This is a genomic window from Micromonospora sp. DT201 (genome assembly GCF_049841575.1).
In the GTDB taxonomy this organism is placed as follows: Bacteria; Actinomycetota; Actinomycetes; order Mycobacteriales; family Micromonosporaceae; genus Micromonospora.
On the sequence record NZ_JBNCKP010000020.1, the window covers coordinates 1 to 57,671 of the forward strand.

The following is a 57,671-nucleotide window of genomic DNA, read 5'->3' on the forward strand; positions in this document are numbered from 1 at the left end:
GCCCGCCGGGGGGGGTGGGGCGCCGCGGGCCGCACCTGGGTTGCGGGGCCGGCGCGCGCCGGGCCCCCCCTGGCAGGCGCGTCGCGCGCCCCCCACCCCCCCGGGGGGGCGCGCGACGCACCCGCCGGTACGCCGGCCGGGTGTGGTGTGGGGAAGCATCCACATCCGGCCGGCCACACCCGGTGCGTCTTCCTCCGCACCACCCGACCTCGGCGTCTCATCGGCGGCACCAGCGCGCCGAGGCGATGCCCCGGCCATGTGGAGGAGACATCCATGCCGACCAACCCGGCTCAGGCACCGACGGTGCCGGCGCATGTGCTGCCGCACCGCACCCCCGCCCAACTCCTCACGTTGGCCCGGCGCGGGCTGGTCGAGGCCAGCCAGACCCGACCTGACGGCCTGCGCTACGCGGCTGCCCACCTGGCGGCGCTGCGCGCGGCGGCTGCTCTGCTTGCCGCCCGTGCCCGGCCCGCGCCGAGTCGGCGCAACCGGATCACCAGCGTCTGGGTCCTCCTCTGCTCCGTCGCTCCGGAGCTCGACGAGTGGTCTCGGTTCTTCGCCGCCGGGGCCAGCAAACGCGCCGCCGCCGAGGCCGGCATCCCCCGGGTGGTCAGCGCCCGGGAGGCCGACGATCTGCTCCGCGCCGCCGAACAGTTCGTCACGGTGGTGGAGACCGCGCTCGGCATGGTCCACCAACCATCCCTGGACGGCCTCGCCGCATGATCCCGCCGTGCCACCGGCCGCCCCGCGGGGGGAGCCGGGCGGCCGGTGACACGGCGTGCAGGTCCTGATCTGATCCACAGCAACGACGGGGGGTTGGTCCCAATGGCGGGCCGCATGGTGGTCGGTTCCGCCGCATTGGCCGATCTGGTGCGCCCGGCGAGCGCACCCGACCCGGTCGGCGGCCACCGGGTGCTGCCGGTGGTGCCCGAGCTGACCGGTCTGCTGCCCAACCGAGGCCTGCGCCGGGGGAGCACCATCGCGGTTGCCGCCGGCCAGCCCCGGCGCAGCGGTGGCACCTCGCTGATGCTGGCTCTGCTGGCCGAGGCGTCCCGGGCCGGCTCGTGGTGTGCGGTGGTCGGTGTGCCGACGTTCGGTGCGGGTGCGGCCGCTGAGCTGGGCATCGCCCTGGACCGGTTGGCCCTGGTGCCGAACCCCGGCCCCGAGTGGGCCACCGTGGTCGCCGCGCTGATCGACGGGGTGGACGTCGTGGTCACCACCGTGCCGGCCACGGTCTCCGCCTCGGTCGCCAGCCGGTTGGCCGCCCGGGCCCGGCAGCGCGGCAGCGTGCTCGTTCCGTACGGCCGGTGGGACGGCGCGGACGTGACACTGCAGGTGGTTCGTGGAGTCTGGGAAGGGCTCGGGCAGGGCCGGGGGCGGCTGCGCCGCCGAGAGGTCACCGTCTCGGCGCGCGGGCGCGGGGCGGCCGCCCGACCCAAGGAGATCAAGGTCTGGCTCCCGGGTGACGAGTTGACCCGGGTGATCCCCCGCACGGTGCTGTCCACCGTGGGCCGACCGGCCGCGCCGCTTGCCCTGGTCGGTCGGGGGTGACTGGTTCGCCGGCACGGACTCTGCTGCTGTGGTGCCCGGACTGGCCGGTGCTCGCCGCCGAGATCGTCGACGGGGTGCCGGCAACCGGCCCGGTCGCCGTGCTGCACGCCAACCGGGTGGTCGCCTGTTCCGAGCGGGCCCGCGCCGAGGGGGTGCGCCGAGGGCTGCGCAAGCGGGAGGCACAGGGTCGATGCCCGCAGCTCACCGTCGTGGAGTATGACCCGGGCCGGGACGCCCGGGCGTTCGAGCCGGTGGTCGCCGCAGTGGAGGAGTTGGTCGCCGGCGTGGAGGTGGTCCGTCCGGGCGCCTGCGCGGTGGCTGCCCGGGGGCCGAGCCGTTACCTCGGCGGTGAGGAGGCGGCCGCCGAGCGGATCATCGAGCACGTCGCCCAGTCGTGCCTGGTGGAGAGCCAGGTCGGCATCGCCGACGGGGTGTTCGCGGCCGGTCTGGCCGCTCGCGCGGGCCGGGTGGTGGCACCGGGCGGGACACCGGAGTTCCTGGCCGGGTTGCCGGTCGAGGCGCTGGGCCGGTCGGCGCTGGCCGACCTGCTGCGCCGGCTGGGGGTGCGTACCCTCGGCGACTTCGCCGCGTTGCCGGCTGGCGACGTGCTGGCCCGGTTCGGGTTCGACGGTGCACTGGCCCATCGGCTGGCCGCCGGGCGGGATCACCGCCCACTCGCCGTCCGGCAGCCGCCAGCCGATCTGACCGTGACCGCCGAGCACGACGAGCCGATCGACCGGGTCGACGCGGCGGCGTTCGTGGCCCGGGCGCTGGCTGAGCAGTTGCACGAGCGGCTGGCCGGGCACGGGCTGGCCTGCACCCGGCTCGGCATCGAGGCGGTCACCGAGCACGGGCAGGAGTTGCACCGGGTGTGGCGGCACGATGGCCTGCTCACTGCCGCGGCCATCGCCGACCGGGTGCGCTGGCAGCTCGATGGTTGGCTCTCCGGCAGCAACGGCCGCACTGGCGCCCGACCGGCTCGACCGACGGCCGGCATCATCCGGCTGCGGCTGATCCCGGACGGGGTGATCGCCCAGGCCGGTCTGCAAGCCGGCCTGTGGGGGGAGACCGGCGAGGAGCGGGAACGGGCACACCGGGCGTTGAGCCGTGTGCAGGGCATCCTCGGCCCGGAAGCGGTGGTCACCGCGGTGCTCGGCGGTGGGCGCTCCCCGGGCGACCAGGTGCGACTGGTGCCGTGGGGCGACGAACGCCTCCCCACCCGCCCCGGCCCGCTGGCCGATGCCGGCGCCGATCCGGCCACCGGCCGGGGTGAAGGCGGGGCTCCGCCGTGGCCGGGACGGCTCCCGGCGCCCGCACCGGCGGTGGTGCTGCCCAGCCCGCTCCCGGCGACTGTGCACGACGCCGTTGGTGAGCCGGTGGTGATCAGCGCGCGGTTGGCGGTGAGTGCCCCACCGGCCCGGCTGGTGGTTGGCACCGGCCAACCGGCGGAGATCGTGGGCTGGGTCGGCCCGTGGCCGGTGGACGAGCGCTGGTGGGCACCGGCCGAAGCCCGCCGCCGGGCCCGGTTCCAGGTCGGCCTCGCCGATGGCACCGCTCTGCTGCTCGCCGTCGAGGCCGGCCACTGGTTGGTGGAGGCGATCTATGACTGAGTTGGCCCTGTCCCGTCCAGGCCGGTCGGCTCGATCCGTGCCGGAGGCGGATGCCCTGGTGAGCGATATACCTGTGAGTCATATTTATGACTCACAGGTATATCGCTCACCGACCCTCTCGTCGGCGGAGCCGGCCGTCGGGATTCGGCTACCCGTGCGGGCGGCGCGATGAGCTTCCACAACCCGAAGATGCCCTGGTCGGAGCTGGAGGGGGTGCTCTCCGGGCGAGGCGGCGGCTCCGGCAGGTCGGACGGCTCCGGCAGGTCGGGCGGGTCCGGGGGCGGGCGGTCGCGCGAGGAGCGGCACCTGCACGTGGTGGACCCGCTCGCCGTGGACGCCGACGGTGGGGACTCCCCGGCCTGGAGCCGCCGGCGCGAGCAGTACCAGCCGCCGGAGCTGACCCGCCCCGACGGCGTGGTGCCCTACGCGGAGCTGCACGCGCACACCAACTTCAGCTTCCTCGACGGTGCCAGCCATCCGGAGGAGTTGGCTGAGGAGGCGGCCCGGCTGGGGCTCACCGCGCTCGCCGTCACCGACCACGACGGCTTCTACGGGGTGGTCCGCTTCGCCGAGGCGGCTCGTACGTTGGGCCTGCCGACCATCTTCGGCGCAGAGCTCTCCCTCGGGCTGCCCGGTCCGCAGAACGGCGAACCCGACCCGCACGGCGCGCACCTGCTGGTCCTCGCGCACGGCCATGAGGGGTACGCCCGGCTGGCCACCACCATCGCCCGCGCCCAGCTGCGCGGCGGGGAGAAAGGCCGCCCGGTCTACGGGGAGCTGGAGGAGGTCGCCGAAGAACTGCGCGACCATGTGCTGGTGCTGACCGGCTGCCGCAAGGGGCACGTGCCGGGGGCGCTGCTCACCGAGGGGGTGGACGCGGCGGCCCGCGAATTGGACCGGCTGACCGCGCTCTTCGGTGCGGAGACGGTGGCGGTGGAGTTGACCGACCACGGTCATCCTGTCGACGCCGACCGCAACGACGCGCTCGCCGAGCTGGCCGCCGAGGCCGGGCTTCCGACGGTGGCCAGCAACAACGTGCACTACGCCAGCCCGGGCCGGCGTCGGCTGGCCACCACTGTCGCCGCCGTGCGGGCTCGACGCAGCCTGGACGAGATCGACGGATGGCTGCCGGCGGCGGCCACCGCCCACCTGCGCAGCGGTGTGGAGATGGCGGCCCGGTTCGCCGCGTACCCGGGTGCGGTGGCTCGGGCCGCGGAGTTCGGCGCCGAGTTGGCCTTCGACCTCCAACTGGTCGCGCCGCAGCTGCCGGCGTACCCGGTGCCGCCGGGGCACACGGAGATGAGCTGGCTGCGGAAGCTGACCGCCGACGGTGCGCGGGAGCGCTACGGGCCGCCGCAGGCGCACCCGGCGGCGTACGCGCAACTCGACCACGAGTTGAACATGATCGAGGAGTTGGGCTTCCCCGGCTACTTCCTGGTGGTCTACGACATCGTCACGTTCTGCCGTGACCAGGACATCTACTGCCAGGGTCGGGGTTCGGCGGCCAACTCGGCGGTCTGCTACGCGTTGCGGATCACCAATGTGGACGCGGTCCGGCACCGGCTGCTCTTCGAGCGGTTCCTCGCCCCGGAGCGGGACGGCCCACCGGACATCGACGTGGACATCGAGTCCGATCGCCGGGAGGAGGTGATCCAGCACGTCTACACCCGCTACGGCCGGGAGCACGCCGCGCAGGTCGCCAACGTCATCTCCTACCGGCCCCGGTCGGCGGTGCGGGACGTGGCCAAGGCGTTCGGCTATTCGCCGGGGCAGCAGGACGCGTGGAGCAAGCAGATCGACAGGTGGGGCTCGGTCGCCACGGTCGACGTCGAGAACATCCCGGAGCAGGTGGTGGAGTACGCCAACGAGTTGCAGACGTTCCCCCGGCACCTGGGCATCCACTCCGGTGGCATGGTGATCTGCGACCGGCCGGTGATCGAGGTCTGCCCGGTGGAGTGGGGGCGGATGCCCGGACGCAGCGTGCTCCAATGGGACAAGGACGACTGTGCCGCGGTGGGGCTGGTCAAGTTCGACCTGCTCGGCCTCGGCATGCTCTCCGCCCTGCACTACGGCTACGACATGATCGGGTCCCGGCTCGACCTCGGTGACATGACCCTGGACGACCCGGAGGTCTACGACATGCTCTGCCGGGCCGACTCGGTCGGGGTGTTCCAGGTGGAGAGCCGCGCTCAGATGGCCACCCTGCCCCGGCTCAAGCCCCGCGAGTTCTACGACCTGGTGGTCGAGGTGGCGCTGATCCGGCCTGGCCCGATCCAGGGCGGTTCGGTGCACCCGTTCATCCGGCGCAAGAACGGCCAGGAGCCGGTGACCTTCGCGCACCCGCTGATGCGCAACGCCCTGGAGAAGACCCTGGGTGTGCCGTTGTTCCAGGAGCAGCTGATGCAGCTCGCCATCGACCTGGCCGGCTTCGACGCTGCCGAGGCCGACCAGCTGCGCCGGGCGATGGGCGCCAAACGGTCCGTCGAGCGGATGACCCGTATCGCCGACCGGCTCTACGAGGGGATGGCCGAGCGGGGCATCACCGGTGAGCTGGCCGACGACGTCTACCGCAAGCTCACCGCGTTCGCCAGCTATGGCTTCCCGGAGAGCCACGCGATGAGCTTCGCCTACCTGGTCTACGCCAGCTCCTGGCTCAAGCGCTACCACCCGGCGCCGTTCCTGGCCGCGCTGCTCAACGCCCAGCCGATGGGCTTCTACTCTCCGCAGACCCTGGTCGACGACGCCCGCCGGCACGGGGTGGAGGTCCGTCGACCGGACATCAACGCCAGCGGGGCGCAGGCGGTGCTGGAGTCCACCCCGGACACCCGGTGGGGCAGCGGGCCGGGGGAGCCACCGCACGCCTGGGGGCTGGGCGGCCCGGCCGTCCGGCTCGGCCTGTCCAGCGTACGGACCCTCGGCGCTGACGTGGCTGAGCGGATCGAGGGCGAACGGACCACCGGTGGGCCGTACCGGGACATGCCTGATCTGGCCCGGCGGGTCGGTCTCACCTCGGCGCAGTTGGAGGCGTTGGCCACCGCGGACGCCTTCGCCTGTTTCGGGCTGACCCGACGGCAGGCGCTATGGGCCGCCGGCGCGGCTGCCCAGGACCGGCCGGGCCGGCTGCCCGGCACGGTGACCGGTGCGGCGGCACCCACGCTGCCCGGGATGGAGGCGGTGGACCGGCTGGTCGCTGACGTGTGGGCGACCGGGTTGTCGCCGGAGAGTCATCCGGCCCGGTTCATCCGAGGTCAGCTCGACGTGCTCGGTGCGGTGCCGATCGCCCGGCTCGGCCGGGTGGAGCCGGGGCAACGGATCCGGGTCGGGGGCATCGTCACCCACCGGCAACGCCCGGGGACCGCGGGTGGGGTCACCTTCCTCAACCTGGAGGACGAGACGGGGATGCTCAACGTCACCTGTTCGCCGGGGCTGTGGCAGCGCTACCGGCGGGTGGCCCGGACCAGCGCTGCGCTTGTGGTCCGGGGGCGGTTGCAGCGGCACGAGGGGGTGACCAATCTGGTCGCCGACCGGCTGGACGCCATCGAGCCGCCGGTCGGCCCCGCCTCCCGTGACTTCCGCTGATGAGTGATCCACATTACGGTTTCCAGCGCCGCTGGGCGGGAGACTCCTCCCCGAGCGGGCAGAGTGGCCCGTGATCCGTTTTAGGGGGAATGACAGTGACGGGCAATCACGCGTACACCGGTGGAATCGCCAACGCCCGGCGGACCCGGCTGGGTGCCGGTTGGGTGCCGTCGCACCTCGCTGACTCGCGTGAGTACGAGGTGACCAACGGCCCGGTGGCCAACGAGCGCCGTTCCCGGGCGGAGGACGAGGTCGAGGGCAACGAGTCCTGACCACTAGGCTCGACCGGGTGGAGCAGACCCAAGGCCGGTTCGCTGGGCCGCCGCTGACACCCCGCACCGCCGTGATCTGGTCGGTGCTCCGCGCCGAGCTGGACCGGCGCGGCGACACCGAGCTCACCGTGCTGGACGTGGGCGGCGGCACCGGCGGTTTCGCCGTCCCGCTGGCCCGCGCCGGGCATCGGGTCACCGTGGTCGACGCCAGCCCCGACGCACTGGCCGCGCTCACTCGCCGGGCCGCCGAGGCCGGGGTGGCCGACCGGATCGCCGCGGTGCAGGGCGACGGTGACGCGTTGGCCGGGCTGGTCGAGCCGGCCGGCGTCGACCTGGTGCTCTGCCACGCCGTGCTGGAGGTGGTCGACGACCCGACACCGGTGGTGGCCGCGCTGGCCACCGCGCTGCGTCCCGGCGGCGCGGCCAGTGTGCTGGTGGCGGGCCGGGCCGCCGCCGTGCTGGGCCGTGCGATGAACGGGCATCTGGACGTCGCGGCGGCGTTGGCCGCCGATCCGACCGGCACCGCCGGGCCACGGGACACTCTGCGCCGGCGCTACGACGCCGCTGACGCCGCCGCGCTGCTCGGCGCCGCCGGGCTGGTGGTCGAGGAGATCCACGGTGTACGCGTGCTGGCCGACCTGCTGCCAGCCGCGGTCGCCGATGGGCAGCCCGCCGCCCTGGTCGAGTTGGAACGTGCGCTGGCCGCCCAACCGCCGTACCGGGACCTGGCCGCCCAACTGCACCTGTTCGCCCGCCGGCCGGCATGAGGGCCGAGCTGGGTGGCGCGCCGTCGCCGATGGAGATCCTCGGGCCGGGCCACGGCGGCGGCCGCATCGCCGACGTGCTGCCCAGCGCGCTCGCCGTGCTGGGCGTGCCCGGCGCGGCCGACCCGCTCGGGCTCGTCCCCGCGTTGGCCGGGGTACGCCGGATCGCCGTGCTGCTGGTCGACGGGCTCGGCTGGTACCAGCTGCCGACCGCCGCGCCGTACGCGCCGACCCTCGCCGGGCTCGCGGCGACGGTGGCTCGGCCGCTCATCGCCGGCTTTCCGTCCACCACTCCGACCAGTCTGGTGTCGCTGGGCACCGGTGTCGCGCCGGGCGCGCACGGGGTGCTCGGCTTCACCGTGCGGGTGCCCGGCACCGACCGGGTGCTCACCCACACCGACTGGGCCGCCGACCCGTCGCCGCTGCATTGGCAGCCGGTTCCCACCCAGTTGGAGCGGGCCCGCGCCGCCGGCGTGACGGTCACCGTGGTGAGCCGGCCGGAGTTCGGCGGTAGCGGGTTGACCCTGGCCGCCAACCGGGGCGGTGACTTCCAGGGCGCCGCCGGCGGGGACGCGGTGGCCGCCGCCATGCTGGCCGCGCTGACCGCCGGCTCCGGGCCGACCCTGGTCTCCGGATACCACGCCGACCTGGACAAGCACGGTCATCTCAGCGGCGTCGACTCGGTGCCCTGGCGGGACGCCGCCACCGAGGTGGATGCCATGCTCGCCCAGCTGGTCGACGGCCTGCCGCCGGACGCGGCACTGCTGGTGACCGCCGACCACGGGCAGCTCGACATACCCGCCGCGCATCGTTTCGACCTGGACACCGATCCTCGGCTGCGTACCGGTGTGCGGGTGGTGGCCGGCGAGGCCCGGGTGCGCTACCTGCACGTCGAGCCGGGCGCGGTCGACGACGTGTTGGCCACCTGGTCGGAGGTGCTGGGCGACGCGGCGCGGGTACGCACCCGCGACGAGGTGGTGGCCACCGGCTGGTTCGGGCCGGTGCCCGAGGAGCACCTGGGGCGGATCGGCGACGTGGTGGCGATCTGCAACGACACGTACGCGGTCATGGCCAGTCGCACCGAGCGGCCGATGGCGTCGAAGTTGGTGGCGTACCACGGGTCGGACACGGCCGCCGAGCTGACCGTGCCGCTGCTGGTCGTGCGCGGCTGATCGGCGGGCGCTGCGGCCGCTTGAGGGTGTGCTGCGGCCGGCTGGCCGCTGATGGTGTCGTACCCCCGGGTTAACCTGCCGGGATGGGCCGCAGCCAGTCGTTGCCCCGGGGTGGGGATCCGCGCTTCGGGCCGGACGCCGACGACTCCGGCAGCCCGATCCTGCACGTCGACATGGACGCCTTCTTCGCGGCCGTCGAGGTGCGCCGCCGACCCGAGTTGCGAGGCCGGCCGGTCATCGTCGGTGGGATCGGGCCGCGCGGGGTGGTCAGCTCGGCCAGCTACGAGGCCCGCCGTTACGGCGTGCGCAGCGCGATGCCGACCAGTCAGGCCCGGGCCCGCTGCCCGCACGCGGTCTTCCTGCCACCGGAGTTCACCGCCTACACGGCCGCCTCCCGGGCGGTCATGCAGATCTTCCGGGACATCACCCCGCTGGTCGAGCCGCTCTCTCTCGACGAGGCGTTCCTCGACGTGACCGGTGCCCGCCGACTCTTCGGGTCCCCGGCCACCATCGCCCGGCTGATCCGCCGCCGGGTCGCCGACGAGCAGGCGCTGACCTGCTCGGTCGGGGTGGCACCGAGCAAGTTCGTGGCCAAGCTGGGTTCCACCCGGGCCAAGCCGGACGGCCTGCTGGTCGTGCCCCCGGGGCAGGTGCTCGAGTTCCTGCACCCGCTGCCGGTGGACGCGCTGTGGGGGGTGGGCGAGCGTGCCGCCGAGGCATTGCGCCGGCTCGGCCTGGCCACCGTCGGTGATCTCGCCGAGGCGCCGGTGGGCATGCTCCGCCGAGCGGTCGGTGCCGCCTCGGCGACGCACCTGCATGAGCTGGCATGGGGGCGGGACCCGCGCCGGGTCAGCCCCGAGCACGTCGACAAGTCCATCGGCGCCGAGGTGACCTTCGACGTCGACGTGGCCGACCCGTTGGAGATCCGCCGCGCGTTGCTCGCGCTCAGCGCGAAGGTCGGCGTCCGGTTGCGGGGCTCCGGGCAGGTCGGGCGCACCGTCGCACTCAAGGTGCGGCTGGCCGACTTCCGCACCGTCAGCCGCTCCCGCACCCTTGACGTGCCCACCGACACCGCCCGCGAGATGTTCGACACGGTCTGGGCGTTATTCACCGCATTGGACCCGGGCGAGCGGATCCGACTCGTCGGTGTTCGGGTCGAAGGGCTCGCACCGGCAGCGGGCGCCCCTCGACAACTGACCCTCGGCGCACCCGAGCGTGGTTGGCGCGAAGCGGAAGCTGCCGCGGACGCCGCTGCTGCCCGTTTCGGGCGGTCCGTCATAGGTCCGGCCAGTCTGATGGGCGACCGTGATCCCCGTCGGAAGGAAAATCCACCCCACCCGTAGGTCGTCCCGCTTTCCGACGCGCGACCCCCCTCGTAGACTTGCGGGTAAGCAGCCGGTTGGCTGCCACGGTCTGTCGGCCCGAGTGGGCCCGACCAACGCGTGACCGGGGAGGAGTGCCGTGCCGCTCTCGGAGCACGAGCAGCGGCTGTTCGAGCAGATCGAGCGGTCGCTTGCCGAGGACCCCAAATTCGCCTCGGCCGTGCGCGCCAGCGATCCGCGCTTCCATGCGCGGCGTCGCCTGCTCGTCGCAGCCGGCGTGATCATCGCTGGCTTGGCCCTACTGGTTTATGGCGCGGTGATCAAGACTCCACCGCTGGCGGTGGCGGGCTTCGTCGTCATGCTGGCGTCAGCCGCGTACGCGGTGCAGTCGCACCGGCGGGCGCAGTCACCCGACCTGCACGTGGTGGGCGGCACGACGAGTCGTCGCCGTCCCCGCGGTGGCCGATCCGGTCGCCGGTCGTCGATCCTGGACCGCATGGAGGACAGGTGGCGGCAGCGCCCGGAGGGGCACCGCTGAGCCAGTCCCGCCGCTGAGGCGGGCTGTACGCCGCGACGAGCGGGTCGCCGGGCGGTGCCCGGCGACCTCCGTCGTATCCGCGCGCCCGTATCCGCGCGCCCTCTGCTGCTGACAAGCCGCCGCCGAGTGCGTGTGCGTATGCCGCTGCGCGGGCTGTGGCGCGTCGTCCACGCCGCAGCACGGGCCGCCGCATGATCAATTGATGAAAAGTAGGCGGGGAAAGCCGCTCAGACCTACTAACCAGCAATTGATCGAGGTGCTGGCGACCGGGGCCCGGCGGCGGCGGGCGGGGGACCAGCTTGGGGCGGGTGGTGTGGTGGTACCCGGCGGAGCGGCGGTCGGTGGACCGCCGCCCCGCACCTGGACGAGCGTGGGTCAGCGGGCCGCCCGGTTGGCCAGCAGCCGTCGCGGGTTCCAGCGCAGCAGCCGGTACCGTGCTCGCCCGGTCAGCGCCGCCATTCGGCCGGACGTGTCCGCCAGGCCGGTCCTCCACCGCAGCAGCACCGACGGCGGCAACACAGCGGCGAGCAGGCGGGTCCGCCGGTTGGTTCGTGCGGCGAGCGCCCCACGGACCGCGCGTAGTGCCGGCAGCAACCGCTCACCGGTCAGCGGATCCCGCGCGTAGCGGGCCCGCTCCTCCGCCCGGCCGAGCAGCTGCGCCGACCCGATCGCGGCGGTGTCGTCGCTGAGGGTGTCCCGGACAAGCCGGTCGGCGGTCGCCCTGGGCGTCTCGGTCAGGTCGACGGGGATCCGGAAGTCCACCAGGGTGTCGAGTAGCTCCGCCCAGGCGGCGTGTGCGTCCGCGCGTGCCCGGTTGGCGTCCGCACCGCCGACCACCACCGCGCGGGTCCCCGGCTTGGTGCCCTCGTCGACGGTTGCGGAGGCCGCAGCGGCGCTCGCCGCCTGGCCACCCCGTCTACGGCGCAGCGCCAGCCGGCGCAGGGCGGGGAGTGCGAGCAGTGCCAGCAGGGCCAGCAGGCCCGCCGCCCACCAGGGCCAGACCGGTGGCTGCTCGGCCGGTGTCGTGCCGGCCAGGGAAAGCCCGTCGTCGACGTCCCGGTCGGCCTTGTCAGGCCCGGCCGGACCAGCCGAGGCCTCGGGGCCCGTCGGGGTGTCCGTGACACCAGTGCCCGGGGCGGACGGCTCCGGCGCGTCAGTGTCCGGTGCCCACGCCCACCGGGATGACCCCGGCACCCCGTACGCCGGGGTGGCGTCGAACGGCACCCAGCCGACCCCATTGAAGAAGACCTCGGTCCAGGCGTGCAGGTTGAGGTTGGTCAGCGTGAACGTGTCCCCGTCACGATTGGTGCCGTTGGTGAACCCGAACGCCACCCGGGCGGGGATGCCGGCCGAGCGGACCAGCCAGGCCATCGAGGCGGCGTACTGCTGGCAGTAGCCGACCTTGTTGGTCAGGAAGTCGACGATGTCCTGCCCGCTGCTGCCGCTCTCGGTGCTGAGCCGGTACCTGAAACCGTTGTCCGCCGAGAAGTACTGGTAGATCCCCAGCACCTTGTCGTAGTCGGTGCGCTTGTCCTGGATCAGCCCCTTGACCAGATCCTCCACCTCAGGCACCGGCCCAGGGGTGGCGGTCAGCTGCCGGCGTACCGGGTGGTCGGTCGACAGCGGCAGTGCTGCTCGCAGAGCCGCGGGAGAGTATGTCGAACGGACGTAGTCGAAGGAGTACTTCCGGCCCCGGGAGTTTTCCCGGTTGGAGAAGACGACCTGCTGGTTGGAGTCGTAGAGCCAGTTGCGGTTGAGGTCCTCGGTGCGTACCGGCTCGGCGTACACCGGCATCAGCGACATGCTCAGGTTCTTGGTGACCTCGACGGTCGCCTTGTAGGTGGTCTGCTGCACGCCTGGGCCAGCCCGGTCGGCCGGATTGGGCAGGTTCTGGTTGGCCGGCTGGCCGCTCGGGTTGCGCGCCTGGAAACCAGTCGGACGCAGCTCGTCGGCGACCGCGTAGCGCAGGTAGAACGGGTTGGGCTCGGACGTGGTCACCTTGACCAACTCGGACACCTGAGACTGATTGAGCTGGCCGGCGAGCGAGGCGAACAAGTCGATCCGACCCGAGTTGCCGCCCGAGCCGTTCCCGTTACCGGTGCCGTTGCCCGGCCCCCGACTGAGAGAGTCGAGGAGCCCGCCGGTCATACCGGGCACCGCCAACGGCAGCACCACCGCCAGCGCCACCCCGACCACCGCGAGCCGACGGCCGGCCGACGCCAACGGAGAGGGCTCCCACACGTCGACGTCGCGGCCGTCACCGGTGAACCGGCGCCCGAACCTGCGCACCCGGTCGACGTTGTCCGTGACCAGCAGCCAGAGGTAACCGGCGGCGCCCACCACGAACGGCGTCGCGGGGACGCTGTCCACGTAGACGGCGACCGGCACCGAGTAGATGGCGAGCATCGGCAGCCCCGCCAGCGCGGGCCGGCGCAGCCCCACGGACAGTACGTCCACAAGTACGGCGACCGCGCCGACGCCGAGCACGGCGATGAACAGCAGCGGGTCAGTGTCCGGGACCTCGACTCCGTACGAGCGCATGTCCTGGGCGGAGGCGGTGAGCAGATTGGCGAAGTGCGCGAACGTGCCGGGCGTGGGCAGGACGCCGATCAGTTCCTCGCCGCTGGGGAACAACCAGGTCAGTGCGAGGACCAGGCCGGCCAGCATGCCCAGCAGCTGACCCCACAGTGGTGCCCGGGCGAGCCTGGTCAACGCGGCCACCCCGGCGACCACGGCGACAGCGATGACGGACTCGATAAGCCATGTCCAGCTCTGGAAGATGGCCGACAACGGCGCTGCGGCCAGCAGGGTGGCCGCAGCTGCCACCACGCCGATGTTCCGACTGGCGATCATGACGGGAACCTTCCGTTCATCGCACGCCGCCGGCGACCGTCTCGGCCAGCGCGGCGCGCAGGGCGAAGCCCTGGGAGCCCCGACCGGCCTGTGGCCACAGTGCCGGCAGTCGGGCGCCGTGGTCGACGCCGACCACGCGCCAGCTGCTCTGCAGCATGGCGAGGACGGCAGCGCCGTGCGCGTGGTCCGCTTCGGCCCGGGCCTTCTCCGGCAGGCTGAGCCAGGTGGAGCTGTTCAGCAGAAACCCGATGCAGGTGGCACCGTTGCCCCGCAGCCCGGCCAGCACTTCGGCCTCGGCCACGCTCACGGTGCCGAACAGCCCGATGATCAACCCGCCGTCGGCGCGCTGGCGGACCCGCTGCACGAGGCCGGCCACCTCGGCGCGCTGATCCAGGCGGACCTCCGCGAGGTGGTCGAGCAGTGCCCCGTCACCGCCGGCCTCCGATGCGTCCACATCGACCCCGGAGCCGGTGACCAGGCGCAACTTGTAGCCGGCCTGCCGCAGGTGGACGGCGATGCTCGCGGCGGCGGAGACGGCCCACTCGAAACTGGCCGTCGGCCCCTCGCCACGGTGGCCGTACGCCCGAGTGTCCAGAACGACAGTGGCCCGGCTTTCCCACGGCTGCTCCTCGCGGCGCACCATCAGCTCGCCGGTGCGTGCGGTGGACTTCCAGTGCACCCGGCGCAGATCGTCGCCGCGCCGGTACTCCCGGGTCGCCGCGTCGTCCTCGCCGTGCACCGCCACCGAGCGGGCCCGGCTGTCGCCGCTGCCCGCGTACTCCCCGGGAAGCCGGACCGACGGCAGTGGGGTGACCTGCGGGATGACCGTCAGGTGGTCGGTGCTCGGGAAGGACCGGGTGAGCTCGCAGAGCCCGAACGGGTCGGTCATCCGGACCACCAGCGGGCCCACGTCGTAGCGGCCCCGCACGTCGGCCCGCACGGTGTACGCCACGGAGCTGGCCTGGTGCGCGCCGAGCCGCTCCAACACCACCCGGGGCCGGCTGCCCAGCGCGTAGGGCAGCCGGTCCTCCAGGAGGAGGGTGCCGGTCGGCAACCGGGAGAGGTTCTGTAGGCGCAGCACCACGCGGGAGTTGGCGCCGACCGGAACCCGGTGCGGGTCCAGTGAACGGTTGCAGGCCAGTTTGTAGCGGCTGCGCCCGACGTAGGCCGCGGCCAGCAACGGCAGGATGGCCAGCAGCAGCGCCACCCGGAGCAGGTCCTTCTCGCCGAGGATGCCGGCCGAGATCGCTGCCGCGACCGCAGCGGCGAGGAAGGAGCGCCCGCGGGTGGTCAGCCCGCGCAGCCCGGCACGCACGTCATGGCCTCCGCGGCTCGTAGGGCGCGCGGCCGTTGCCGGAAGCGGGCCGGGTGTCGTACGGGTTGCGCTGCCGGTCGTGTGGCAGCGGCAGGCGGTGCACCAACTCGGAGACGATCGCGTCGGTGGTGCGCCGGGCGAGCTGCGCGTCGGCGGTCGGGATGATCCGGTGCGCGAGCACCGGCACCGCCAGTGCCTGCAGGTCGTCGGGGAGGACGTAGTCGCGGCCCTCCAGGGCGGCGACCGCCCGGGCGGTGCGCAGCAACTGCAGGGTCGCCCGGGGGGAGGCGCCGAGCCGCAGGTCGGGGGCTTCCCGGGTGGCGGTGACCAGGTCGATCGCGTACTGCTTGACCGCGTCCGCGACGTGGACCTGGCGGACGGTGGCGATGAGTTGCCGGACGATGGCCGCGTCGGAGACCGCGCGCAGCTCGTTCAGCGGGTCGGTGCCGCCGTGCCCGTCGAGCATGGCCAGCTCGGCGTTGGAGTCCGGGTAACCCATCGCGATGCGGGCGGTGAACCGGTCGCGCTGCGCCTCGGGCAGCGGGTAGGTCCCCTCCATCTCGATCGGGTTCTGCGTGGCGATGACCATGAAGGGGGTCTGGAGCTGGTACGTCACGCCGTCGACGGTGACCTGCCGCTCCTCCATGCACTCCAGCAACGCCGACTGGGTCTTCGGCGAGGCCCGGTTGATCTCGTCGCCGACCACCAGGTTGGCGAACACGGCCCCGGGGCGGAACTCGAAGTCGTGTGTCTCCTGGTTGTAGACGCTGACCCCGGTGACGTCGCTGGGCAGCAGGTCGGGGGTGAACTGGATCCGCCGCACCGTGCAGTCGATGGACCGCGCGAGGGCCTTGGCCAGCTTGGTCTTGCCGACACCCGGAACGTCTTCGATGAGGAGGTGACCCTCAGCGAGCAGGACGGCCAGGGCGAGCCGCACAGTGGCGGTCTTACCCTCGATGACCTGCTCGATGTTGGCCACGATGGCCTCGCTGGCGGCGCGGAACTCGTCGTGCGGCAATAGGCCGCCCACCTCGTCCCAGGTCTGTTGTGTCACGGGCCTCCTCCTCGTCGCCGTCACGGCAGCTCTAAAGAGAGCACCTGGACCCGCCGTTGGGTTCGCGACGTCGAGCCTCTTTTGCCGCAGGATTCTCACTAGCCTCTCAGGCTAACCATGTTTGTCGTTCTCGCCGACCCCCGCAGGTGGTCCGTCGGTTACGCCCCGATATTCGCCACGTCGGGGGACCCGCCTCGGCGCACCCCAGGCCGCCGCACGCCGAACCGTCGGCGGGGTAGACTGCCGGACATGGCCGGAGTCTTCCTGCTTCTTATCGGGCCGTGCTGATGCGCTGAACGCGCGACAGCACGGCGGCCCCTCCCGCGCGAGGGGCTTTTTTGTGCCCGCCGCCGGCCCGGCCCGGTGGTGCCGAGACGAAGCGAAGCGAAGCGAGGAGAGACGATGAGTGAGGCAGCCGCACCGGCGGGCGACATTCCCCCGTTCCGGTACACCGCAGCCCTGGCCGACGAGATCGAGATCCGTTGGCAGGACACCTGGGCGCGCGAGGGCACCTTCCACGCACCGAACCCGACCGGCCCGCTGGCCGACCCGACACATCCCCGCGCCGGTGCGGAGAAGCTGTACGTGCTGGACATGTTCCCGTACCCGTCCGGCGCCGGCCTGCATGTCGGTCACCCGCTGGGCTACATCGGCACCGACTGCTACGCCCGCTACCAGCGGATGGCCGGCCGCAACGTGCTGCACGCGATGGGCTTCGACGCGTTCGGCCTGCCCGCCGAGCAGTACGCGGTGCAGACCGGCACCCACCCGCGTACCACCACCGTGGCGAACATCGAGCGGTACAAGGCGCAGCTGCGCCGGCTGGGGCTGGCGCACGACGAGCGCCGCTCGGTGGCCACTATCGACACCGACTTCTACCGCTGGACTCAGTGGATCTTCCTGCAGATCTTCAACTCGTGGTACGACCGCGACGCGGGGAGGGCTCGTCCGATCGCCGAGCTGATCGCCGAGTTCGAGGGCGGTAACCGACCCACCCCGGACGGCCGCGCCTGGGCCGGGCTGAGTGTCGCCGAGCGCCGCCAGGTCGTCGACGACCACCGACTGGCGTACGTCTCGCAGGCCCCGGTGAACTGGTGCCCGGGGCTGGGCACGGTGCTGGCCAACGAGGAGGTCACCGCCGACGGCCGCTCCGAGCGGGGCAACTTCCCGGTCTTCAAGCGCAACCTGAAGCAGTGGATGATGCGGATCACCGCGTACGGCGACCGGCTGCTGGACGACCTGGACAGCCTGGACTGGCCCGAGCCGATCAAGCTGATGCAGCGCAACTGGATCGGCCGCTCCACCGGCGCCCACGTCGACTTCCCCACCGCGGCGGCACCGGTGCGGGTGTTCACGACCCGTCCGGACACCGTCTTCGGCGCCACCTACATGGTGCTGGCACCCGAGCACGAGCTGGTCGACACGCTGGCACCAACCTCGTGGCCGGACGGGACGAGGGACACCTGGACCGGCGGGCACGCCAACCCGCAGGTTGCCATCGAGGCGTACCGCAAGGCGGCGGCGGCCAAGACCGACGTCGAGCGGCAGTCCGACACCAAGGAGAAGACCGGCGTCTTCATCGGCGCGTACGCCACCAACCCGGTCACCGGCGGGCAGATCCCGATCTTCATCGCCGACTACGTGCTGGCCGGCTACGGCACCGGTGCGATCATGGCGGTGCCGGCCCAGGACGAACGGGACTGGGCGTTCGCCGAGGTCTTCGAGCTGCCCATCGTGCGTACCGTGCAGCCGGCGGAGGGCTTCGACGGCAAGGCGTACACCGGGGACGGCCCGGCGATCAACAGCGCCGCGCCCGAGCGCGGCCTGGACTTGAACGGCCTGGGGGTCGCCGACGCCAAGGCGGCGATCATCGCCTGGCTGGAGGCGAACGGGCACGGCACCGGCGCGGTGACCTATCGGCTGCGTGACTGGCTGTTCTCCCGTCAGCGCTACTGGGGTGAGCCGTTCCCGATCGTCTACGACGAGACCGGCGCGGCGATCGCCCTGCCGGAGGAGATGCTGCCGGTCGAGCTGCCGGAGGTGGACGACTTCTCCCCGAAGACGTTCGACGCCGACGACGCGAACAGCAACCCGGAGACCCCGCTGTCCCGGCGGCGCGACTGGGTCGAGGTCGAGCTGGACCTGGGTGACGGGCCGAAGCGCTACACCCGCGAGACCAACGTGATGCCGCAGTGGGCCGGCTCCTGCTGGTACGAGCTGCGCTACCTGGACCCGACCAACAGCGAGCGGTTCGTCGACACCGAGAACGAGCGCTACTGGATGGGCCCGCGCGGCGACGGCGACTGTGGGGGCACCGACCTGTACGTCGGCGGCGCCGAGCACGCCGTGCTGCACTTGCTGTACGCGCGGTTCTGGCACAAGGTGCTGTTCGACCTGGGGCACGTGTCGTCGTTCGAGCCGTTCCGCAAGCTGTTCAACCAGGGCATGATCCAGGCGTACGCGTACACCGACTCGCGCGGCAGCTACGTGCAGGCCGAGGAGGTCATGGAGCGCGACGGCGCGTACTACCTGGGTGACCTGGCGGTCAACCGCGAGTACGGCAAGATGGGCAAGTCGCTGAAGAACGTGGTGACCCCCGACGACATGTGCGCCGCCTATGGTGCGGACACCTTCCGGGTGTACGAGATGTCGATGGGCCCGCTGGAGGTGTCCCGCCCCTGGGAGACCCGGGCGGTGGTCGGCTCGTACCGGTTCCTGCAGCGGGTCTGGCGGGCCGTCGTCGACGAGCAGACCGGCGCGCTGCGGATCACCGAGGACCCCGCCGACGAGGCGACCCGCCGGCTGCTGCACAAGGTGATCGACGGAGTCCGTGGTGACATGGACGGCATCCGGTTCAACACCGCGATCGCCAAGCTGATCGAGCTGACCAACGGGCTGACCCAACTGTCGGCCACGCCCCGTGAGGTGGCCGAACCGCTGGTGCTGATGGTGGCGCCGTTCGCCCCGCACCTGGCCGAGGAGTTGTGGCGCAAGCTGGGCCACGAGACCTCGCTGACGTACGCGGACTTCCCGACCGCCGACCCGGCACTGCTGGTGGCCGACACGGTGACCTATCCGGTGCAGGTCAACGGGAAGGTCCGTGGCCGCATCGAGGTCCCCGCCGACGCCGCTGAGGAGACCGTCCGTGCGGCGGCTCTGGATGCGGTGGCCGCCGCCCTGGCAGGCAAGGAGCCCCGCAAGGTCATCGTCGTCAAGGGCCGAATGGTCTCAGTAGTGCTCTGACCCCCCCGCCCGCCCCCGCCCCGCCCCTTCACCCCCGCGATCTTGCAGTTTCGGTTTGGCTTTTGCCTCTTGTGTCCGGGAATGCCGGGACAGAAACTGCAAGATCGCGGGAGGGGAGGGGTGGAGCGGGGTGGGCAGGGGGTTACACGGGCGTGGTGGTGCGGCGGCGGCGCTCGGTGCGCCACCACTTGTGGACGAGCACCAGGCTGGCGATCAGGCCGAGGCTGGACGGGGCGGCGGCGTACCAGTTGATGTGGCCGGGCGAGCTGACCGCGGCACCGATCGCCGCGTAGCCGAAGGCGGTCGGTGCGGAGGCGACGACGCTGCCGACCAGGAACGGCAGCAGCCGTGCGCCGGTCGTGCCATAGCCGTAGCTGACAAGTCCGAAGCCGGCGATCGGCAGCAGCCGGACGGTGATCACACCGAGCACGCTCTGCCGCGCGAACCAGCCATCGAGGCGGGCCAGACGACCACGGACCCGTTCGGCCACGAACTCCCGCCCGAGCAGCCGGCCAACCGTGAACCCGATCGCCGCGGCCACCAGCGCGGCGCCCAGGGCGTACGCGGCACCCTCCAGAGGGCCGAAGATCGCGCCTGCGGCGAGCGTGATGAAGGTTCGCGGAACCAGCGCGACCAGCAGCAGCGCGCCGCCGAGGATCGCCGCCACCGGGGCGAAGTCACCCAGCCGGTCGGCCAGCAGCGGCAGCTGCTCCGGATCCGGTCGGGGCACCAGGAGCAGCAGTAGCCCGCAGCCGCCGATCAGCAGCACGAGCAGGGCGAACCGAGCGGCCGACGGCTGTCGGAGCAGCCGCCGGACGGCACGGATCATGCCCGGGCGGCGGCCACTGCGGAGCGGCGCTCGTTGCGGAGCCGGTCCGACCAGGTGTCGTCCAGCGGCGGGAGCTGGTGTGCTCCGGTGGCCCAGCGCAGCAGCAGGTCGGCCAGGGCCGGGTTGCGGGCCAGCGCCGGGCCGTGCGAGTAGGTGCCGAGCAGCTTGCCGCGCCACGCGCCCTCGGTGGCGCCGTCGTTGCCGACCCCGGCGGTGACCCGGGCCAGCGGGGAGACCTCCGGGCCGAGGTGGGTGCGGCCGCCATGGTTCTCGAAACCGGTCAGCGGGGGCAGGCCCAACCGGGGGTCGATCTCACCGGCCAGCTCGCCCACGGCCCGGCTCTCGCCCCGGTCGGACTGCAGGTCGAGCAACTCCAGCCCTCGACACTGCACACCCTTGGCGAAGAAGGAGGTGCCGAGCAGTTGGTAGCCGGCGCAGACGCCGAACACCACCGAACCCTGGGCGACCGCCCGGTGCAGGCCGCCGTCGGCGAGCAGCCGCTGGGCGCCCAGCGCCTGCGGGCCGTCCTCGCCGCCGCCGACCAGGTAGATGTCGGCGGTCGCCGGCAGTCGCTGGTCGGAACGAACCTCCAGGACCTCGACCGGCATGCCGCGTTGGCGGGCCCGCCGGGCGAGGATCAGGGCGTTGCCCCGGTCGCCGTAGGTGGACAGCAGGTCGGGGTAGATCCAGACGATGCGCAGACTCTCAGATGACACGGTCCAACTCCGCTCGGATGTCCTGGAACGCGGTGTAGTTCGCGATGACTTCCAGCCGCCCGGGCGGGACCGACCGGAGCGCGTCGGCGAACGTGCGGACGTGCTGGAACGCCACGTCGTTGACGTCCAGCCGAACCGCCAGGTCGTACGCCCGGTCACCGGTGATCAACACCTGCCGGCCGCGGAGCGGGGCGAAGTCGACGTCGTAGAGCCAGGAGGTGTCCAGACCGTCGGGGTCGCGCGCGTTGATGGAGAGCAGGGTCGGCGCGTCGTCGGCCATGTCGAACGCCTCCAGCCAGCTGGCCGGGTTCTTCGCCAGCAGCAGCCGGATGTTGCGCCCGTCCTTGTCGACCTGCGCGTAGCGGCCGGCCACCGAGGTGACGATGCCGAGGCGGGACACCGCGTCGACCGGGCGGACGCCGAACTCGGCGGCCACGGCCAGCGCGGTCGCCGCGTTGCCGAGATTGACCTTGCCGGGCAGTTGGAGGGAGACCTTGTGCCAGGCGCCGGTGGGGTCCAGCACGCCCTCGTCCTCGACGACCCAGTGCGGCTCCGGTCGGCGCAGCGGGCAGCCGGTGCACCACCACTGCTCGCCGGAGCGCTGGATGGTGGAGCCGCACTCCGGGCAGACCCAGGAGTCGTCGTGCCAGCGCTGGCCGGCACTGAACCACGTCACGTGCGGCGCATTGATGCCCCGCGCGGGGTCGCCCGGCGGGGTGGCTGCCCAGACCACCAGCGGGTCGTCGGCGTTGGCCACCACTCGTACGTTTGTGTGCCGGACCAGTGCCGCGCGCCAGAGCTGCGCCATCATGGCGACCTCCTTGGCGCGGTCCAACTGGTCGCGGGAGAGGTTGAGCAGCGCGACCACGTGGGGCTCGGTCGCCTCCAGCACCTGGGCAAGGTAGTGCTCGTCCACCTCGAGCACCGCGTACGGGGTGCTGCCGGCCTTGGCCAGTGCCGAGGTGTGCCCGCTGGGCATGTTGGCGCCGAACGAGTTGGTGGCGACCCGGCCGAGCACCCCGACCGCGGCGGAGGTCAACCGCGTGGTGGTGGTCTTGCCGTTGGTGCCGGAGACGAGCGCGATCGCACGCCCGGCCGACAGGTGGGCCAGCAGGTCCGGGTCGATCTTCAGGCCGATCCACCCGCCGATCACCGAACCGTCGCCACGGCCGGCCGCTCGGGAGAGCGCCGCGGCGGTCCGTGACACGGAGCTGGCCACCTTGGCCCGTAGGGGCATTTTCGCGTCCGTCACGCGAGCGAGGTTACCGGACCGCCCGCCCCACCAGATCGCCGCCGACGGTGAACCGTTCGGCCGTGGTGGCAGTGCGGGCGGCCAGGTGGGCGTCCACCGGACGGAGTCGATCTATGTCGGAAAGCGGACCACGCCGGAGGGCCGCCGAGGCCCTCCACTCCGCTCCACCCCTTGTGACGTGCGGTTTTGCCCTCCGATCGGGCACGCCACGCGGGCGATTCTGGTTGCGGGTGGAGGGAAGTGGAGTAGAGTGGGGACCAATGGTGAGGCCGGGAGGGCTCACCGGCCCGGGGGGTCAGCGGCGCCGCGAACGCCGCTCAGGGGCGAGGGGGTAGGGCCGATGTTTCTCGGCACCCACACTCCGCGCCTGGACGAAAAGGGCCGGTTGATCCTTCCGGCCAAGTTCCGGGATGAGCTGGCGGGGGGTGTCGTGGTCACCAAAGGGCAGGAGCGCTGTCTCTACGTCTTCCCGACCCCTGAGTTCCAGCGGATCGCGGAGCAGTTGCGCGCGCAGCCGATGACGCACAAGGCGGCCCGGGCCTACAGCCGGGTCTTCTTCGCCAGTGCGCACGACGAGGTTCCGGACAAACAGGGTCGGGTCACCATCCCGGCCCACCTGCGGGCGTACGCCGCGTTGGACCGTGAACTGGTGGTGATCGGCGCGAGCACGCGGGTGGAGATCTGGGACAAGGTCGCCTGGGAGACCTACCTCGCCGACAGCGAAGACGACTTCGCCGACATCGAGGAGGGGGTGCTGCCCGGCGGTCTGTAGGGCGGAATGGCGCCCGACGTACTGCGAGATCTCCAGCCGCTTTCGAGTTCCTGGCATCACTTCCCCGGTGCCAGGCGCACGATCCAGTCATCGGGCGACGATCCGGTGTCGGGCGGGAGCGGATGGGGATCTGGCGGTACGACGGCAGCGCCGTCCGACGACAGGCGCACGAGGAGAACGGACGTTTCAACCAGTGGGGGTCAACATGGGGGAGTTGCGCGGCACGCACGTGCCGGTGCTGCTTGAGCGTTGTCTCGAGCTACTGGCCCCCGCGCTGGGTCGAGGCGGGCGCACGGTCCACGTCGACGCGACGCTCGGCCTGGCCGGGCATGCCGAGGCGGTGCTCGAGGCGCACCCGGAGACGGTCCTGATCGGGCTCGACCGGGACACCGAGGCGCTCGCTCACGCACGGGTCCGGCTGGCCCGTTTCGCCGACCGGGTGCATCTGGAGCACGCCGTCTACGACGAGTTGCCCGAGGTGTTGGACCGGCTGGGTTATCCGGGCATCGACGGGATCCTGTTCGACCTGGGTGTCTCGTCGCTGCAGTTGGACGCGCCCGACCGCGGGTTCGCGTACGCCCAGGACGCTCCACTGGACATGCGGATGGACCAGACCCGGGGGGTGACCGCCGAAGAGGTGGTCAACACCTACGCGCATCCGGACCTGGCCCGGGTGCTGCGGGTCTACGGCGAGGAGAAGTTCGCCGGCCGGATCGCCTCGGCGATCCTCCGGGAACGGGAACGCGCCCGGATCACCTCGTCGGCGCTGTTGGCGGAGCTGGTCAGGGACTCCATTCCGGCGCCAGCCCGACGAACGGGTGGGCACCCGGCAAAGAGAACGTTTCAGGCTTTACGGATCGAGGTAAACAGAGAACTGGCAGCGCTGGAAGCAGCGTTGCCGTCCGCACTCGACGCACTGACCGTGGGCGGTCGCATGGTGGTCCTGTCCTACCACTCCTTGGAGGACAGGCTCACCAAGGTGGCGCTCGCGGACCGGGTCCGCAACAAGGGCCCGGTCGACCTCCCGGTCGAGCTTCCCGGGTCCGGTCCGACGTTCCGGCTGCTCAGCCGGGGCGCCGAACTGCCCGGGGAGGCGGAGGTCGCCGCGAACCCGCGGGCCGCATCAGTGCGGCTGCGGGCAGCGGAACGACTCGACCCGAACGCGACAGAGCAAGGGCGGACCGACCGCGAACGGTCTCGCCGACGGGTGAAGGGAATGCACCAACCGGGCACGGGGTCCGCCTGATCCGTGGGGGGTCAGGGGCGCCGGGACGGCAGAGGGACGGATGTTGAGGGGGAGGGACATGAACAATGACAAGCGCGACCGCCGGGACGTCACCGGCGGCGGGCAGCGCGCACCGCGGTCGGGGGGCCGGACCGCGGCGGAGCGGGCTCCGCGCCTCGGGAACGGTACGCCACGCATCGATCGAGTGAACCGGCAGGGGGAGACTCGCGCCCGGGGGGCGCGCGAGTTCCCGACCCAGGGCTCCGCTGCGCTGCGGCCGGTCGAGAAGACCGGCGTCACCGCCAACGCCCGCCCGCCGCGGCTGCGGGTGGCGCCGCCGCCGCCGATGTCGGTGCCGCGCGCGCCGTTCGCGGCGCTGATCGTGGTGCTGGTGGTCGGTGGGGTGCTGGGCATCCTGGCGATCAACACCAAGATCAATGAGAATGCGTTCCGGAAGGAGCGGCTGCAGCAGCAGCAGGCTCGGCTGGACCTGGAGAAGCAGCAGTTGGACAAGCAGATCGCCGAGTACGAGGCGCCGGGCAACCTGACCGCCGAGGCCCGGCGGCTGGGTCTGGTGGACGCCGGCGAGCCGGGCTACGTCCGGCTGCCGGACGGCAAGACCATCGGGGTGCCGCAGCCGGCGAGCGGCCAGCCGTCGGTGACCAGCCAGGGTGCGGGAGGCTGACCGGTGGCACCAAGGTCGGACGAGCCGCGCCGGGACCCGAAAGGGGCCCGGCGCGGTTCTTCGCGTGAGGCAGGCCCCACTGACGGCGAGCCGCGCAACAGCGAGCCGGGCATCGGGGGCATCTCCGGCGCTCGGGCGTACACGCCGAGGGGCCGGACCGTCCGTGAGGAGCGCGGCACTCCGGCGCGCGGTCAGGGCGCCGAGCAGCGGCGTACGCCGCGCAGCACCCGGTCCGGCGACCCGTTCCGGCCGGCGTTGCAGGTGCTCGACGGCGGTCGGGCCGCCGCCCGGGCTGGCCGGCGCGACGCCCCGGCCGCCGGACGTGGCGGCGTGGTGCGCACCGTCGCGCCGCGTACCCCCCGTGGCCCGGGTGTCGACGAACCGCCGCCGCGCCGCCGGACCACGCCGCGCGCGCCGCGGCGCACCGACCGCCCGGCGGCCCGGCGGCCGTCCCGCAAGCCACCGCGCCCGCCGAAGCTGGCCGACTCGCGGCTGCGGCTGCGGCTGGGCACCGCGCTGGCGCTGACGCTGTTCGTCACCATCGGGATCCGGCTGATCTTCCTCCAGGCGGTCGACACCCCGGCGTACGCCGGGGGTGGCACCGCCGACCGCACCCGCACCGTCGAGCTGCCCGCGTCGCGGGGCGCGATCTACGACAGCACCGGCGCGCCGCTGGTCCGCAGTGTCGAGGCACGGTACGTGTTCGCCGACCCAACCGAGGTCAAGGACCCGCAGGGCACCGCGAAGGCGCTCTCGCCGCTGCTCGGCATCCAGGCGTCGAAGCTCGTCGAGCTGATGCAGCCCCGCAAGCTGGAGAACGGCATCGCGTCCCGATTCGTTTATCTGGCCCGGGGGGTGGAGATCTCGAACGCCAAGCGGGTGCAGGCGTTGGAGCTGCCCGGTATCTGGGTGCACCGCGACGAGCGCCGCGAGGTGCCCGGCGGTGACCTGGCGGCCAACCTGATCGGCTTCACCAGCCAGGACATGGTCGGGCTGGAAGGGCTGGAGGCTCGCTACAACGACGTGCTCGCCGGTCAGGACGGCAAGCGGGTGTACGAGGCCGGACTCGGCGATCTCGCCGCACCGATCCCGGGTGGCTACAGCCGGACGACTCCCGCCAAGCCGGGCAGCTCGCTGTGCCTCACCCTCGATCGTGACCTGCAGTTCCGGACGCAGCAGATCCTCAGCGCGGGCATGGCCAAGGTGCCGGGCGGCACCGGCGCGGCCGTGGTCATGGAGATCCCCTCCGGTGCGGTGCTGGCCCAGGCCAGCAACCCCACCTACAGCGCGGCGAAGCCGCTCCCGAGCGACCCGGTCGCCCGGGAGGACGCGGCGACCAGCTTCGTCGTCGACCCCGGCTCGATCCACAAGGCGATCACCTACGGCGCGGCCCTGCAGGAGGGGGTGATCACCCCGGACACCACGCTGCCCATCGCCAACAACATCAAGATGGGTGACACCTGGTTCTCCGACACGCATAAGGCCGACGGTAAACGGATGAGCATCCCCGGGATGCTCGCCTACTCGTCGAACGTCGGCACCATCACCATCGCCAACAAGCTCGGCCGGGACCGTCTGATCGACTACCAGAAGCGGTTCGGGCTGGGCAAACCCACCGGCGAGGGGATGCCGGGGGAGGCCAGCGGGCGACTGCTGCCGGCCGACGAGTGGAGCGGATCGTCGTACGGGTCGGTGCCGATCGGGCACAGCGTCGACGCCACGCCGCTGCAGATGGCCGCCGCGTACGCCGCCATCGCCAACAACGGCACGTACGTGCAGCCGCACCTCATCAAGGAGGTGATCGCCCCGGACGGCAAGCGCACACCCGCTCCGGCTCCGGTCACCCGGTCGGTGCTCAGCCCGCAGAACGCGGCAGCCCTGCGCACCATGCTGGAGGCGGTCACCACTGTCGATCACGCCACCGGCCTGACCGCCGCGGTTCCCGACTACCGGGTCTCGGGCAAGACCGGCACCGGGTGGCGGCTGGTGGACGGCAAGAAGCAGCCAGGCGAGGTGTCCTCGTTCATTGGCATGGCTCCTGCCGAGAACCCCCGGTACGTGATCGCGGTCTTCGCGTACGCGCCCGGCGGTGGGGGCGCGGTGATCGCCAATACGGCGTTCCGCGACATGATGCAGTTCACTCTGCGTCACTATCGTGTGCCGCCGTCCACGGGCGGTTCCGCACCCAAGTTCGTGGTCTATCCGCACTGAGCAGCGACGGCGGGACATCATCGGTGAGTGCCGACGAACTACCGGGGCGGCTGTACGGCCGGAACCGGACGACCGGGTAGGGTCTGACGCCGTGCCCGGCAATCCACGTCCACGTACCGTGACCGGAGTCCGGCTCGGCGATCTTGCCGTCCGACTCGCCGTCGACCTTCCGGCGGACGCCGCCACGGTGGCCGTCACCGGGGCCACCCATGCCAGCCAGGAGGTCCGCCCCGGCGACCTCTACGCGGCGCTGCCCGGTGCCCGTCGGCACGGCGCGGAGTTCGCCGCCGCCGCCGCCGAGGCGGGTGCGGTGGCCCTGCTGACCGACCCGGCGGGTGCGGAGCTGGCGACGGGGAGCGGCCTGCCCGCACTGGTGGTGCCCGACCCGCGTGCCGTGCTCGGCGAGCTGGCCTCTGCCGTCTACGGCGACCCGACCGACGGTCTCACCGTGATCGGGGTGACCGGCACCGCCGGTAAGACGTCCACGGCCTACCTGGTCGAGTCCGGGTTGCGGGCCGCTGGGCACACCACCGGGTTGATCGGCACCGTGGAGACGCGGCTCGGTGCCCTGGTGATCGACAGCGTGCGCACCACCCCCGAGGCGACCGACCTGCACGCCATGCTGGCCACCGCACGCGAGAGTGGCGTCACCGCCGTGGTCATGGAGGTTTCCAGCCACGCCCTGGCGATGGGCCGGGTGGGCGGTGTGCGCTTCGCCGTCGGGGGTTACACCAACTTCGGCTCCGACCACCTGGACTTCCACGCCGACAGCGACGACTATTTCGCCGCGAAGGCTCAGCTCTTCGACGGGCGCTGCGCGGTCGAGGTGCTCAACCACGACGACCCGGCGTTGAAGCCGCTGCACAAGCCGACCACGGTCACCTACTCGGCAGCCGGCGACCAGGGCGCGACCTGGTGGGCCGACGGCGTGGGTGGCGAGGGGTACGCCCAGCGGTTCACCGCGCACGGCCCGAACGGCGTGGTCGTTTCCGCCGGGGTGGCGCTGCCCGGCCGGCACAACGTGGCAAACGCGCTGCTGGCCATCGCCGCGCTGGTCGGTGCCGGGGTCGACCCGGCGACTGCGGCCGACGGCGTGGCCGCCTGCGGTGGCGTGCCCGGCCGGTTGGAGCTTGTCGACACTGCCGGGCCGGTGCGCGGGGTCGTCGACTACGCGCACAAGTCGGACGCGATCGTGGCCGCGCTGGCCGCGCTGCGTGAGCTGAGCGTCGGGCGGCTGATCTGTGTGATCGGCGCCGGCGGAGACCGGGACCGGGGCAAGCGGCCGGTGATGGGCGCGGCCGCTGCGGAGGGAGCCGACGTGGTGCTGGTGACCGACGACAACCCGCGTACCGAGGACCCGGCGGAGATCCGCGCCGAGGTGCTCGCCGGGGCCTACCGGGCCGCGACGGCCGCCCGGATCATCGAGGTGGCGGGCCGGCGTGCCGCGATCGACGAGGCGGTGCGGCTCGCCGAGCCGGGCGACGTGATCGCGCTGCTCGGCAAGGGGCACGAGCGGGGCCAGGAGGTGGCGGGCGAGGTGTTTCCGTTCGACGACAACGTCGAGCTGGCCGACGCGCTGCGGGCCCGCTTCGGGGACTCGGGGGGTCAGCGGTGATCGCGCTGAGCCTGGCCGAGGTGGCCGCGGCGGTCGACGGGCGACTGGTGGCCGCCGATCCGACCGTCACCGTCACCGGCTCCGTGGAATTCGACTCGCGCAAGGTGGGGCCCGGTTCGCTGTTCGTGGCCTTCCCGGGCGAGAAGGTCGACGGGCACGACTACGCGGCGACGGCGGTCCAGGCCGGGGCGGTGGCGGTGCTCGGCACCCGCGAGATTCCCGGGGTGCCGATGGTGCTCGTCGACGACGCCCTGACCGCGCTGGGCCGGCTGGCCCGCGCGGCGGTGGACCGGCTGCCCGGGCTGACCGTGATCGGCCTGACCGGCTCCTCCGGCAAGACCACCACGAAGGACCTGATCGGTCAGCTCACCGCCCGGCTCGGGGCCACGGTGGCGCCGCCCGGCTCGTTCAACAACGAGCTGGGGCACCCGTACACCGCGCTGCAGGCCGGGCCGGACACCCGCTACCTGGTGATGGAGAAGGGATCGCGCGGGGTCGGGCACGTGCGTTACCTCTGCGAGCTGGTGCCGCCCCGCATCTCCGTGGTGCTCAACGTCGGCACGTCGCACATCGGCGAGTTCGGCTCGCAGGACACCATCGCCCTGGCCAAGGGTGAGCTGGTCGAGGCCCTGCCGCCGGACGGGCTGGCGGTGCTGAACGCCGACGACCCACGGGTGGACGCGATGGCGAGCCGCACCCAGGCCCGGGTGGTCCGTTACGGCGAGGCGCCGGACGCCGACGTGCGGGCCGAGGACGTGACGCTGGACGAGCGGGGGCACGCTTCGTACACCCTGGTCACCCCGGAGGGCCGCGCATCGGTGCGGCTCGGGCTGACCGGCCGCCACCAGGTCTGGAATACTCTCGCCGCGGCGGCGGTGGCTCGGGAGCTGGGCATGCCGCTGGCCGAGCTGGCGACGGCCCTCGGCGAGCTGGGGCTGGTTTCGACCCGTCGGATGGACGTCTTCGACCGTCCGGACGGGGTGACTGTCATCGACGACTCGTACAACGCGAATCCGGCCTCGATGGCGGTCGCGGTGCGGGCGCTGGCCAGCATCGGCCAGGGTCGGCGTACGGTCGCGGTGCTTGGTTACATGGCCGAGCTGGGTCCCTTCGAGCGGGACGGTCACGCCGAGATCGGCCAACTCGCGGCCGAGCTGGGCGTCGACCGGCTGCTCGTGGTGGGCGAGCCGGCCGCGCCGATCCACGAGGGCGCGACAGCGGTAGTGAACTGGGGAGGAGAGTCGGTGGTGCTCACCGATCAGGCGGCGGCCGTCGAGGTGCTGGGGAGCGAACTAAGACCGGGTGATGTCGTGCTGGTCAAAGGCTCCCGGTATCGGACCTGGGAGGTGGCCGACGCCCTGCGCGCCGACGCCGGTGGGGAGTCCACCCGATGAGGGCGGTCATCGTCGCCGTCGGGGTGGCCTTCATCGTTTCGCTCTTCTGCACCCCGATCGCGATCAAGGTCTTCACCCGGCTGAAGGCCGGTCAGCCGATCCGGACTGACGGCCCGGCGATGCACCAGGGCAAGAAGGGCACGCCGACGATGGGCGGCGTGGTCTTCATCCTGGCCACGGTAATCGCGTACGTGGCCGGGCACCTCGCGCTGACCAGCCTGCCGGATCTGCAGATCGCCCAGGTCGAGCCGACCATCACCGCGCTGGTGCTGCTGGGACTGATGGTCTTCTCCGGCGCGGTCGGCTTCCTCGACGACTTCCTCAAGGTGCGCAAGCGCAACAGCGCCGGGCTGAACAAGCGCGGCAAGCTGCTCGGTCAGATCCTGGTCGGCGCGGTCTTCGGCGTGGTCGCTCTGTACTTCCCGAGCACGATGACCGACGCGAAGGGCTTGGCGACCAACACCGAGACGGTGGGCAGCACCACGCTGAGCTTCATCCGGGACATCGATGCCCTGGAGGTCAGCAAGGTCGGCGCGGTGATCATCTTCATCTTCGTGGTGATGGCTGCGACGAACGGCGTCAACCTCACCGATGGCCTGGACGGTCTCGCCACCGGCGCGTCGGTGATGGTGCTCGCCGCGTACGCGTTGATCGCGTTCTGGCAGTACCGGCACTGGTGCGCCGACCCGAACTACACCCAGCCGTACTGCTACGAGGTCCGCGACCCGTTGGAGATCGCGCTGATAGCCGGAGCGGCGGCCGGGGCCTGTGTGGGCTTCCTCTGGTGGAACACGTCGCCGGCCCGGATCTTCATGGGTGACACCGGCGCGCTCGGGCTGGGCGGCCTGATCGCGGGCATGGCGATGTCCACCCGCACCATCCTGCTCCTGCCGATCATCGGTGGGCTCTTCGTGATCATCACGATGTCCGTGGTGATCCAGATCATCTCCTTCAAGACCACCGGTAAACGGGTGTTCCGAATGTCGCCCCTTCAGCACCACTTCGAGCTGGCCGGCTGGAGCGAAGTCAACATCGTGGTGCGCTTCTGGATCATCGCCGGCATCGGCGTGGCCATCGCCCTGGGCCTTTTCTACAGCGAGTTCCTCGCCAACATGACCTGATCTCCACCCCGTTCGAGCAGGTCACCGTTCTGGCAGTGACCGTGCGCTGGCGCGGTGGCGAGGGTGTTCGGGTTCTCCTTTGCTCTGCTTCAACGGAGGCAACACCCGGCGTCCGGATATCGGACGCGGGGCGTTGCCTGGGTTGAAGCAGAGCAAAGGCGGCGATGCGCAGGTGCCGGCCCCTGGTCCGACACGCCCGGTGCGTCGTTGTGGGCCGCTCGGGCGTGCCTAACGGTGATGATGTCGGGGTGGGGGAGGATTCAGGCACCGACGACAAGACAGCCGGTCGGCCGCGACGGTCACTGGGCGCGGCGCGTACCACGGAGGCCAGCGCGCCACCGGACGATGTGCGCGGCGCAGAGCCGGGGGCGACACCGCGCGAGGCGGAACCAGCGCCGCCCGTGCCGCTGCGCGGGCTGGACGCTGCCGGCGGGCTCGCCGCGCTGCGTGGCCTACTGGACCGGCCGCTGGCGTCCTACTACCTGCTGCTGTCCAGCGCCGGCCTGCTGCTGCTGATCGGGCTGACCATGGTCTTCTCGGCGACCAGCGTGAAGGACTACGCCGAGGACGGCAACGCCTCGGCCTCGGTGACCAAGCAGGCCATCTTCGCGGTGATCGGCATCGTGGTGTTCTGGGCCTGCCAGCGGCTGCCCGCCAGCACCTACCGGTCGCTGGGCCGGCCGCTGCTGTTCGCCTCGATCGCGCTGCTGCTGGTGCTCAACCTGCTGGTGGCCTACGGCCGGCTCACCCGTCAGAAGTCGGTCGTGTTTGGGCCGATCGAGGCGCGGCTGAACTGGCTGTTCATCGGCGGGATCCAGGTGCAGCCCTCCGAGCTGGCCAAGTTCGCGCTGGTGTTGTGGGGCGCGCACGTGATCGCCCGCAAGGGTGCCGCGCTGGGCTGGTGGCGGGAATTGGCCACCCCGCTCTTTCCGGTGCTGGGCCTGCTCTTCGTCCTGGTCGGCTACAACGACACGGGCACCATGCTCTGCCTGCTGGCCCTGGTGGTCGGTCTGCTCTGGGCCGCCGGGGTGCAGATGCGGGTCTTCGGCGCCCTGGCTGCGGCCGGTCTGGTCGGGATCGGCCTGCTCGTCGCGGTGGCCTCGCTGGGCGCCGGCTCCGGCGAGCGCGGCGCGGACAACTACCGCCTCGCCCGGCTGGACATGTTCTTCAATCCGCCGGACCCGGAGACCTGCAAACTCAACGACTGTCTTCAGTTCTACCAGGGTCGACTGGCCATCGAACACGGCGGCTGGTTCGGGGTCGGGCTGGGCAAGGGCAGCCTGAAGTGGGACTGGCTGCCCGAGGCGCACAACGACTTCATCTTCGCCATCATCGCCGAGGAGTTGGGCGTGATCGGGTGTGTCGTCATCCTCAGCCTGTTCGCGGTCCTCGCGTACACCGGGTTGCGGATCGCCCGGCGGGTCGACGACCCGTTCCGCCGGCTCGCCGCCGCCGCCGTGACCACCTGGTTGGTCAGCCAGGCCGTGATCAACATTGGTGGGGTGGTCGGGCTGCTGCCGATCACCGGCCTGCCGCTGCCGTTCATCTCCGACGGTGGAAGTGCCCTGGTGGTGACGTTGGCCGGGATCGGCATGCTGGCGTCGTTCGCCCGCGCGGAACCCGATGCGGCCAGAGCACTGCATGCCCGTCCGCCGGCCCGGTGGGTCCGACTACTCTGGGCCCCGTTGCCGCCGCTTCCCGGCCGGCGCCGCCGCCCGGCGACGCCGCCCGTCGGCCGAGGGTCCGTGCCCCGGTCCCGCGAGCGGCGCCACGACGACCAGGCCGCGCCGCGCGGGGTCCGACAGGACCGGAGCCGCGGGGGTACGGCGAGCGAGAGGAGACGCTGATGGGTCCGCTGCGTTCGGTGGTGCTCGCGGGAGGTGGCACGGGGGGGCACGTCTACCCGTTGCTCGCCTTCGCCGACTGCCTGCGCCGACACGACCCGGGCGTCCGGATCACCTGCCTCGGCACACCACGCGGTATGGAGAACGATCTGATTCCGCCGCACGGCTACGAGTTGCGGCAGATCCCGGCGTACCAGCTGCCCCGGTCGGTGAACATGAACCTGGTCCGTACCCCGGGCCGGATGTGGACCGCGGCGCGCGCCGCGGGCAAGGTGATCGACGAGGTCAAGGCCGACGTGGTCGTCGGCTTCGGCGGGTACGTCTCGGTGCCGGCCTACCTGGCCGCCTGGCGCCGGGAGCTGCCGATGGTGATCCACGAGGTGAACGTGCCGCCGGGCGTGGCCAACCGGCTGGGCATGAAGTTCACCAAGAACATCGCCGTCGGCTTCCCGCACCAGCCGAGCCAGGCCGAGTCGCTGCGCGACGCCACCATCGTCGGGGTGCCGCTGCGTCGCACTATCGCGGGGCTGGACCGGTACGCGCTGCGCAACGCCGCCCGCGCCCACTTCGGGCTCCGCCCGGACCTGCCGGTGCTCTTCGTCTCCGGCGGTTCGTCGGGCGCCCGCTCGATCAACCTGGCGGTCTCCGGGGCGGCCAAGGAGTTGGCCCGCAACGGCGTGCAGGTGCTGCACGTGATGGGCGCCCGCAACGAGCCGGTGCCGATCCCCACCGACCTGCCCGTGCCGTACGTGACGCTGCCGTACCTGTCCGAGATGGAGCTGGGCTACGCCGCCGCCGACCTGATGCTGGCCCGGGGCGGGGCGATGACCGTCGCCGAGGTGGCCGCGATCGGGCTGCCCACGATCTACGTGCCGTACCCGCACAGCAACCAGGAGCAGAGGCGCAACGCGCTGCCCGTGGTCGAGGCCGGCGGTGGGCTGCTGGTCGACGACACCGAGCTCACCCCGGACTGGTTGGAGCGCACCGTCATTCCCCTCATCCGCGACCCGCAGCGGTTGTACGCGATGGGCGCCGCCGCGGCAGCGTACGGGCGGCGCGACGGTGACGAGGCGCTGCGCTCCTTCGTCATCGAGGCGGTGGCCCGATGACCGCGCAGTTCACCCCGGCCGGCACGCTCACCGCCGAGGACCTGGGCGCCGTCCACCTGATCGGGGTGGGTGGGGTGGGCATGCTCGGCGTGGCCCGACTGCTGCTCACCCGCGGCATCCGGGTTTCCGGCAGCGACCTGCGGGAGTGGCCCTCGCTGGAGGGGCTGCGGGCGCTCGGTGGCACCATCCACCTCAGCCACGAGGCGAGCAACCTCGACGGCGTGGACACCGTCGTCTACTCGTCGGCCATTCCGCAGGATCACCTGGAGCTGGTCGAGGCGCGTCGGCGCGGCCTGCGGGTGCTGCACCGCTCGGAGGCCCTGGCTGCGGCGATGACCGGCCGTCGGGCGGTGGCGGTCGCCGGCACACACGGCAAGACCACCACCACGTCGATGGTGACGATGGTGCTCCAGCAGGCCGGTGTGGACCCGTCCTTCGTGATCGGCGGGGAGATCTCCGAGGTTGGCTCGGGTGCCCACCACGGCACCGGCGAGCACTTCGTGGTCGAGGCGGACGAGAGCGACCGCTCGTTCCTCATCTACCGCCCGTACGTCTCGATCATCACCAACGTCGAGGCCGACCACCTGAACACCTACGGCGACTACGCGACGCTGGAGGCGGCGTTCGTGGAGTTCGCCCGCCTCACCGACCCGGACGGGTTCATCATCACCTGCGCCGACGACCCGGGCGGTCGACGGCTGGCTGAGAGCCTGCGCGCCGAGGGGCGGCGGGTGTTCACCTACGGCGAGGCGGCCGACGCCGACCTGCGGTTGACCGAGATCGTCTCCTCCGCGCGTGGTGTGCGCTACCTGGCCGCGATCGACGGCCGGTCGCTGGGCGAGTTCCGGCTGCCGGTGCCGGGGCGGCACATGGGGCTGAACAGCGCCTCCGCGGTGCTGGCCACGTACCTGCTGGATCTGCCGCTGGAGGCGGCGGAGGCCGCGCTGGCGGTCTTCCCCGGCGTGCGACGGCGCTTCGAGCGCAAGGGCGTCGCGGACGGCGTGCTGGTCTACGACGAGTACGCCTACCACCCGACCTCGATGACGTTGGCGTTGCAGACGCTGCGTGAGGTCGCCGGGGATGGGCGGCTGGTCGTCGTCTTCCAGCCGTACCGGCTGTACCGCACCCGCGACTCCCAGGCGGAGATCGCCGAGGCGCTGGCCCTCGCCGACGAGCTGGTGCTGTTGGAGGTCTTCGGTCCGGGCGAGTTGCGCCAGCCCGGCGAGGGCTCGGCGGCGCTGATCGCGGCGGTGGCGCTGCCCGCCGACCGTAAGGTCTTCGTCGACTCGTGGGAGGCGGCACCGGTCGAGGTGGTCCGTCGGGCCACCTCGGGGGATGTGGTGGTCACCATGGGGGCCCCGCCGATCTCGCTGATGGGCGACGAGTTGCTGGCCGCGCTGGGTGAACGTGCCGCCGGCTCCGCACCGACCGCGACCGTCGACCCGGTGGGCACCGCCCCGACGATCGGTGAGCCGGTGCCGGGTGGGGCCACGGCCGGGGGCGACGGAGCGGCCCTTGGTGGCACCGCCGCACCTGGCGGCACGGCACCCACGGCCGGATGAGTCCCGGCCCGGCCCGAGGGCGGACGAGCGCCGCCGACGGCGGCGCCCCGCGTCGGGGTCCGGCCCGGCGTTGGCAGCTGGTCCGGGCGGGCCGCGACGCGGTACCACCGTCGACCCGCCGGTTCATGGCCCGTGCCCGGCAGCGGCGCATGCGTGCGGCGTTGCCGTGGGCGGTTGCCGCCGGCGTGCTCGCCCTGGCCGGGCTCGTCGCTTGGACAGTGCTCGGCACTGGGCTGTTCGGGGTCCGGGAGGTGCGGGTGGAGGGTGCCGGGTTGGTTACTCCCGTGCAGGTGCACGACGCGGTCGGAGTGCCGGACGGGGTGCCGCTGGCCCGCGTGGACCTGGCCGCCGCCGCCCGCCGGGTCGGCGCGCTGCCTGCGGTGGAGCGGGCCACGGTGTCCCGGGACTGGCCCGGCGCGCTGGTGGTGCGGGTGACCGAGCGGACCCCGGTGGCGGCGGTGCCGCAGGGGGAGGCGTTCGCCCTGATCGACCGGAGCGGGGTGGCGTTCCGGACGGTGGACCGACGCCCCGCCGAGCTGCCGCAGGTGACGGTGGCCCGCCCGGCTGCCGACGACCCGGGGACCCGGGCCGCGTTGGAGGTGCTCGTGGCGCTGACCCCGCAGCTCCGCACCGAGTTGGTGGAGGTGCGCGTGGAGGGGTTGGCCCGGATCAGCCTGGGCTTGCGGAGGGACCGGACGGTGGTCTGGGGTGACGCGACCCGGGGGTCGGACAAGGCCCGGGTGGCGACCGCACTGCTCGGCGAGAAAGCGAATCGGATCGACGTGAGCGCGCCGGATGTGGTGACCTTTCGCTGACTCGGGGAGCGCGCGCGGGGGTGACCCGTCGCGCTCGGGTCGGCGACACGCCGGTCGGGTCCTTGGCTCATCGCGCGGTGGCGCTTACGTTGCCCCGAAGAGGATCAGTAGTTGACATAACTGTAAGCCTCTAGTAGAGGGTGAGGGTTCACCTCTGATCCTCGCTGGTGACAGATGTCGTCGGCCGCTGGTCTGGCCACGCCGTACCCGGTCGGCCGAAGCCAATCTCGAAGGAAAGGACCGGAGATGACACCTCCGCACAACTACCTGGCGGTCATCAAGGTCGTCGGCATCGGGGGCGGCGGCGTCAACGCCGTCAACCGGATGATCGAGGTTGGGCTCAAGGGCGTCGAGTTCATCGCGATCAACACCGATGCCCAGGCGCTGCTGATGAGTGACGCCGACGTCAAGCTCGACGTCGGCCGGGAACTGACCCGCGGCCTGGGTGCCGGCGCCAACCCCGACGTCGGCAAGAACGCCGCCGAGGACCACCGCGACGAGATCGAGGAGGTGCTCAAGGGCGCCGACATGGTCTTCGTGACCTGCGGCGAGGGCGGTGGCACCGGCACCGGTGGCGCGCCCGTGGTGGCCAACATCGCCCGCAAGCTCGGCGCGCTGACCATCGGCGTGGTGACCCGGCCGTTCTCCTTCGAGGGCAAGCGCCGTCAGGTGCAGGCCGAGACGGGGATAGACGAACTCCGCAACCAGTGCGACACGCTGATCGTGATCCCGAACGACCGGCTGCTGGCGCTGGGTGACCGCAACATCAGCATGATGGACGCGTTCCGCACGGCCGACCAGGTGCTGCTCTCGGGTGTGCAGGGCATCACCGACCTGATCACCACCCCAGGTCTGATCAACCTGGACTTCGCGGACGTCAAGAGCGTGATGAGCGGCGCCGGCAGCGCGTTGATGGGCATCGGCAGCGCCCGCGGGGAAAATCGCGCGGTCGAGGCGGCCGAGGCGGCCATCTCGAGCCCGCTGCTGGAGCAGAGCATGGACGGCGCGCGTGGCGTGCTGCTCTCCATCGCTGGCGGCTCCGACCTGGGCCTGTTCGAGATCAACGACGCTGCCCAGCTGGTCACCGACGCCGCTCACCCGGATGCCAACATCATCTTCGGTGCCGTCATCGACGACGCGCTCGGCGACGAGGTGCGGGTGACCGTCATCGCGGCGGGCTTCGACGGCGGCACTCCGGCGTACAAGGCGGCTGAGCCGACCCGCAAGACCAACACCAACCAGCCGGCCCCGCAGAGCACTCCGGTGCCGGCGCCGACCACGAACCCGGCTCCGGCCCAGTCGCCGCGCCGGGTGCTCTTCGATGACGTGGACGTCCCCGATTTCCTCAAGAACGGGTCCTGAGCACCGCCGATGACCGACAGTTCAGCCACAGTACGACCGGAACGGCGCGCCGAACTCGCGGCCGGCCTGGCCCACATTCGGTCCCGGATCGCCGACGCCTGCGCGGAGGCCGGGCGGGACCGCGCCGAGGTCACGATGATCGCGGTGACGAAGACCTACCCGGCCAGCGACGTGTTGGCACTGGCCGGGCTAGGGGTGACCGACATGGGGGAGAACCGCGACCAGGAGGCAGCCGGTAAGGCCGCCGAGGTGGCTGCGGCTGGGGTGCGCCCACGTTGGCACTTCATCGGCCAGTTGCAGCGCAACAAGGCCCGCTCGGTGGCCCGCTACGCCGACGCGGTGCACTCCGTCGACAGTGTCCGACTGGCCCGCGCGTTGGCCACCGCAGCCGCCGAGCGGGAGGTGCCGCTCGACGCCATGGTCCAGGTGAGCCTCGACGGCGACGCGGCCCGGGGCGGAGCGCTGCCCGGTTCGGCCGATCCGGGCACCGGGCTGGAGCCGGTGGCCGAGGCGGTGGCCGACGCGCCGGGGCTGCGTCTGGTCGGTCTGATGGCGGTGGCTCCGCTGGGTTGGGAGCCGGACCGGGCCTTCGCCCGACTCGCGGAGGTTGCCGGTGCGTTTCGGGCGATCCATCCGGGAGCTACCGGGCTGTCCGCGGGAATGAGCGGAGATTTCGAAATCGCGATCCGATACGGCGCGACACATGTCCGCGTCGGTAGCGCGTTGCTCGGAATGCGTCCCACGCTGCGGTAGCCTGACCGCGAGACATGCAAATTACATCAGTGTTGTTTCAGGGGCGGCATCTCCTAGTCGGGGGTCGTGGCACGCGACGCGAATCGCGTGCCGGGGGGATTGCCGCTCCGGTCCGATGGGCATGGTTGTCCACTCGCGACGGGCGACATGGCACGGGGGCGCGTGCCGCACGGCGGACGGAAGGGCGCGGGATGGGTGCACTGCGCAAGGCGGGGGTCTGGCTCGGTCTGGTCGAAGAAGACGACGAGCGGGCCTACGACGACGGTGGCTACGACAAGGGTGGCTACCGCGACTCGCGTTACCGGCAGAGCCGGTACGCCGAGGAGTTCGCCGACGAGGATGAGGACGACACCGAGGAGCCGCCGGCTCCCCGGCCGCGTGCCAGTGAGCGGGGTCGACTCTCCGAGCGGACGAGCGGACGGCTGAGCGAGTCCGAGCGTGGTGACGGCGAGCGTCCGGAGCGGGTCGAGCGGTCCAGCGTGCGGTCGATCACCCGGTCGTCGGCTGGTGAGACATCCGGCGCGCTGACCTACCACACCCGGGACAACCTGGCCCTCGCGCCGCAGGTCACGTCGCGTGAGCGGGCGATGCCCGAGGAGGAGCAGCGCTACCAGATCACCACGCTGCACCCGACCACCTACCGGGAGGCGCGCACCATCGGCGAGCACTTCCGCGACGGCGTTCCAGTGATCATCAACCTCACCGAAATGGATGAGGCCGATGCCCGCCGTCTGGTGGACTTCGCCGCCGGTCTGGCGTTCGGCCTGCGCGGTACGATCGAGCGCGTGACCAATCGGGTGTTCCTGCTCTCACCGGCTAACGTCCAGGTCACCGCTGAAGACAAGGCCAAGATCGCTGAGGGCGGCTTTTTTAGTCTGAGTTGACCCCGCCCGACCGAGGGACGTCGCTGACCGTGTTGTCGATCTTACTGCAAGTGCTGTACCTGATCCTTTATGTCTTCCTGCTCCTCCTTCTGTCCCGGTTCGTGTTGAGCGCCGTCCTGCAGTACGGCCGTCGCTGGCAACCGGGGCGTGGCGCATCGGCAGGATTGGAATCCGTGTGGAGCGTCACTGATCCCCCTCTCAACGCGTTGAGGCGTGTGATCCCTCCGCTGCGAATTGGTACCGTGAGCATCGACCTGGCCTCCCTTGTGCTCCTGGTTATCCTGTTCGTGCTGATGGAGTTCGTGTTAGGGCCGTCGATCAGGGCATCTGCCTGATGACCGACGCGCTTTCGCGGCCGCAACTGACCCGAGGAGTTTCGATGCCGCTGACCCCGGCCGACGTCCACAACGTCGCCTTCAAAAAGCCGCCGATCGGCAAGCGGGGGTATGACGAGGAGGAGGTCGACGCCTTCCTGGACGAGGTTGAGCGCGAGCTCGCCCGTCTCATCGAGGAAAACAACGAGCTGCGCGCCCAGGTGGAGCGCGGCGGCCGTGGCGGTGCCCCCGCAGGCCCCGGCGGCGACGCCCGACTTGCGGCGGAGCTCAACGACGTCAAGGCCCAGCTGGACCGGGTGCAGCGCGACAAGTCGGCGGCCGAGCAGGCTGCCCGCGCGATGCAGGCCGAGCTGGAGCAGGTCCGCGCCACCGGCGGCCCCGCGGTCACCGGTGACGGCGAGCAGCAGGCCCTGCGCGTGCTGATGATGGCCCAGCGCACCGCCGACGACCACGTGTCCGACGCCCGCCGCGAGGCCGACCAGTTGCTGTCCGAGGCCCGCGGTAAGGCCGAGGAGGTGACCCGCGAGGCTCGCGCGAAGGCCGACGCTCTCGAACGGGACGCCCGCCAGCGGCACCAGGAGGCCATGGGCGGCCTGGACGCCAAGCGCACGGCCCTGCAGAAGCACATCGAGGAGCTCAAGCAGTTCGAGCGCGAGTACCGCACCCGGCTCAAGGCGTACCTGGAGAGCCAGCTGCGTGACCTCGACGGTCGCGGCCAGGGCCTCGAGGCCGAGATGACCCGCTCCGAGGCAGGCCGGGTCGCCGGCGGCAACGGGCTGGCCGCTGCGGGTCTCGCCGGGTCGTACGGCGGCGGCGGGCGTTCCGGCGCCCTCGAAGCCGGACGCTGAGCACCGGCCGGCGATCGCTGTCCGCCAATGCTGACGGTCGCCGGCCTTGCCTGGACGGTACGACGCGGCGGGGGTGAGCCGTGATAGTCGCAAGTCTCCTGCTCATCCTCGTCGCGGTGGTGCTACTGGTGCTCGGCCTGGCCGGTGGCTCCAGTTTCATGCTGATCATCTCCATCGCGGCCAGTCTGCTGGCCGCCGTGGCGTTGGTGGTGGGCGCCCGCCAGGCAGCCACCAACCGCGCTGCGGCGGACCCCGGCCGGACCGGCCGGCGGCACCCCGAGCCACCCCGCGGGGCCAGCCAGGCCACGCAGGGCGTCGCGTACGGGCCACCGCTGGCCGAGCCGGAGGTGCCGGTCCAGCACGTGCCCAAGACGGTTGGTACCGACGGCACCGGGTGGCGGCAACCACCCGTGTCGCCGGTCGACCATCCGATACCCGTCGACGATGAGGCACCCGTCGACGATGAGGCACCCGTCGGCCATGCGGCGCGCGTCGATGATGCGCCCCCGTTCGACGCGCGCGTCGATGAGGCGCCCCAGTTCGACGCGCGCGTCGATGATGCGTCCCAGCTCGACCAGGGGGCGCCGTTCGTGGCTCCGGCCGACGACGCGTCCTCTCCCGTCAGCCCGGCTTCGCCATCGACGGTGTCGGCCGACGACGCCTTGCGCCGCGGCGCCCCGCCAACCGACGAGCCGGCCGAGCAACTCGTCACCCCCGCCGAGGCGGCCCGGGTGGCGCGACTGCCGCACGACGTCCAGGTGGTGGACGGTCGCCCTCGCTACCACCTCGCCACCTGCCCGCATCTCGTTGGCCGGGTGCCCGAGACGCTGCCGGTCGCCGAGGCCGCCGAGCTGGGTTTCACTCCGTGCGGGCACTGCGCGCCAGCCACCGCCCTGCTCGCCGACGCCCGGCCGATCTGAAGCGGCGCCGGTGCCCGTCCAGGACACGCTCACCGTGGCGGTACGGGTGAAGCCCGGCGCGTCTTCCGACCGGGTGGGTGGCCGCTTCGATGGCCCGCACGGGCCCGCCCTCGTGATCGCGGTGCACGACCCGGCCGTCGACGGTCGAGCGACCGAGGCGGCCCGCCGGGCTCTCGCGGGTGCCCTGGGCGTCCGGCCGGCGGCGGTGTCACTGCGCGCTGGCGCGTCCAGTCGGGACAAGCTCTTCCTCGTCGATCGGCCCGGCCCGGAGCTGTCCGAGGTGCTGTGCCGACTGCGCGACGGATCCGCCGAGTGAGGAACGCCCAGGCCAGGCAGCCGTGACGCCTGGGTTCGATATAGCACTGCTGCTGGGTGCGGCTGTCCTGCTGGTCGCGGTCGGTGCGGTGCGGCTCTCCACCCGGCTCGGCGTGCCCAGCCTCCTGGTCTATCTGGCATTGGGCGTGGCGATCGGTGAGGCCGGACTGGGCATCCGCTTCGACGACGTCGAGCTGACCCGGACCCTTGGTTTCTGTGCGTTGATCGTGATCATCGCGGAGGGCGGCCTGACCGCCCGGTGGTCCACGCTGCGCCCGGTGCTCGGGCTGGCCTCCGCGCTCTCCACGGTCGGCGTGGTCGTCAGCATCGTGGTGGTCGGCGTCGCCGCACACCTGCTGCTGGGGCTGGACTGGCGGTTGGCGCTGCTCTACGGCGCGGTGCTCTCGTCCACCGACGCGGCGGCCGTCTTCGCCACCCTGCGCCGGCTGCGGCTGCCGCCCCGGTTGGTGGCGACGCTGGAGGCCGAGTCGGGCATGAACGACGCCCCGGTGGTGCTGCTGGTGGTGCTGCTGTCCCATCAGGGCTGGGCGCACCCATGGTGGTACGAGGTCGGGCTGGTCTGCTACGAGTTGGGCGTCGGTGCGGCGGTGGGTGTGGCGGCGGGTGTCGCCGGCACCTGGGCGCTACGCCGGGCCGCGCTGCCCTCGGCCGGGCTCTATCCGATCGCCGCGGTCGGCATCACCGTCCTGGCGTACGCCGCGGGGGCGTCGCTGCACGCCTCGGGGTTCCTCGCCGTCTACGTGGCCGGGGTGCTGCTGGGCAATGCCCGATTGTCACACCGGCAGGCGATCCTCGGCTTCGCGGACGGGCTGGCGTGGCTCGCCCAGATCGGGCTGTTCGTGCTGCTCGGGTTGCTGGTTTCGCCGGGCCGGCTGGACGCGGCGGTGCTGCCCGCGGTGGTCGCGGGGCTGGCTCTGGTGCTGCTGGCCCGGCCCCTGTCGGTGGCCGTCTCGGCGCTGCCGTTCCGGGTCGGCCTGCGCGAGCAGGCGTTCCTGTCCTGGGCCGGGCTGCGCGGGGCGGTGCCGATCGTGCTGGCGACCATTCCGCTCTCCGAACGGGTGCCCGGCGCGGAGCGTCTCTTCGATGTCGTCTTCGTGCTGGTGGTGATCTTCACGCTGGTGCAGACCGGGACGCTGGGGCCGTTCGCCCGCTGGTTGCGGGTGACCGCGCCGGCCGAGGCCGCCGAGATCCATGTGGAGACCGCGCCGTTGGAGCGGATGCGGGCGGACCTGCTTCAGCTGGAGGTGCCTCCGGGCTCGCGGTTGGCGGGCGTGCACGTCGACGAGTTGCGTCTTCCGCTGGGCGCGTCGGTAACCCTGGTGCTGCGCGACGGGGTGGGTTTCGTGCCCGCACCGGACACCCGGTTGAAGACCGGAGACAGCCTGCTGATCGTGGCGACCGCCGGGGTGCGGGACGCCGCTGAACGGCGGCTGCGGGCGGTCAGTCGGCGGGGTCGGCTGGCCCGATGGTTTGGCGAGTACGGGGAAGAGGCAGCCGGTTGATCTGCTAGCGTTCCTTTTGCCCCAGTTAGGCAGGGCTAGGGGCTGTTGTGCGGCGCGACGGTGCGGCACGTTGTCGGACGCCTGTACGTTCCGTATTCTTGCCAACCTCCGGAGTGCGCGGCCAACGTCGCCGTGCGCCCCTTTTCGTACTTATGGGGGGACGCCCTGTTTGGCGCCCCCTGACCAGGTGCCGCGGACCACGCGGCTCCCCGGCCGAGGGAGCGACCATGGCGAAGCCAGCCGACACCAGGACCGCCGGGCGCAAGCCGGTGGCGAAGGCCACCCGCAGCACGGCGGAGACCGAGAAGATCCGGGCGGCGCTGGCGGCGCGACGGGATGAGCTTCGCGCCGAGTACGATCAGACGCTGAGTGAGATCACCGAGCTGCAGCGCGATCGGCTGACCGACTCGGCCGGGGACGACCAGGCCGACACGGGCACCAAGACGCTCGAGCGGGAGCAGGAGATCTCTCTCGCCAACAGCATTCTGGAACGGATCACACAGGTCGAGCGCGCTCTGGAGCGTCTCGACGAGGGTGGTTACGGCTGGTGCGAGCGGTGCGGCAACCCGATCCCGGTTGAGCGTCTCGCCGCCTTCCCGTCGGCCACCCAGTGTGTGACGTGTAAGCAGCTGGCGGAGCGGCGCTGAGGTCCGTTCCCCGGCGGCGATAAGACGGTGAGCGATCACCGCCGAGACACCTCGATGGGGAGCGCATGACCGCAGCACCGTCCGCCGAACCCGGCCGCACCGACCCGGGCGGCGGCAAACGCCGGCCCCGGGCCGTTGCGATTCTCGCCGGAGTCGCCCTGGTGGCCCTGCTGGCCGACCTGGTCACCAAGCACCTCGCGCTGGCCGCGCTGACCGACCGGGAGCCGGTCCGGCTGCTCGGCGGGTTCGTCTACCTGAGCTTGACCCGTAACAGCGGTGCCGCCTGGAGCATCGGCGCGGACCACACCTGGATCTTCCCGCTGATCACCATCGGTGTGGTCGGCTGGATCATCTGGATGGCCCTGCGACTGCGCTCGCTGCCGTGGGCGATCTCCCTCGGCCTGGTGTTGGGCGGCGCGCTGGGCAACCTCGTCGACCGGATCTTCCGCGCTCCCGCACCCTTCCACGGGCACGTGGTCGACATGATCAGCCTCTTCGACCCGTACGGTCAGGTCTGGCCGGTGTTCAACCTGGCCGACAGCTCGCTGGTCTGCGGTGTGCTGCTGGCCGTCCTGTTGGAGCTGACCGGCCGCCAGCGGGATGGCCGGCGTGCCGGACGCGACGGCGACCCGGCCGAGACGGACGCCGCGCAGGGCGCCGACCAGCGGGAGCGGGCATGACCTCCGCGTTCGCCGCTGGCGGCGATCACCGTTCCCTCCCGGTCCCGGACGGCCTCGACGGCATGCGACTGGACCAGGCGGTGTCACGTCTGTTCGGGCTCTCCCGCACCGCCGCCGCGGCCCTGGTCGATGCCGGCGACGCGCTTGTCGACGGCGCCGCCCGGCCCAACTCGCACAAGGTCAAGGCCGGCTCCTGGCTGGACGTCACGCTGCCCGCCCCGGTCGCCCCGCCGACCGTCGTGCCGCAGGCGGTTCCCGGCCTGCGGGTGGTCTACGCCGACGACGACATCGTGGTGGTCGACAAGCCGGTCGGCGTGGCCGCGCACCCCAGCCCCGGGTGGACCGGCCCGACGGTGATCGGCGCCCTCGCCGCGATCGGGCACCGCATCTCCACAAGTGGTGCCGCCGAGCGGCAGGGCGTGGTGCACCGGCTCGACGTGGGCACCACCGGAATCATGGCGGTGGCCAAGAGCGAACACGCGTACACGGCGTTGAAGCGGGCTTTCAAATACCGCGAGGTGGACAAGGGCTACCACGCGGTGGTGCAGGGTCACCTGGACCCGCTGCGCGGCACGGTCGATGCGCCGATCGACCGGCACCCCACCCACGACTACCGCTGGGCGGTGGTCTCCGGCGGCAAGCCGAGCATCACCCACTACGACACCCTTGAGGCGTTCCCGGCGGCAAGCCTGGTCGACGTCCGACTGGAGACCGGCCGGACACACCAGATCCGGGTGCACTTCTCCACGATGCGGCACCCGTGTGTGGGTGACCTGACCTACGGCGCGGACCCCACCCTGTCGGCCCGCCTCGGCCTGGCCCGACAGTGGTTGCATGCCCGTGAGTTGAGCTTCCTGCACCCCCGAACGGGGGACGAGGTCCGGTTCGTCAGCGACTACCCTGATGATCTGGACCGTGCGCTCCAGGTCTTGCGTGACTGAGCGGCGACCGCCCGACACCGATCCGACGAGGGGATCCCGCCCGTGCGCGCCGGCAACCTGCTGCGGCAGCTGGACCAACGGCTGCTGCCGCCGCTGACCCGGGCCGTGGCCCGGCTGGGCGACCGGTCGACGCGGTCCGGGGTGCTCACCTGGGCGGCCGTGCTCTCCGCAGCGGCGGTGCTGGGCACCGCGGTGTGGGCCGTCGACGACACTCCGGTCGGCGACCGGACGGTGGGCGAGGTGACCCGGGTCGGAGTCTCCGACGGCGACTCCGTGCCCGGCTACCTGCGGTCCGCCGCCGCCGACCTGGCCGCGCTGCCCGCATCGACCCCGGCCGCCGGGGACGGGACCTACGCGCTGGTCACGCTTGTCGCGTACCTGCCGCCGCAGCGTCTGGCGACGGCGCTCGGCGACGTTCCGGTCTCGACCGTCTTCGGGCGGGTTCCGCTGCCCGGGCGTCAGACCGAGATCGTCAAGATTCCCGCTCTGCGGGTGCCGGACGACGTGGTCGCCGGAATGGGTCAGGTGGCCGCCCGCAAGGAGACCGAAGCCGCCGACTACCGGGCCAGGGCCGCCGCGGTCGACGGTGCTGGTGTGGGCGAGCGGGAGTTGCGTGAGCGCTACGCCAGTGGCGCCGACGTGGCAGCCGCCGAGGCGGCGGCGTACCGCACCGGTTGCGCCTGCGTCTACGCGGCGGTGGTACGGGCGACACCGGTGGTGCTGCGCGGCGTCGCGACCCGGCCGGACGTGCGGGCGGTCGACCCTGCCCCCGAGGTGTATCGGCTGGACCGCACGGTCTTCACGCCGCCACTGCCGGAGCAGAGCGACGTGGTGCGCCCGCCGGCCGACACCGGGCCGAGCCCCGAGCCCACCCGGGCCGAGCCGTCGGAGCCGACGCCGAGCATGCCGGTGCCCTCGGCGTCGATGGGCGAATCGTCGGAACCCGCACCGGTCGTGACGATTCCGTCACCCGAACCGTCGTCACCGGAACCCACCGAGTCGGCGCCGCCGAGCGTCATCACCTCGCCGGAGACCGCTGATGTCGAGCCGCCGACGCCCACGTCATCGTGATCTGTGTCGGCTGGTGTGCGTTCTGAGGTGTGGTCCGAATAGTGTTTGGTTCGTAGCCTGTCAGACGGAGATCGATGGCGCTGGGAGGGCGGGCCGTGGAGGGCAGTGAGACCGGCTGGGGCCGGCCGGCCGAACCAGCGCCGCGGTGGCGCGCGTTGTTGGACCGCGCCCGGCTGGGCGGTCGCGGCGTGGAGCAGACCGAGCCGGACCGGCACGCCGACGAGGCGCCGGACCCGCTGCCACGACGCGCGGCCCCCAATGGGTACGCCGGGCGGGCACCTGCCGTCGGGCATCCGGCCGACCTGTCGTACGGCGCGGAGCCCGCTTACCGGGCCGAGGCGACTTACCGCGTCGACCCCGCCTACCGGGCTGAGCCGGGCTATGGGGTGGAGCCGGACTACCGGTCGGAGCCCGCGTACCGGACCGAGCCGGGGCATCGCGCTGAGCCGGGGTATCGGGCTGAGCCGGATTACCGTGCTGACCCGGGCTACCAGGCTGAGCCGGGTTACCGTGCTGAGCCGGGTTACCAGGCTGACCAGGGCTACCGTGCTGAGCCGGGGTACCGGGCTGACCCGGGCTACCGGGCTGACCCGGGTTACCGGGCTGAGCCGGGCTATCGGGCTGACCCGGGCTACCGTGCTGAGCCGGGGTATCGGGCTGAGCCGGGTTACCGTGCTGAGCCGGGGTATCGGGCTGAGCCGGGTTACCGAGCTGAGCCGGACCTTCGTGCTGACCCGGGTTACCAGCCGGAGTCGACCTACCGGGCCGAGCCCGAGCCGCCGTCGCGCGGCTCCGAGCCGGTCCAGTCGCGCTACGCGTTGTTGGACAACGGCTACCGGCAGGGCGACCCGGCGGTGGAGTCGCGGTACGCCCTGCTGGAGACCGGCTACCAGCCCGAGACCGGCTATCCGGCACCCCCGCCCGTCGCGCCGCAGCCCTCGCCGGTCGCACCGCCACCCGCACCGCCGGTCGCACCGCCACCCGCACCAGCGGTCGGCTCGGCGATCGCCGAACGCGCCTATCCGACCCGTGTCGAGTGGCGCCAGCAGGGCGTCGACCCGGAGCAGGAGCGGGCCACCGGAGTGCTCCGGCGGGACCTGGGCACGCCCCGGGTGTTCGCCTTCGCCAACCCGAAGGGCGGGGTGCACAAGACCACCGCCACCGTGCTCGCCGCGGCCACGGTCGGCAGCGTGCGCGGGCAGGGCGTGCTGGCCTGGGACGACAACGAACTGCGCGGCACCCTCGGGCTGCGCGCCGGCAGCGCCCGGCACGCCCGGACGATCCGTCACCTGATCAGCGACCTGGCCCAGATCGAGATCCTCGAGGACTCGGCCCTGCTGGGTCGGCTCGACGACTACCTGCGGCACGCCTCGGACGGCTCGTACGACGTGCTGGCCGGCGAGGAGAGCCCGCGCTTCGCCCAGCGACTGGACCAGTTCACCGTACGACGTGTGCTGGAGCTGCTGCGGCGCACCCACGACGTGGTCTGCGTGGACACCGGCAACAACGTGGAGAGCCCCAACTGGCGCACGGTGATGCAGGCCGCGGATCAGTTGGTGGTGACGACCGTGCCCCGGGAGGACGCGGCGTTCAGCGCCGACTGGATGCTCGACCTGTTGCACGAGGAGGGCATGGGCGAGTTGGCGGACAACGCGATCACCCTCATCTCCTGCCCGACCCCGGGTCGGTCGACCTTGCAGGATGACCTGGAGCGGCATTTCGCCACTCGTACCCGTGGGGTGGCTGTGGTGCCGTACGACCCGGCGCTGGAGACCGGCTCGTCGATCGAGTACCACCAACTCCAGGAGGAGACCCGGGAGGCGTGGTTGCGTGCGGCGGCGATGATGGTGGAGCCGTTCGCCCGGTGAGCTGGTCTGCCGCTACCGGCACCCCGGCCCCGCACCGGGCCTGAGAGGATCATCGGGTGAGCCCGGACAACCCCGACCGTGAGCGGCCCGTCGACGAGCCCGACGCATCCGCGCCGCCCCGAGCGTCGAGTGCGACGCCGCCGGCCGCCGAGCAGCCGCTGGCCGCCGAGCAGCCGCTGGCCGCCGAGCAGCCGCTGCGCGACGAGCCGCCGGCCGGGTCGGACCCGGCTGACGCTGCCCCTTCGAGGGCGTACCAGAGTTGGCTGGAGCTGAGCTCCGACGAGCCGCGTCGTCCGCTGCGCGCCGCCGCCACGGTGTTGGGCACCGTGCTCGCGCTGGCCGTGCTGGGTGTGCCGTTCGGGCTGCTCTGGGCCGCGCTGGCGCCGGACACGCCAGTGCTCAAGACCGTCGAGGGGGCGATCTACGCCGACCCGCAACCGGAGCAGCCGATCGCCGCGGACGGGTGGTTCAGCCTGCTCGGGCTCGGCTTCGGGCTGCTCGTGGCGCTCGCCCTGTGGTTCGTGCTGCGTCGGCGCCGCGGTCCTGTCGGGCTGCTCGCCGCGGTGCTCGGCGCGTTGGTCGCCGCGCCGGTGGCCTGGCAGGTGGGGCGGCGGGTCGGCCTGGCCACGTTCGACCGGCTGCTGGCCACCGCCCCGGCCGGGCAGGCCTTCACCAAACCGGCCGACCTGCGGGCCGGTGGAATCGACTGGCTGCTCGGCGTGCTGCCGGTGCCGCACGGCAACCTGCTGCTGCCGGCGTTCGGCGCCGCGATCATGTACACCTTGCTGGCTGGCTGGTCGCGGTGGCCAGGGCTGCGACCGGAGCCCGACCCGGCTGGGCTCAGTTGGGTGTCGGCGGGGACGCCAGCTCCGCCAGCGGCACCGGAACCGCCCGGACCTGACGCAGCAGAGCCGCCTCGCGGTTGAGTAACCGCAGCTCGGCGCGGAGCCGGGCGGCAGTGTCGTCGATCGCCAACAGGCGCTGCCGGTCGTCGACGGTGAGCGCCGCGGTCGCCGCTACCAGGTGGGAGAGCACGGTCGGGTCCTCCGGCAGTTGCTCGGAGATCTCCTCCGGGTCGGAGCGGATCAGGCCGAGGTATTGCCGGAACACCGCGATCACCCGGGCGGCCAGCAGCTCGGCCACCTCGTCCGGCCCGGCCGGGTCGGGCAGCCACTCGACCTCGGCGGTCAGGTAGGGCGCGGCGTTGTCGTCGACCTCGGCGATCCGGAAACGGCGCCGCCCCACCGTGACGATGTCGAAGCCCCCATCGGCCAGCTCGGTCACCTGGCGCAGCTCGGCGGTGCAGCCCACCTCGTGCAGTGTGACCTCGCCGACGCTCGGAGTCGCGCGGGCACCGGGACTGGTGGGCGCGACCTCCCAGCCCGCCTGGATGGCCACCACGCCGAACTCACGCGGAGCACCCTCGGGCAGGTTGACCAGGTGCCGGACCAGTGCCCGGTAGCGCTCCTCGAAGATGTGCAGCGGCAGCACCAACCCCGGAAAGAGCACCGTCGCGAGCGGAAACACCGGCAGCCGTGCGGTCACAAGGTCGAGCCTAACCAATCTCACGCCCAAGAGCGTGGCCCGGCTCACCGTCGCGGCGGGACGGGCGGCTCGGAAGGACTCCGGACCGGCCGCCTAGACTCGCAAGGGTGCTGAATCGGATCGACCTGCGCGACGGTCTCGGTGACCCGCGCCGCCTGCTGCCCCGTGCCCAGCTCGACGTGTCGGTTGCCGTCGAGCGGATCCGGCCTCTGGTGGAGGCGGTCCGCGAGCATGGGTACTCGGCGATCCGGGAGGCCAGCGAGCGGTTCGACGGCATCTCCCCGGAGACCCTGCGGGTGCCGGTCGAGGCGATCACCGAAGCCGAGGGGGTGCTCGACCCGGCTGTGCGCGCCGCGCTGCTGGAGTCGATCACCCGGGCCCGGCGGGTGCACGCGGACCAGCGGCGCACCGACCACACCACGCAGGTGGTGCCTGGTGGCACCGTCACCGAGCGGTGGTTGCCGGTCGACCGGGTCGGCCTCTACGTGCCCGGCGGCCTGGCGATGTACCCGTCGACCGTGGTGATGAACGTCGTGCCCGCCCAGGCGGCAGGGGTGCGCTCGCTTGTGGTGGTCAGCCCGCCGCAGAAGGACAACGATGGCCTGCCCGACCCCCGGGTGCTCGCCGCGTGCGCGCTGCTCGGCGTCGACGAGGTGTACGCCGTGGGTGGCGCCCAGGCGGTGGCGATGCTGGCCTACGGCGCGGCGGTGAACCCGACGGGCGAGCTGCGGTGCGACCCGGTCGACCTGATCACCGGCCCCGGCAACATCTGGGTGACCGCCGCCAAGCGACTGTTGCGCGGCGTGGTCGGGATCGACGCCGAGGCCGGGCCGACCGAGATCGCCATCCTGGCCGACGACACGGCCGATCCGGCGCACGTCGCCGCTGACCTGATCAGTCAGGCCGAGCATGACCCGCTCGCCGCGAGCGTGCTGGTGACCCCGTCGCTGGCACTTGTCGAGTCGGTCGAGCGGGAGTTGGCTCGGCAGGTGCCGGCGACCAAGCACACCGAGCGGGTCACCACGGCGTTGACCGGCGAGCAGAGCGGCGTGGTCCTGGTCGACGATCTTGAGGCTGGGCTGCGGGTGGTCGACGCGTACGCGGCCGAGCACCTGGAGATCCAGACGGTCGACGCCCGGGAGTGGGCCTTGCGGGTACGCAACGCCGGTGCGATCTTCGTGGGTGCCTGGTCGCCGGTGTCACTCGGCGACTACTGCGCCGGGTCCAACCACGTGCTACCCACCGGCGGTTGCGCCCGGCACTCCTCCGGCCTGTCCGTGCAGTCCTTCCTGCGCGGTGTGCACCTGATCGAGTACAACGAGGCCGCCCTGCGTGACGTGGCCCCACACGTGGTCACCCTGGCAAACGTCGAGGACCTGCCCGCCCACGGCCAGGCGGTCCAGGCCCGCTTTCCGGGAGGGTCGGCGTGAGCGAGCGAACCAGCCTGGAGGATCTGCCGATCCGTGCCGACCTGCGGGGGTTGTCGCCGTACGGGGCGCCGCAGCTGGACGTACCGGTGCGGCTCAACACCAACGAGAATTCCCACCCGGTGCCGGAGCCGGTGGTCGAGGCGATCGGCAAGGCGCTCGCGGCTGAGCTGCGCGAGCTGAACCGCTACCCGGACCGGGACGCGGTGGCGCTCCGCGCCGACCTGGCCGAATATCTCGGGCACGGGCTCACCGTCGAGCAGGTGTGGGCGGCCAACGGCTCCAACGAGATCCAGCAGCAGTTGCTGCAGGTGTTCGGTGGGCCGGGGCGCACCGCGCTCGGCTTCGTTCCGGCGTACTCGATGCACCCGCTGCTGGCCCTCGGCACCGGCACCCGGTGGGTGCCCGTGCAGCGCGGCGTCGACTTCGGGTTGACCGTCGAGGAGGCGGTCGCCCAGGTCCGCGAGCACCGACCCGACGTGGTCTTCCTCTGCTCGCCGAACAACCCCACCGGCACGGCACTGGACCCGGCGGTGATCGCCGCGGTGCTCGACGCCGCCCCCGGCATGGTGGTCGTCGACGAGGCGTACGCCGAGTTCGCGCGACCCGGGACGGTCAGCGCGCTCGCGGTGTTGCCCGGCCACCCGCGGCTGGTGGTCACCCGGACGATGAGCAAGGCGTTCGGCTTCGCCGGCGGGCGGCTGGGCTACCTGGCCGCCGACCCGGCGGTGGTGCAGGCGGTGCAGCTCGTCCGACTGCCGTATCATCTCTCCGCGCTGACCCAGGCCGCCGCCCGCGCGGCGGTGACCCACCGCGACGCCCTCCTCGGTACGGTCAGCGCGATCATGGCGCAGCGGGACCGGATCGTGGCGACGCTGCGCGAGCGTGGGTTGCGGGTCGCCGACAGCGACGCCAATTTCGTGCTCTTCGAGGTGGGCGGTGACCAGACCACCGTCTGGCAGGCCCTGCTGGCGCAGGGGGTGCTGGTCCGCGACGTCGGCCTGCCCGGCTGGCTGCGCGTGACGGCCGGCACCTCCGCCGAGACCGACGCCTTCCTTTCTGCAATGGAGACTGTGACGTGGGAGCGCGAGGAGTGAGCTTGCGAGCCCCGCAGTCGCGACCGAGAGGCAAGCAATGAGCCGGACCGCCCGGGTGGAGCGGATCACCAAGGAGACCAAGGTCCTCGTCGAGATCGACCTCGACGGCACCGGCACCGCCGAGATCAGCACCGGCGTCGGCTTCTACGACCACATGCTGCACCAGATTGCCCGGCACGGCGGCTACGACCTGACCGTGCGTACCGTGGGTGACCTGGAGATCGACGCGCACCACACCATCGAGGACACCGCGCTCGCCCTGGGCGCCGCGTTCGACCAGGCGCTGGGCGACAAGGCCGGCATCCGGCGGTACGGCTCGGCGACCGTGCCGATGGACGAGGTGCTGGTCCGGGCTGCGGTGGACCTGTCCGGTCGGCCGTACGTGGTGCACGACGAGCCGGCGCTGGCCCCGTACATCGGGCCGGTCTACGCGACAAGCATGACCCGGCACATCTGGGAGTCCTTCGGTCAGGCGGCCCGGGTCACGCTGCACGTCGATGTGCTGCGGGCGGCTCGGCCGGGCGGTCACCCGGATGCGCACCATGTGGTGGAGGCGCAGTTCAAGGCGGTCTCCCGGGCGTTGCGCGAGGCCACCGCGATCGACCCGCGGGCCGCCGGCGCCATCCCCAGCACGAAGGGTGCGCTCTGATGAGCGCGAGGAGCGCAGCGCGGTGGAGCCCCGTGGTCGCGAATGAAAGGTGGCTCTGATGGGTGCCGCGTTGCCGACGTTGGTGCTGATCCTGGCCGGGGTGCTGGTGGGTGGCGCCTGGTCGCTGTACCGTCAGGGCGCGTCGAAGGGCGCGATCGTCATCACCGCGCTGCTCGCGGTGCTCGCCACGGTCGGCGGACTGCTCTGGCTGCTGCCCGGGGACAACTCGTGAGCGTGGATCCGGTGACGACATGAGCTCCGTGGTGGTGCTCGACTACGGCTCGGGAAACCTGCGCTCGGCGGAGCGGGCACTGGCCGCTGCCGGCGCGGACGTTCGGGTGACCGACGACCTGGCCGTCGCCGCAGCCGCCGATGGCCTGGTGGTGCCAGGGGTGGGCGCGTATGCCGCGTGCATGGCCGGGATCGAGGCGCTCGGGGCGGGCCCGGTGATCGCCGAGCGGGTGGCCGCCCGCCGGCCGGTGCTCGGCATCTGCGTGGGCATGCAGGTGCTCTTCGAGCACGGCGACGAGCACGGTGTGGTGACCAAGGGTCTCGGGTTGCTGCCCGGCGGGGTGACGCGGCTGGCCGCTACCCGGTTGCCGCACATGGGCTGGAACACGGTCCGGGCGCCCCAGGAGTCGGTGCTCTTCGCCGGGCTGGCGGAGCAGAGCCGGTTCTACTTCGTCCACTCGTATGCCATGGGCGACCCGGCGGCGTTGGCCGCTGCCGGCGCCGTGGTGACCACCGCCCACCACGACACGGATTTCGTCGCCGCGGTGGAGCGCGGTTCGCTTTCGGCGGCCCAGTTCCACCCGGAGAAGTCCGCCGACACCGGTGCCGCGCTGCTGCGCAACTGGCTCGCCACGCTGCCCAGCAGTGACTGAGCGTCGTCGCCCGATGCCCGGCCGAAGGGCGTCGCGGTGAGCCGGGAACGTGCCCGCCGGCGGGCGGAGCGTGAGGCGGAGCAGGCCCGGGAGCGGGCGGCCCGGCAGCGTCAGGTGGCTCGCCGTCAGCGTCGCCGCGCGGTGGTCCGCCGGTTGACTCCGCGGTTGCGGCGGGGCCGCTCCGGGCGGCTGGCCCGGCACACCCGGGGTGAACGGGCCGCGATCGTGCTGCTCACCGGTGCGGCGCTGCTTTTGATCTGGACGTTCGTCGACAACCTGGCGCTGCGTATCGCGCTGATTGTGCTGTTGCTGCTCGTACTGCCGGCGATCGTCGTGATCGCCCTGGACCGTCGTACCTGATCGAGGAGAAGACGTTGAGCCTCACCCTGTTACCCGCCGTGGATGTCGCCGACGGCCGGGCCGTCCGGCTCGTGCAGGGCGCCGTCGGAAGCGAGAGCATCTACGGCGACCCGTTGGACGCCGCGTTGGCCTGGCAGCAGGACGGCGCCGAGTGGATTCACCTGGTCGACCTGGACGCGGCGTTCGGCCGGGGCACCAACGCGCACCTGCTCGCCGAGGTGGTGCGCCAGTTGGACGTGAAGGTGGAGCTTTCCGGCGGCATCCGCGACGATGAGTCGCTGCGCGCGGCGCTGGGCACCGGGGCGGCCCGGGTGAACATCGGCACCGCGGCCCTGGAGGACCCGGTCTGGTGTGACCGGGTGGTCGGGGAGTACGGCGATCGCGTCGCCATCGGGTTGGACGTGCGGGGTCACACCCTCTCGGCGCGGGGCTGGACCCGTGACGGCGGTGACCTGTACGAGGTGTTGGAGCGGCTGGACAAGGCGGGCGCGAGTCGGTACGTGGTCACCGACATCACCAAGGACGGCACGATGCGCGGGCCGAACCTGGACCTGCTGCGCGAGGTGTGTGCCCGCACCGACCGACCGGTGATCGCCTCCGGTGGTGTGTCCACGCTGGATGACCTGCGGGCGTTGGCGACCCTGGAGTCGGCCGGGGTGGAGGGTGTCATCGCCGGCAAGGCGCTCTACGCGGGTGCTTTCACGGTGGCCGAGGCGTTGCAGGCGTTGGCGGAGGCGTGACGACCACTCGGCTCGGCTCGGGTGGCGTGCAGGCGTACCTCGGCGATCGCTGAGGTACGCCAGGCGGTGTCGGTCGTCATGGCCGAACCACGGCCGGATAAGTTGTGCGCAATCTAATTGTGGGCTACGGTTCAGCGGTGACCGATGACCTGGTGCTGCGCCGGCAGGTGTGCTTCGCGCTCTACGCGGCGTCGCGCGCACTGACCGACGTCTACCGGCCGATCCTCGACGAGTTCGGGCTGACCTACCCGCAGTACCTGGTGCTGCTGGTGCTCTGGGAACGCCCCGACGACGCCCCCACGGTGTCCGAGCTGGGCGCCGAGCTGCGGCTGGACTCCGGCACGCTCTCCCCGCTGCTCAAGCGGCTGGAGGGGGCGGGCTTCGTGGCCCGGCGGCGGTCGGCCCGCGACGAGCGGCGGGTCGAGGTGGGCCTCACCGAGCAGGGCCGGGCGCTGCGGCAGCAGGTGGACGAGGTTCCGCTGCAGATCGCCCGGGCCACCGGGCTCGGCATCACCGAGCTGATCGCGCTGCGCGACACCCTCACCCGGGTCACCGACACCATCCACCGACAGAAGGAGCAGTGACAATCATGCAGGTGCTCTACACCGCGTCCGCGACCGCCAGTGGCGACGGCCGCGACGGCCACGTCGAGACCTCCGACGGCACGTTCGCACTCGACCTGGCTGTGCCGAAGGAGATGGGCGGCGCTGGCGGCGCCGCCAACCCCGAGCAGCTCTTCGCCGCCGGCTACGCGGCCTGCTTCCACGGCGCGCTGCGGCTGGTGGCCCGTCGGGCCAAGGCCGACGTGACCGCCTCGGTCGTCGGCGCCGAGGTGGGCATCGGCGGAGACGGCAACGGCGGGTTCGGGCTCACCGTGCGACTCGTGGTCGACCTGCCCGCCGTGCCGCGCGAGGCAGCCGAGCAGCTCGTCGAGCAGGCCCACCAGGTCTGCCCTTACTCGAACGCCACCCGCGGCAACATCGACGTCGCGCTGACCGTCCGCGAGACCCTGCCCGCCTGACGTCACCAAGCCAGTCAGGCCCCGACCGCGGACGAGAGGACGACCACACCCATGACCAGCAACCGCGAGATCCACCTGGCCAGCCGCCCTGTGGGCTGGCCCACCGAGGACACCTTCCGGCTCGTCGAGACCGACGTCCCGACGCCCGGACCGGGCCAGATCGTGGTCCGCAACCAGTACATGTCCGTCGACCCGTACATGCGTGGACGGATGAATGACGTCAAGTCGTACGTTGCACCCTACGCGCTCGACGCACCCCTCGACGGGGGCGCGATCGGCGAGGTGGTGGCCAGCGAGGCGGCGGACGTCGCCGTCGGCACCACCGTCCAGCACGGGCTGGGCTGGCGGGAGTTCGCGCTGCTCGACGCCACCGCCGCCCGCCCGGTCGACCCGAGCATCGCTCCGGTCAGCGCGTACCTGAGCGTGCTCGGCATGACCGGGATGACCGCGTACGCCGGGCTGCTGGACGTGGCCGCGATGAAGCCTGGCGAGACGGTCTTCGTCTCCGCCGCGGCCGGCGCGGTGGGCAGCCTGGTCGGCCAGATCGCCAAGCTCAAGGGTGCCGGCCGGGTGGTCGGCAGCGCTGGCTCGCCGGCCAAGGTCGAGCGGCTGCGGGCGCTGGGCTTCGACGCCGCCTTCGACTACCACGACGGGCCGGTCCGCGAGTCGCTGCGGGCAGCCGCCCCGGACGGCGTCGACGTCTACTTCGACAACGTCGGCGGCGATCACCTGGAGGCGGCGATCTCGGCCATGAACCTGCACGGGCGGGTCGCCATCTGCGGCATGATCGCGCAGTACAACGCCACCGAACCGCCCGCCGCGCCGCGCAACCTGGCGCTGGTCATCGGCAAGCGGCTCACCCTGCGCGGCTTCCTGGTCAACGATCACAACGCGGTGCGTGCGGCGTTCGTCCGCGACGTCGCGGGCTGGCTGCGCGACGGCACGCTGTCCTACGACGAGACGATCGTGGACGGCATCGAGAACGCCCCGGCCGCGTTCCTCGGCCTGCTGCGCGGCGACAACCTCGGGAAGATGCTCGTCCGCGTGTGAATCCCGATCCGACGCGCGGCGGTGGCCGGCCTCACAGGTCGGTCGTCGCCGTGCGTGCGGAGGATAGGCTCGCGGCATGACGGTGGCGGTACGGGTGATCCCCTGTCTGGACGTGGACGCCGGGCGGGTGGTCAAGGGGGTCAACTTCCTCGACCTGCGTGACGCCGGCGATCCCGTGGAGTTGGCCGCCGCGTACGACCGGGCCGGGGCCGACGAGCTGACCTTCCTCGACGTCACCGCGTCGTCGAGTGACCGGGGCACCATGCTCGACGTGGTCCGCCGCACCGCCGAGTCGGTGTTCATCCCACTGACGGTTGGCGGCGGGGTC

At 72.2% G+C, this 57,671-nt stretch carries 51 protein-coding genes and 2 pseudogenes (1 of these 53 running past the window's edge); 46 read left to right on the plus strand and 7 right to left on the minus strand.

Annotated features, from left to right (window positions below; genetic code table 11):
- Positions 1 to 273 precede the first annotated feature (273 nt).
- From ACLQ28_RS26700 to ACLQ28_RS26740, 9 genes are all read left to right on the plus strand, one after another.
- On the plus strand, positions 274 to 723 hold the full coding sequence (locus ACLQ28_RS26700; RefSeq protein WP_425689020.1) for an SAV_6107 family HEPN domain-containing protein: 450 nt from the start codon (positions 274 to 276) through the stop codon (positions 721 to 723).
- Positions 724 to 825: 102 nt separating this feature from the next.
- Entirely contained in the window at positions 826 to 1,551 is a 726-nt protein-coding gene (locus tag ACLQ28_RS26705) for a hypothetical protein (protein WP_425689021.1), read from the plus strand.
- Entirely contained in the window at positions 1,548 to 3,161 is a 1,614-nt protein-coding gene (locus ACLQ28_RS26710; RefSeq protein WP_425689022.1) for a DNA polymerase Y family protein, read from the plus strand. The genes ACLQ28_RS26705 and ACLQ28_RS26710 overlap by 4 nt, the downstream gene beginning before the upstream one ends.
- 168 nt (positions 3,162 to 3,329) lie before the next feature.
- Positions 3,330 to 6,740, plus strand: a complete 3,411-nt coding sequence (locus tag ACLQ28_RS26715; RefSeq protein ID WP_425689023.1) for an error-prone DNA polymerase — start codon at positions 3,330 to 3,332, stop codon at positions 6,738 to 6,740.
- A 95-nt stretch (positions 6,741 to 6,835) separates the two neighbouring features.
- Positions 6,836 to 7,012, plus strand: coding sequence for a hypothetical protein (locus ACLQ28_RS26720; protein ID WP_425689024.1), 177 nt, complete (start codon positions 6,836 to 6,838; stop codon positions 7,010 to 7,012).
- Positions 7,009 to 7,779, plus strand: a complete 771-nt coding sequence (locus ACLQ28_RS26725; protein ID WP_425689131.1) for a methyltransferase domain-containing protein — start codon at positions 7,009 to 7,011, stop codon at positions 7,777 to 7,779. The genes ACLQ28_RS26720 and ACLQ28_RS26725 overlap by 4 nt, the downstream gene beginning before the upstream one ends.
- Positions 7,776 to 8,948, plus strand: a complete 1,173-nt coding sequence (locus tag ACLQ28_RS26730) for an alkaline phosphatase family protein (RefSeq protein ID WP_425689025.1) — start codon at positions 7,776 to 7,778, stop codon at positions 8,946 to 8,948. The genes ACLQ28_RS26725 and ACLQ28_RS26730 overlap by 4 nt, the downstream gene beginning before the upstream one ends.
- A gap of 83 nt (positions 8,949 to 9,031) precedes the next feature.
- Positions 9,032 to 10,291, plus strand: a complete 1,260-nt coding sequence (locus ACLQ28_RS26735) for a DNA polymerase IV (protein WP_425689026.1) — start codon at positions 9,032 to 9,034, stop codon at positions 10,289 to 10,291.
- 118 nt (positions 10,292 to 10,409) lie between these two features.
- Positions 10,410 to 10,808 carry a DUF3040 domain-containing protein gene (locus ACLQ28_RS26740; RefSeq protein WP_110564093.1) on the plus strand — a complete coding sequence of 133 codons (399 nt, stop codon included), beginning with the start codon at positions 10,410 to 10,412 and terminating at the stop codon, positions 10,806 to 10,808.
- Between the two features lie 375 nt (positions 10,809 to 11,183).
- Here ACLQ28_RS26740 and ACLQ28_RS26745 read toward each other — a convergent pair whose 3' ends face one another.
- From ACLQ28_RS26745 to ACLQ28_RS26755, 3 genes are read right to left on the minus strand one after another with little or no spacing between them, the layout of a single operon-like run.
- Positions 11,184 to 13,661: a transglutaminase TgpA family protein gene (locus ACLQ28_RS26745; RefSeq protein WP_425689027.1), complete on the minus strand. Its 2,478-nt coding sequence runs from the start codon at positions 13,659 to 13,661 to the stop codon at positions 11,184 to 11,186.
- A 16-nt stretch (positions 13,662 to 13,677) separates the two neighbouring features.
- Positions 13,678 to 14,976, minus strand: coding sequence for a DUF58 domain-containing protein (locus tag ACLQ28_RS26750; RefSeq protein ID WP_425689028.1), 1,299 nt, complete (start codon positions 14,974 to 14,976; stop codon positions 13,678 to 13,680).
- Between the two features lies 1 nt (position 14,977).
- A complete protein-coding gene (locus ACLQ28_RS26755) occupies positions 14,978 to 16,030 on the minus strand; it encodes an AAA family ATPase (protein WP_355387873.1) in 1,053 nt (350 codons plus the stop codon).
- 402 nt (positions 16,031 to 16,432) lie between these two features.
- On the opposite strand from ACLQ28_RS26755, the gene leuS reads away from it, so the two are divergent.
- Positions 16,433 to 19,273 carry a leucine--tRNA ligase gene (gene leuS / locus ACLQ28_RS26760; RefSeq protein WP_425689029.1) on the plus strand — a complete coding sequence of 947 codons (2,841 nt, stop codon included), beginning with the start codon at positions 16,433 to 16,435 and terminating at the stop codon, positions 19,271 to 19,273.
- A 142-nt stretch (positions 19,274 to 19,415) separates the two neighbouring features.
- Here leuS and ACLQ28_RS26765 read toward each other — a convergent pair whose 3' ends face one another.
- The 3 genes from ACLQ28_RS26765 to ACLQ28_RS26775 are packed head-to-tail and all read right to left on the minus strand — an operon-like array spanning position 19,416 to position 22,055.
- On the minus strand, positions 19,416 to 20,102 hold the full coding sequence (locus ACLQ28_RS26765; protein WP_425689030.1) for a TVP38/TMEM64 family protein: 687 nt from the start codon (positions 20,100 to 20,102) through the stop codon (positions 19,416 to 19,418).
- Positions 20,099 to 20,818 carry a type 1 glutamine amidotransferase gene (locus tag ACLQ28_RS26770; protein ID WP_196925380.1) on the minus strand — a complete coding sequence of 240 codons (720 nt, stop codon included), beginning with the start codon at positions 20,816 to 20,818 and terminating at the stop codon, positions 20,099 to 20,101. Before ACLQ28_RS26770 ends, ACLQ28_RS26765 begins: the two co-directional genes overlap by 4 nt.
- Entirely contained in the window at positions 20,808 to 22,055 is a 1,248-nt protein-coding gene (locus ACLQ28_RS26775; RefSeq protein WP_425689132.1) for a MurT ligase domain-containing protein, read from the minus strand. Before ACLQ28_RS26775 ends, ACLQ28_RS26770 begins: the two co-directional genes overlap by 11 nt.
- A 355-nt stretch (positions 22,056 to 22,410) precedes the next feature.
- On the opposite strand from ACLQ28_RS26775, the gene mraZ reads away from it, so the two are divergent.
- The 25 genes and pseudogenes from mraZ (at position 22,411) to ACLQ28_RS26900 (ending at position 49,496) form a co-directional block, all read left to right on the plus strand.
- Positions 22,411 to 22,842 (plus strand): division/cell wall cluster transcriptional repressor MraZ, encoded by a 432-nt coding sequence (gene mraZ, locus ACLQ28_RS26780; RefSeq protein ID WP_124817664.1) that lies wholly within the window; start codon positions 22,411 to 22,413, stop codon positions 22,840 to 22,842.
- A 205-nt stretch (positions 22,843 to 23,047) separates the two neighbouring features.
- Positions 23,048 to 24,157 (plus strand): annotated as a pseudogene (rsmH, locus tag ACLQ28_RS26785) (16S rRNA (cytosine(1402)-N(4))-methyltransferase RsmH).
- On the plus strand, positions 24,147 to 24,752 hold the full coding sequence (locus ACLQ28_RS26790; RefSeq protein ID WP_425689031.1) for a hypothetical protein: 606 nt from the start codon (positions 24,147 to 24,149) through the stop codon (positions 24,750 to 24,752). The pseudogene rsmH and the gene ACLQ28_RS26790 overlap by 11 nt, the downstream one beginning before the upstream one ends.
- A 3-nt stretch (positions 24,753 to 24,755) precedes the next feature.
- A complete protein-coding gene (locus ACLQ28_RS26795; RefSeq protein ID WP_425689032.1) occupies positions 24,756 to 26,963 on the plus strand; it encodes a peptidoglycan D,D-transpeptidase FtsI family protein in 2,208 nt (735 codons plus the stop codon).
- A 91-nt stretch (positions 26,964 to 27,054) separates the two neighbouring features.
- Positions 27,055 to 28,578 carry a UDP-N-acetylmuramoyl-L-alanyl-D-glutamate--2,6-diaminopimelate ligase gene (locus ACLQ28_RS26800; protein WP_425689033.1) on the plus strand — a complete coding sequence of 508 codons (1,524 nt, stop codon included), beginning with the start codon at positions 27,055 to 27,057 and terminating at the stop codon, positions 28,576 to 28,578.
- Positions 28,575 to 29,972 (plus strand): UDP-N-acetylmuramoyl-tripeptide--D-alanyl-D-alanine ligase, encoded by a 1,398-nt coding sequence (locus tag ACLQ28_RS26805; RefSeq protein ID WP_425689034.1) that lies wholly within the window; start codon positions 28,575 to 28,577, stop codon positions 29,970 to 29,972. Before ACLQ28_RS26800 ends, ACLQ28_RS26805 begins: the two co-directional genes overlap by 4 nt.
- On the plus strand, positions 29,969 to 31,093 hold the full coding sequence (mraY, locus tag ACLQ28_RS26810; protein ID WP_425689035.1) for a phospho-N-acetylmuramoyl-pentapeptide-transferase: 1,125 nt from the start codon (positions 29,969 to 29,971) through the stop codon (positions 31,091 to 31,093). The genes ACLQ28_RS26805 and mraY overlap by 4 nt, the downstream gene beginning before the upstream one ends.
- Before the next feature lie 416 nt (positions 31,094 to 31,509).
- On the plus strand, positions 31,510 to 32,940 hold the full coding sequence (locus ACLQ28_RS26815) for an FtsW/RodA/SpoVE family cell cycle protein (RefSeq protein ID WP_425689133.1): 1,431 nt from the start codon (positions 31,510 to 31,512) through the stop codon (positions 32,938 to 32,940).
- Positions 32,940 to 34,046 carry an undecaprenyldiphospho-muramoylpentapeptide beta-N-acetylglucosaminyltransferase gene (gene murG, locus ACLQ28_RS26820; RefSeq protein ID WP_425689036.1) on the plus strand — a complete coding sequence of 369 codons (1,107 nt, stop codon included), beginning with the start codon at positions 32,940 to 32,942 and terminating at the stop codon, positions 34,044 to 34,046. The genes ACLQ28_RS26815 and murG overlap by 1 nt, the downstream gene beginning before the upstream one ends.
- Complete coding sequence (gene murC, locus ACLQ28_RS26825) at positions 34,043 to 35,608, plus strand: UDP-N-acetylmuramate--L-alanine ligase (protein WP_425689037.1); 1,566 nt, start codon at positions 34,043 to 34,045, stop codon at positions 35,606 to 35,608. The genes murG and murC overlap by 4 nt, the downstream gene beginning before the upstream one ends.
- Positions 35,605 to 36,423 (plus strand): cell division protein FtsQ/DivIB, encoded by an 819-nt coding sequence (locus ACLQ28_RS26830; protein ID WP_425689038.1) that lies wholly within the window; start codon positions 35,605 to 35,607, stop codon positions 36,421 to 36,423. Before murC ends, ACLQ28_RS26830 begins: the two co-directional genes overlap by 4 nt.
- Positions 36,424 to 36,669: 246 nt before the next feature.
- Positions 36,670 to 37,785: a cell division protein FtsZ gene (ftsZ, locus tag ACLQ28_RS26835; RefSeq protein ID WP_425689039.1), complete on the plus strand. Its 1,116-nt coding sequence runs from the start codon at positions 36,670 to 36,672 to the stop codon at positions 37,783 to 37,785.
- Positions 37,786 to 37,794: 9 nt separating this feature from the next.
- Positions 37,795 to 38,538: a YggS family pyridoxal phosphate-dependent enzyme gene (locus ACLQ28_RS26840; RefSeq protein WP_425689040.1), complete on the plus strand. Its 744-nt coding sequence runs from the start codon at positions 37,795 to 37,797 to the stop codon at positions 38,536 to 38,538.
- A 191-nt stretch (positions 38,539 to 38,729) separates the two neighbouring features.
- A complete protein-coding gene (locus tag ACLQ28_RS26845; RefSeq protein WP_425689041.1) occupies positions 38,730 to 39,422 on the plus strand; it encodes a cell division protein SepF in 693 nt (230 codons plus the stop codon).
- A gap of 29 nt (positions 39,423 to 39,451) precedes the next feature.
- Positions 39,452 to 39,757, plus strand: coding sequence for a YggT family protein (locus ACLQ28_RS26850; protein ID WP_030334503.1), 306 nt, complete (start codon positions 39,452 to 39,454; stop codon positions 39,755 to 39,757).
- A gap of 44 nt (positions 39,758 to 39,801) precedes the next feature.
- Positions 39,802 to 40,605, plus strand: coding sequence for a DivIVA domain-containing protein (locus tag ACLQ28_RS26855; protein ID WP_184177082.1), 804 nt, complete (start codon positions 39,802 to 39,804; stop codon positions 40,603 to 40,605).
- A gap of 80 nt (positions 40,606 to 40,685) precedes the next feature.
- Positions 40,686 to 41,072: pseudogene (locus ACLQ28_RS26860) on the plus strand (hypothetical protein); the annotation flags it as partial.
- A gap of 463 nt (positions 41,073 to 41,535) precedes the next feature.
- On the plus strand, positions 41,536 to 41,841 hold the full coding sequence (locus ACLQ28_RS26865) for a DUF167 domain-containing protein (RefSeq protein WP_425689042.1): 306 nt from the start codon (positions 41,536 to 41,538) through the stop codon (positions 41,839 to 41,841).
- 22 nt (positions 41,842 to 41,863) lie between these two features.
- Positions 41,864 to 43,363 (plus strand): potassium/proton antiporter, encoded by a 1,500-nt coding sequence (locus ACLQ28_RS26870; protein ID WP_425689043.1) that lies wholly within the window; start codon positions 41,864 to 41,866, stop codon positions 43,361 to 43,363.
- A gap of 227 nt (positions 43,364 to 43,590) precedes the next feature.
- On the plus strand, positions 43,591 to 44,010 hold the full coding sequence (locus ACLQ28_RS26875; RefSeq protein ID WP_425689044.1) for a TraR/DksA family transcriptional regulator: 420 nt from the start codon (positions 43,591 to 43,593) through the stop codon (positions 44,008 to 44,010).
- Between the two features lie 65 nt (positions 44,011 to 44,075).
- On the plus strand, positions 44,076 to 44,690 hold the full coding sequence (lspA, locus tag ACLQ28_RS26880; protein WP_425689045.1) for a signal peptidase II: 615 nt from the start codon (positions 44,076 to 44,078) through the stop codon (positions 44,688 to 44,690).
- Positions 44,687 to 45,631, plus strand: coding sequence for an RluA family pseudouridine synthase (locus tag ACLQ28_RS26885; RefSeq protein WP_425689046.1), 945 nt, complete (start codon positions 44,687 to 44,689; stop codon positions 45,629 to 45,631). Before lspA ends, ACLQ28_RS26885 begins: the two co-directional genes overlap by 4 nt.
- A gap of 42 nt (positions 45,632 to 45,673) precedes the next feature.
- Complete coding sequence (locus tag ACLQ28_RS26890; protein ID WP_425689047.1) at positions 45,674 to 46,702, plus strand: hypothetical protein; 1,029 nt, start codon at positions 45,674 to 45,676, stop codon at positions 46,700 to 46,702.
- Between the two features lie 74 nt (positions 46,703 to 46,776).
- Positions 46,777 to 48,570, plus strand: coding sequence for an ATPase (locus tag ACLQ28_RS26895; RefSeq protein WP_425689048.1), 1,794 nt, complete (start codon positions 46,777 to 46,779; stop codon positions 48,568 to 48,570).
- Positions 48,571 to 48,626: 56 nt separating this feature from the next.
- A complete protein-coding gene (locus ACLQ28_RS26900) occupies positions 48,627 to 49,496 on the plus strand; it encodes a DUF2567 domain-containing protein (protein ID WP_425689049.1) in 870 nt (289 codons plus the stop codon).
- Here ACLQ28_RS26900 and ACLQ28_RS26905 read toward each other — a convergent pair.
- Entirely contained in the window at positions 49,411 to 50,115 is a 705-nt protein-coding gene (locus tag ACLQ28_RS26905; protein ID WP_425689050.1) for an LON peptidase substrate-binding domain-containing protein, read from the minus strand. The two genes, ACLQ28_RS26900 and ACLQ28_RS26905, sit on opposite strands and share 86 nt — an antisense overlap.
- Before the next feature lie 107 nt (positions 50,116 to 50,222).
- On the opposite strand from ACLQ28_RS26905, the gene hisD reads away from it, so the two are divergent.
- The 11 genes from hisD to hisF form a co-directional block, all read left to right on the plus strand.
- A complete protein-coding gene (gene hisD, locus ACLQ28_RS26910; RefSeq protein ID WP_425689051.1) occupies positions 50,223 to 51,545 on the plus strand; it encodes a histidinol dehydrogenase in 1,323 nt (440 codons plus the stop codon).
- Entirely contained in the window at positions 51,542 to 52,639 is a 1,098-nt protein-coding gene (locus tag ACLQ28_RS26915; protein WP_425689052.1) for a histidinol-phosphate transaminase, read from the plus strand. The genes hisD and ACLQ28_RS26915 overlap by 4 nt, the downstream gene beginning before the upstream one ends.
- Positions 52,640 to 52,676: 37 nt before the next feature.
- The gene (gene hisB / locus ACLQ28_RS26920; RefSeq protein WP_184177057.1) at positions 52,677 to 53,288 is read left to right on the plus strand and encodes an imidazoleglycerol-phosphate dehydratase HisB; all 612 of its coding nucleotides are present in this window, start codon (positions 52,677 to 52,679) and stop codon (positions 53,286 to 53,288) included.
- 58 nt (positions 53,289 to 53,346) lie between these two features.
- Positions 53,347 to 53,520: a hypothetical protein gene (locus ACLQ28_RS26925; RefSeq protein WP_425689053.1), complete on the plus strand. Its 174-nt coding sequence runs from the start codon at positions 53,347 to 53,349 to the stop codon at positions 53,518 to 53,520.
- A gap of 19 nt (positions 53,521 to 53,539) precedes the next feature.
- A complete protein-coding gene (hisH, locus tag ACLQ28_RS26930) occupies positions 53,540 to 54,172 on the plus strand; it encodes an imidazole glycerol phosphate synthase subunit HisH (protein WP_425689054.1) in 633 nt (210 codons plus the stop codon).
- 36 nt (positions 54,173 to 54,208) lie between these two features.
- Positions 54,209 to 54,532, plus strand: coding sequence for a hypothetical protein (locus tag ACLQ28_RS26935; RefSeq protein ID WP_425689055.1), 324 nt, complete (start codon positions 54,209 to 54,211; stop codon positions 54,530 to 54,532).
- 14 nt (positions 54,533 to 54,546) lie between these two features.
- On the plus strand, positions 54,547 to 55,272 hold the full coding sequence (gene priA / locus ACLQ28_RS26940; protein ID WP_425689056.1) for a bifunctional 1-(5-phosphoribosyl)-5-((5-phosphoribosylamino)methylideneamino)imidazole-4-carboxamide isomerase/phosphoribosylanthranilate isomerase PriA: 726 nt from the start codon (positions 54,547 to 54,549) through the stop codon (positions 55,270 to 55,272).
- A gap of 137 nt (positions 55,273 to 55,409) precedes the next feature.
- Complete coding sequence (locus ACLQ28_RS26945; protein WP_425689057.1) at positions 55,410 to 55,856, plus strand: MarR family winged helix-turn-helix transcriptional regulator; 447 nt, start codon at positions 55,410 to 55,412, stop codon at positions 55,854 to 55,856.
- Between the two features lie 5 nt (positions 55,857 to 55,861).
- Positions 55,862 to 56,293 (plus strand): organic hydroperoxide resistance protein, encoded by a 432-nt coding sequence (locus tag ACLQ28_RS26950; protein WP_425689134.1) that lies wholly within the window; start codon positions 55,862 to 55,864, stop codon positions 56,291 to 56,293.
- Between the two features lie 51 nt (positions 56,294 to 56,344).
- Positions 56,345 to 57,343 (plus strand): NADP-dependent oxidoreductase, encoded by a 999-nt coding sequence (locus ACLQ28_RS26955; RefSeq protein ID WP_425689058.1) that lies wholly within the window; start codon positions 56,345 to 56,347, stop codon positions 57,341 to 57,343.
- 76 nt (positions 57,344 to 57,419) lie between these two features.
- Positions 57,420 to 57,671, plus strand: the 5' end (the start) of a protein-coding gene (hisF, locus tag ACLQ28_RS26960; protein ID WP_425689059.1) for an imidazole glycerol phosphate synthase subunit HisF. The gene runs 516 nt beyond the window's last position; 252 of the gene's 768 nt are visible here — the first part of the coding sequence; the start codon lies at positions 57,420 to 57,422; its stop codon lies beyond the right edge, outside the window.

Coding starts and splice junctions, on each gene's coding strand:
- lspA (WP_425689045.1), top strand. CDS start 44,076: ATGACCGCAGCACCGTCCGCCGAACCCGGCCGCACCGACCCGGGCGGC.
- ACLQ28_RS26745 (WP_425689027.1), bottom strand. CDS start 13,661: ATGATCGCCAGTCGGAACATCGGCGTGGTGGCAGCTGCGGCCACCCTG.
- ACLQ28_RS26735 (WP_425689026.1), top strand. CDS start 9,032: ATGGGCCGCAGCCAGTCGTTGCCCCGGGGTGGGGATCCGCGCTTCGGG.
- ACLQ28_RS26855 (WP_184177082.1), top strand. CDS start 39,802: ATGCCGCTGACCCCGGCCGACGTCCACAACGTCGCCTTCAAAAAGCCG.
- ACLQ28_RS26790 (WP_425689031.1), top strand. CDS start 24,147: ATGAACAATGACAAGCGCGACCGCCGGGACGTCACCGGCGGCGGGCAG.
- hisB (WP_184177057.1), top strand. CDS start 52,677: ATGAGCCGGACCGCCCGGGTGGAGCGGATCACCAAGGAGACCAAGGTC.
- ACLQ28_RS26925 (WP_425689053.1), top strand. CDS start 53,347: ATGGGTGCCGCGTTGCCGACGTTGGTGCTGATCCTGGCCGGGGTGCTG.
- ACLQ28_RS26845 (WP_425689041.1), top strand. CDS start 38,730: ATGGGTGCACTGCGCAAGGCGGGGGTCTGGCTCGGTCTGGTCGAAGAA.
- ftsZ (WP_425689039.1), top strand. CDS start 36,670: ATGACACCTCCGCACAACTACCTGGCGGTCATCAAGGTCGTCGGCATC.
- ACLQ28_RS26830 (WP_425689038.1), top strand. CDS start 35,605: ATGAGTCCCGGCCCGGCCCGAGGGCGGACGAGCGCCGCCGACGGCGGC.
- ACLQ28_RS26950 (WP_425689134.1), top strand. CDS start 55,862: ATGCAGGTGCTCTACACCGCGTCCGCGACCGCCAGTGGCGACGGCCGC.
- ACLQ28_RS26705 (WP_425689021.1), top strand. CDS start 826: ATGGCGGGCCGCATGGTGGTCGGTTCCGCCGCATTGGCCGATCTGGTG.
- hisH (WP_425689054.1), top strand. CDS start 53,540: ATGAGCTCCGTGGTGGTGCTCGACTACGGCTCGGGAAACCTGCGCTCG.
- mraZ (WP_124817664.1), top strand. CDS start 22,411: ATGTTTCTCGGCACCCACACTCCGCGCCTGGACGAAAAGGGCCGGTTG.
- ACLQ28_RS26895 (WP_425689048.1), top strand. CDS start 46,777: ATGGCGCTGGGAGGGCGGGCCGTGGAGGGCAGTGAGACCGGCTGGGGC.
- ACLQ28_RS26875 (WP_425689044.1), top strand. CDS start 43,591: ATGGCGAAGCCAGCCGACACCAGGACCGCCGGGCGCAAGCCGGTGGCG.
- ACLQ28_RS26885 (WP_425689046.1), top strand. CDS start 44,687: ATGACCTCCGCGTTCGCCGCTGGCGGCGATCACCGTTCCCTCCCGGTC.
- ACLQ28_RS26765 (WP_425689030.1), bottom strand. CDS start 20,102: ATGATCCGTGCCGTCCGGCGGCTGCTCCGACAGCCGTCGGCCGCTCGG.
- leuS (WP_425689029.1), top strand. CDS start 16,433: ATGAGTGAGGCAGCCGCACCGGCGGGCGACATTCCCCCGTTCCGGTAC.
- ACLQ28_RS26730 (WP_425689025.1), top strand. CDS start 7,776: ATGAGGGCCGAGCTGGGTGGCGCGCCGTCGCCGATGGAGATCCTCGGG.
- murG (WP_425689036.1), top strand. CDS start 32,940: ATGGGTCCGCTGCGTTCGGTGGTGCTCGCGGGAGGTGGCACGGGGGGG.
- ACLQ28_RS26700 (WP_425689020.1), top strand. CDS start 274: ATGCCGACCAACCCGGCTCAGGCACCGACGGTGCCGGCGCATGTGCTG.
- murC (WP_425689037.1), top strand. CDS start 34,043: ATGACCGCGCAGTTCACCCCGGCCGGCACGCTCACCGCCGAGGACCTG.
- ACLQ28_RS26775 (WP_425689132.1), bottom strand. CDS start 22,055: ATGCCCCTACGGGCCAAGGTGGCCAGCTCCGTGTCACGGACCGCCGCG.
- ACLQ28_RS26715 (WP_425689023.1), top strand. CDS start 3,330: ATGAGCTTCCACAACCCGAAGATGCCCTGGTCGGAGCTGGAGGGGGTG.
- mraY (WP_425689035.1), top strand. CDS start 29,969: ATGAGGGCGGTCATCGTCGCCGTCGGGGTGGCCTTCATCGTTTCGCTC.
- ACLQ28_RS26955 (WP_425689058.1), top strand. CDS start 56,345: ATGACCAGCAACCGCGAGATCCACCTGGCCAGCCGCCCTGTGGGCTGG.
- ACLQ28_RS26840 (WP_425689040.1), top strand. CDS start 37,795: ATGACCGACAGTTCAGCCACAGTACGACCGGAACGGCGCGCCGAACTC.